The sequence below is a fragment of the Paenibacillus sp. BT-177 genome (assembly GCF_025846815.2).
Classification (GTDB): Bacteria; Bacillota; Bacilli; order Paenibacillales; family Paenibacillaceae; genus Paenibacillus; species Paenibacillus polymyxa_C.
This window is the reverse complement of the sequence record NZ_JAOYTP010000014.1, coordinates 1-57,671: the sequence shown is the minus strand read 5'-3', so window position 1 is coordinate 57,671 and position 57,671 is coordinate 1. Positions and strand designations below refer to the sequence as shown.

The window sequence follows — 57,671 nt, the reverse complement described above, 5'->3', positions numbered from 1 at the left end:
GGGATGTCGTCGTCGTTACGTGTTCATTATTTTATCTTAATTGCAGTTATTATTGTTGCTGGATTATGTCAGGGTTTACTATTGCCCATTCTGTCGATCTCTTTGGAACAAATGGGGGTTTCGTCTTCGCTAAACGGAATGAACGCGGCTGCACTGTATATTGGTTCATTCGCAATGACACTGGTGGCTGAACGGACTTTGGGGTGGCTGGGATTTAAAAAGCTGATGGCTGGTGGTCTTGTGCTTGTGCTGATCACGCTGCTGCTGTTCCCGCTAATCCCTGATATTCGGGTTTGGTTCGTACTGCGCCTGCTAGTAGGTATTGGTGACAGTGCGTTGCATTATTCTGCGCAGTTGTGGATATTGCTGGTAACTCCAGCAGAGAATCGAGGCCGCAACATTTCCTTTTATGGTATGTCTTATGGTCTGGGTTTTGCATTAGGCCCATTGGGATTATGGCTACTTGATTATGGAATGCTGGTTCCATTTGCTGCGTTGGCTTTGTTGTGCTTGCTTGTGCTGCTGTTAGTGTTAATCAAGCTGCCTGACTCAAGACCCGAGAAGCAGGAGACTGAGGCGCGTCCCGCACAAAGATTCCGTCGCAGCTATAGCTGGGCATGGTACGCTCTGTTGCCTGCATTTCTATACGGTTATATGGAAGCGAGCCTGAACAGTAATTTTCCAGTCTATGGCCTGCGTATTGGCTTCCATACCGATGAAATTGCTGCCTTGCTGCCTTTCGTCAGTTTGGGAGGCTTAGTGCTGCAACTGCCTTTAGGTATATTAAGTGACCGTTGGGGACGTAAAAAGGTGCTAATGAGCGTAGGTATAGCAGGAGGGTTGACCTTTATGTTACTACCATGGAGTGGCAATCATTTTATGTTCACATTGGTATTGCTGACCATCGCAGGTGGATTGGTAGGCTCCTTTTTCTCACTTGGTTTGGCCTATGCAGCTGACCTGTTGCCCAAATCATTTTTGGCGGCTGCAAATGTACTGGCATCCTTTCATTTTAATCTGGGAAGTGTGATCGGACCTAATATTAGCGGAGGGTTGCTGGACATTGGAACTCAAGGCAGTATGTTTCTAGTCCTTGGAGGTAGTTATATTGTTTTCGGATTGTTAGGTCTGTTTTCCCGAAAAAGAGTACCAGCGGTATAAAACTGCGGTTTGCATGGTATTTGTTTCACAATTACTATAAAATATAAACATGTATTGATGGCGGACAAAGGGGAATCATAGATGATTAAAATTCGGAAGCTGACCAAGCAAGTGGGGCCTGAACGTACCCCGTTGCTTCGAGGGATTGATGCTGAAATTCATCAGGGTGAATTCATTGCTATAGTGGGGCCAAGCGGAAGCGGTAAAACGACACTTCTTCGCTGTCTTGCTTTACAAGAGTCTTGGGAAGAAGGCAGTTTGATTGTTGGTGGCAATGATGTACTGAGATCCGGGTGGACGGGCAAGATGAAAATAAAGCGAGAGTGGGCATACCTGGAGCAAAATCCGCATCTTAATATGAATCGGACCGCTCTTAAAAATGTGCTCATTGGCAGATCGGGTCAAACACCCTGGTGGAGAATGGTGACTGGCATGGTGCGTTCCGACGATTATATGGGAGCGATGGACGTTCTGGAGGATCTGGGTCTGCTGGATAAGGCGCATGATAAATGCGACAAGCTCAGCGGCGGCGAACGGCAGCGGGTAGCCACAGCGCGTGCTCTCGTTCACGGAGCTAAGGTTATTTTAGCTGATGAGCCTGTAAATGGACTTGATCCTGCCTCAGCAGCGCATGTACTGGAAACCTTTCGCAAGCTGTGCTCTGGCGAGCGAGTAACAATCATTACTGTACTGCCGCTGGAAATGGCTGAACGTTTTGCTTCCCGAATCTGGGGTCTGAATGAGGGTAAACTGGTGTTTGATATCCAGGGAAGACGATTGACACAGGCAGAAAAGAACAAATTGTGAAGGGGACGGCAAGAGAAGTGAAAAAAATGCTGTTGAAAATGGTGGCTTGCTGCTGTTCCTTGCTGCTTCTTGCTGGATTTTTAAGCGGCTGTAATGTGATTAGCGATCCAATTTCGCTGATGCAGACACCAACGATGTCTGACGAGAAACAACAGCTGAATGGAGCAGTGAATACGCAATTAGGGGCGGTACAGCCTTTAAGGCCGAATGATCCAGATGATCCTACGCCAATTCGGACGGGAGATTTGAATAATGATGGTATAGACGAAGCAGTGCTCTTTTATGAAACACCAGATGAGAGCGTAAAGATACATGGTGCCTTGTTTGAAGATCAGGGCGGGACGTGGGTAAAGAAGCTTACATTTGATGGGGAAGGCACGGTGTTGGAATCATTTAAACTAGTGGATCTAACCAATGACGGTACGCTTGATATTGTAGCAGGTTTTTCGAGCGGAGACAGTAATGAGAACGGGGACCAGAAGGGCCTCATCGTATACTCTTATACTGGAGGAACGTTAGAAAAAATATATGCAACGGGCTATACGGACTTCGTTGTAGACGATTTTAACCATAAGAAGATGGATTTGAACGGGGATAATCTGAATGACTTGACGATTATCTTGCTCCGTCGTAATGAATTCTTCACTGTGAAAACATTCCAATTCAGTGGAGGGACCTTTAAGGAAATTGGATCGTTGGATTTGGACAGTCAGGCTCTGGGTGTCTACAATGTCGTTGCTGGTAAGGTAGCCCAAGGTAGGCAGGGGATCATTATTGATACAAAGATTGCCGAGACAACTACGGTCTCCAATGTTATCGTGATGGATCACGGCAAACTCAGAAAGCTTAATCTTATGGATGTTACCTTCAAGGATGCTACCATCGCTAGTGGTGATGTGGATGGGGACGGTATTCTTGAATTTGGAAATTTAGAGAAGCCTAAAGGCTGGAGCAACAGGCCACTGGATGAAGTTCCTTATTTTGTATCGTTCTATCAGTGGGATGGGGCCAAAGGGACGATTTTCAAGCAGCAACAGTATCGTGATTCTAATGAACAGGTCTACTTCAGGCTGCCAAAAGAGCTGCATGGCAAGGTAACTATTGATCCGAAGGTTTCAAGGAAGGACAGCTATTTGCGGTTTATTTTGGATGATACAGACAAAACGATAGCGGAAATTAAATTTTTCTCGTTATCACAATGGGAGCGAAACAACGAAGGCTATAGTCAACTGTGGCGAACGAATGCACAGGTAATTGGTATTAAGCGATCCAGCGAGTTGGAACCACGTAAAACCATTAAAAACAAGATGGGGGAAAGGCAGGTAGAGTAGAGTGAGTAAAGTTTTAATCATGGAAGACGAGGAATCGATCCGTAGCTTTATCGTTATTAACTTGAAACGTAACGGTTTTGAGGTGCTGGAGGCGGCAGAGGGGCATGAGGCTCTGAATATTTTGAACACGGTGCGGGACATTGATATCGCGTTGCTTGACGTGATGGTGCCTGGAATGGATGGTTTTGAGGTTTGTCGGAGAATTCGGGAAACGAATGAGCGTATTGGCATTATCTTTCTGACAGCCAAGGTACAGGAACAGGATAAGGTGTATGCCTTGTCTGTAGGGGCTGATGATCATGTGAGCAAGCCTTTCAGCCCGACAGAGCTGATTGCACGTATTCAATCGTTATTGCGTCGGGTGAATGTACATCGTGAAACAGCAGCCAAGGTGTCCTTCCAGTCCGGTCCGTTCACGCTGGATTTGATAGCTAAGCAATTTAAGAAAAACGGGCAGCTGATCGAGCTGACACCGACAGAGTTTTCCCTGATTCAGTTTTTTCTGGAGAAAGAAAATACGCCGCTTAGCCGAGATGTTTTACTCGACCACGTATGGGGCAAGGAATATATGGGTGATCCGAAAATTGTAGATGTGAATATCCGACGTCTGCGGCAGAAAATTGAAAACAATCCATCCGAGCCAGCTTTCTTACAAACCGTGTGGGGACATGGATATAAATGGAAAGGTCAGTCTCAATGATCAAAAAGGGGATCCGCCGACAGATTGTGCTTCACTATTTTTTCGTAGTGTTCTTGGCGCTTCTGTTAGTAGAAGTCATTTTTATGTTTGCACTCCGGTCGTATTATTATGACTCCATTTACAAACACATCGAAAGCCGTATCGAATCGGTAAGTGAATTTGCATCCAAATTCAAAGAGCCAGAACAGTCTTTGCAATCGTATTTATTGAATACATTTTCTCTGCCTTTCACTGAATTACAATTGCTTGATGAACAGGGAAATGTAATTGATAACTCGACAAATTTTGCTGCGGATCTAAGTGTGCAAACCAGTGATGTGACACAAGCCTTAGCTGGAGATACGGGCAAATGGATCGGAAAGCAACCCGGCACGGGACAGCAGGTGATGGCGGTATCTCAGAAACTGGACAATATTGTCGGGGATCAGGTGTATATAATCCGGTATACGACTTCGTTGGAATTAGTAAATGACAAGTTATTCATCATTACATTATTTTCGGTGGGAATCATGGCAGCTGTATTGATTATTGTATTTGTAGTGAGTACAGGGCTTGCCAATTCCATTGTCAGACCGATTAACAATATTCGCGACGTATCTGCTCAGATGGCGCAGGGGCGATTTGATGCACGTATCAAAGGCGATTATCGCTATGAACTGGGTGAACTGGCATCGACGTTGAACTACATGGCACAGGAAATTGTCAGAACCAATCAAATCAAGGATGATTTTATTTCTTCCATTTCTCATGAGCTGCGTACTCCGCTTACTTCGATTAAGGGCTGGAGTGAAACGTTAAATTCTGGCGGATATGACCCAGAAGAGACGAAGATCGGGATGCAGATTATTTCAAAGGAAACGGACCGGCTGATTGGCTTGGTGGAGGAAATTCTCGATTTTTCCAAACTGGAACAAAATGCCATGAAGCTCGTGATGGGAACAGTTGATCTTCGAGAGCTTTTGCAGGAAATTATGCTGAATGTATGGGCCAAGGCAGAAATGAAGCAGATTAAGCTCCAACTGGATTCCGAGGAAACGGCATACCTTGTTCATGGAGACGGTAACCGTCTGAAACAGGTGTTTTTGAACATTGTAGATAATGCCATCAAATTTTCGCATGAGAGCTCGATTATTTATCTGTCTCTTCAACGTGTTAAGGGCAATATCGAGATATCGGTACAGGATACAGGAATTGGGATTAGTGAAGAAAATCTTGCCAGAGTCAGAGATCGCTTTTTCCAGGTAGACCACCAAAATGGGGGGACTGGACTGGGATTGGCAATCTCGCAACAGTTTGTTGAGCGTCATCACGGTCAGATGCTCATTAGAAGTGAATTGGGAGCTGGAACCACCATTACGGTTTCATTGCCTGCTCTGCAAGCAGAGCCATCGGTGGAACCACCACAACTCTCGGAAGGGCAGATTTAAAGTTAAATGTAAGATGTAACCACAAAACAGCCAGTCCTCACCATAATGGAGGGCTGGCTGTTTGAAATTTAGGGGAGAGTTATGAAGTAAAGCCTTCTGCACGCAAGCGTGTGTTACGCTCATAGGCTTCTTTTAGCATACGAGTAGTTTGCGGCCGTACTGCCATTTTGCCAAATACTGTTTCATTGGGTCCGATAACCATAATTTCGCTCGGATTACCTTTAATAACAGCACCATCACGAATCACAGCACCTTCACCGATAATTGCGTGCTCAATATGCACGTTGCGCCCAATACGTGTGTCAGGCATAACGATACTTTCCTTGATGGAAGAGCCTTTTCCCACCTCGACGCCGCTAAACACTACGGAGCGCTCAATTTGGCCTTCGACTTGGCAGGAATCATGCAGGAGGCTGTCCAATGACTGCATTTTACGACCAGGCACCTTTTGCGCGCTCAGCCTTGTGCGGCGTTCACGTGTATACATTGGCCAGTCTTGACGCTGAAGGTCAATCGCGCAATTTTCTTGCAGCAAGTCCATGTGGGAGTCCCATAGGCTTTTAACTGTACCTACGTCTTTCCAGTAGCCCTGGAATTCATAAACGTATAGCGATTCTTGGTCTGCCAGCATTTTAGGTATGATATCTTTGCCAAAATCATGACTGGATTGAGGATCCTGTGCGTCTTCCAGTAGATAATTTCTTAAGTAATCCCATTTGAAAAGGTAAATCCCCATAGAGGCTAAATTACTTTCCGGTTTCTCCGGCTTCTCTGCAAATTCAGTGACGCGCAGATCTTCATCGGCGCTCATAACACCAAAACGGTGTGCTTCATCCCAAGGAACCTCCATGACAGAAATGGTTGCCGCAGCTCCTTTTTCCTTATGGTAGTTCAGCATCTCGCCATAATTCATATAGTAAATATGGTCACCAGATAAAATAAGCACATGCTCTGGATTTTGGCTGTCAATATATTCGATATTCTTATGAATAGCATCTGCCGTTCCTAAGTATTCAGCGTTACCTGTATTATAAGATGGAAGCAGGGTAATTCCTTTGTCATCCGTTTTTGTAAGGCCCCATGGAGTTCCATCCCCAATATGTTCGTGCAAGGATTCCGCCTCATATTGCGTCAGTACACCTACAGTATCAATGTTTGAATTTACGCAATTACTGAGAGGAAAATCGATGATCCGGTAATGACCGCCAAAAGGTACGGCGGGTTTTGCAATCGTTGAAGTAAGGGGAGCAAGACGGCGTCCCTCTCCGCCTGCCAGCAGCATGGCAATGCATTCTTTATTAAACATTTCGTTTCCCTCCCGGTTTAGTTGTCTGTTGTAGTACATACATAAACGGTGTGGGGTACTCTTGAAACCATCAGGTATATAAGATTCCCCAAAAACTAAGGTTTATTTTTTTCCTAGTCATTTTTCTGTTCATTGTGGCTAGAATGGGGTAATAACTCAGGTCAGCTTTGACCCAAAAGCGAATGCATTACCGATTCATACATTTTTACTTACAAACATAAAAGGGTGGTGACGTGATGACAGACCAAACTCTTCCGCAACAGACGATATCATCGGAAGATATTTATTTGTTTCATGAAGGAACGCTTTATCACAGCTACCGATCTTTGGGTTCCCACCTTACTGTGGAGAACGGAGAACAGGGCGTTCGTTTTACGGTCTGGGCTCCTCATGCTCTCCATGTCGGGCTTGCTACAGATCGCAACAACTGGAATGGGGAACAGGATTCCTTATATAGGGTTCCCAAATCCGGTTTTTGGAGTCGTTTTTTTCCGAGGATATCCCAAGGAACATTTTACAAATACGACATTACAGGTCCAAATGGTGAACGATTTCTGAAAGCAGATCCTTACGCCGTACGTGCTGAAGTGAGACCGGCTACGGCTTCAGTGGTAGCTTCATTGGATGGTTATGTTTGGAACGATGCAGCTTGGCGCCGTAAACGTAGAGCACCTTATGGTAAACCTCTACATATATACGAGCTTCATCTAGGCACTTGGAAGCAAAAAGCAGATGGTACGTTTTATACATACAGGGAAATGGCTGAGCTTCTTGTGCCTTATGTAACTGATATGGGGTATACACATATTGAGCTGATGCCGCTGAGTGAGCATCCGTATGATCTTTCCTGGGGCTACCAATTAACAGGGTATTTTGCACTCACAAGCCGTTATGGTGAACCACATGATTTTATGTATTTGGTGGATCGTTGCCATCAGGCGGGAATTGGAGTGATTATGGATTGGGTTCCGGCTCATTTTGCCAAGGATGCTCATGGATTGAGACGGTTTGACGGATCGCCACTGTTCGAATACGCGGACCCGCTAATTGCTGAAAAGCCCGGCTGGGGAACCCTAACGTTCGATTATAGCAAGCCAGAAGTACGTTCTTTTCTGATCTCCAACGCATTGTTCTGGATGGATGTGTACCATATTGATGGTCTGCGTGTGGATGCGGTGACGAGCATGTTACGGCTGGATTTTGAAAAGCAGGAAGGACAATATTGTCTCAATTCCAAGGGAGGGATTGAAAATGAGGAGGCTATCGCCTTCCTTCAACAGCTGAATGAGACGGTATTCCGCTATTATCCATATGCACTCATGATGGCAGAGGAGTCCAGCGCTTGGCCGATGGTGACCTCCCCAGTAAGCGATGGAGGGCTCGGTTTTAATTACAAATGGAATATGGGGTGGATGAACGATACACTTGATTATATGGAATCGGAGTTTGATCAACGAGCCGAGCGCCATAATTTGCTGACCTTTCCCATAGCCTATGCATACAGCGAAAATTTTACACTGCCATTGTCGCATGATGAGGTTGTTCATGGTAAGAAGTCGCTGCTTGATAAAATGCCGGGCACCTATGAACAAAAATTTGCCGGACTACGGGCGCTCCTTGGCTACCAAATGACCTCACCAGGTAAAAAGCTCTTATTCATGGGAGGGGAATTTGGCCAGTTTATTGAATGGAAGGATGAGGATCAGCTTGACTGGTTTTTGCTGGACTATGATAGTCATCGGTCTTTGCACGCATATTCGAAAGCACTGAATCATTTATATCTTCAGGAGAAAGCATTATGGGAATTGGACCATTCGTGGGACGGCTATCAATGGATTGAAGCTGAAGACCGTGGGCAGAGTGTGATTACGTATTTACGTAAAGGCAAAAAAACGGGGGATACACTGGTTGTCCTTATTAATTTTCAGCCTGTGCAACGAGAAAATTATCGAATAGGGTTGCAAAAGGCAGGAAGCTATATGGAATTGCTGAACAGCGATCATAAGGACTTTGGGGGAAGTGGTCAGCTAAACTCCGGAGCGATACGTACTTCCAAAATCCCTTACCACGGACAGCTACACAGCTTGGAGGTGACTATTCCACCCCTAAGCATCGTTATACTCAAGAAGACACCACCACGTAGGTCTAAAAAAGCAGATTGACCACATAAGGAGGAAGCACATATGAACATTTTGTTTGCGGCAGCAGAAGCACATCCATTTATTAAAACAGGCGGGTTGGCTGATGTTATTGGCGCACTGCCAAAGGCACTTCATCAGGCAGGGTGTGACGTCCGAATCATCTTACCTAAATATGCGGGTATTCCCGATACCTATAAGAAGTCTCTGCGTCCGGTAACGGTCAAGCATGTAGCTGTAGGCTGGCGTGATCAATATTGTGGAGTAGAGGAGCTGACGTTGGACAGGATCAGGGTTTATTTTATAGATAATGAATATTACTTCGGTCGTGACGGTATTTACGGTTATATGGATGATGGCGAACGCTTCTCCTTCTTCAACCGGGCGATTTTGGAAGTGCTGCCTGAACTGAATTTTCGGCCAGATATTGTGCATTGTCATGACTGGCATACGGCGATGGTTCCGCTACTTCTGAATGCCGATTATCGACATTTGCCCTTTTACAACGATATTCGCACGGTGTTTACGATACATAATCTGTTGTATCAGGGTGATTTTCCATATGAGGTCTTAACGGAGCTGCTTAATTTGGATGGAAGCTATTTTACCCCCGAGGGTGTGGAGTATTATGGCAGACTGAACTTTATGAAAGGTGGGCTTACTTACTCGGATCATGTCACGACCGTGAGTCCAACCTATGCAGAGGAAATTCAAACTGAATTTTACGGATACGGACTGGAGGGTCTACTTCGTAAATTAGGAGAGCAGGGACGCTTAACGGGGATTGTGAATGGAATTGACACCCAAAGCTACAATCCTGCCACAGACAATCGTATTTATACGAAATATCGCACAAGTCTGGCAAAGAAAAAGGAAAATAAAATTGCTCTACAAAAGGAGCTGGGTTTGCCGGTGCGTCCGGACGTACCTATGATTGCCATGGTAACCCGGCTTGTGGATATGAAGGGGCTAGATCTGGTAACGAGAGTGCTTGACGAAATTTTGTATTATGATGATATTCAGTTTGTCGTGCTGGGAACAGGGGACCTGGCTTTTGAGCACTGGTTCCAGGAAGCAGCGGGACGATATCCTCTGAAAATGTCAGCGCAGCTTACTTTTAGCGAACCACTGTCACGAAAAATATATGCGGCAAGTGACATGTATCTTATGCCATCGAGGTTTGAGCCTTGTGGGATTAGTCAACTGCTGGCGCTTCGTTATGGAAGTATCCCCATCGTGCGAGAAACTGGAGGGCTGAACGATACTGTGCAGGCTTACAATGAATCCACAGGTGAAGGTAACGGTTTTAGTTTCACGAACTACAATGCACATGACATGCTGCATACCATTCGTCGTGCTCTTCATTACTATCGTCAACCTGAGCATTGGAACAAGCTTACACAGACGGCCTTTGCAGGAGAGTACAGTTGGGATGTATCGGCCGAGGCGTATATGGATATTTACCGTTCGCTAGCAAAGACCGATTAAACAGCACATAAATACCATATTTATGCGAATGAAAAAGGGAACTCCTTTAGCCATGGTTTGGCTGAGGAATTCCCTTTTTTGTTGCTGGTCAGTCGCCCCCGCCACCACAGCTACTTCCACACGAAGAGCCGCTGCTACACGAGGAATGGCTCCCGGAATCGCCTGAATCGTGGTGAGAAGAGCCTCCACCATGAGAACTGTCATGGGACGAATGATGGTGCGAGTGGTGTGTATCCCAGTTCGAGCAGCCGCTTGCGGAGCTACAGCCGGATGAGCTGGCTAGTGCGGCACTGTTTGTAGAATCTGGGTGCATGTGTATGGCAAATTGTTCAGGTTGATACCATGAATACCACACAGCAGCCAATAGCAGATAGTCAACCTGCAAATAGTTGACCTTGGGTAGCTGCTTGCCCTCTGGATCATTTACAGCTTTATTTACCCGCTCACGGAGGTGTTGGATTATCTTATGAACCGCTTGTTGTGCTTGCTGTGAAATGTCTACATTTTCATGGGAATTCCATCGGTCACCTATTGGCTGCGTCGAAGCTGTCAGTTTGTAATAGTGTGAAAGCTCATCGTTCGGTAGCGGATGATTAAAAAAAGTTCCCCACAAACTGGCACTATAACGATTCCAACCAAAGCATTCCACATACAACCAGTCAAACCACGCCCGCTCCTCTGGCATCGGCTGAGAGCCGCCCGAATGGGGTGCATGGTGAAGCATACGACCAAAAAAAGCTTCGGAGAATTGCTGGTATTCGCGCGTAAACATTAACATTTCGTGCCATAGTTCATCCACATCACTACTGAACATAGGCACCCGATTCATAATGGCGCATAGCATGAAGTATCGTTTTAGCTCATGCCAGCGCCAATTATATTCTTGCTCCGTCAGACTAGGATGGGCGTCCATGACACGTTGCTTTACGTTATGAGCATAGGAGGCTGGAATGGATCGCTCCAGCAGCTCCTTCAGCTCCGTAATCTCTCGATGACGCTCTTGCGTGAGTGACGAAGGAGACGGAGAGCTAAGGAAAAATGCATTCCGGCGGCGTGTGCTTCTGTTTCCACGGTTCCTGTGTATAGCACGGAATGTAAACCAAAGAATGATGAGACCAACCACAATAAACAACGTCCAAAAGCTAGTCATACTATTCATAATGGCACTCCTTTCTAAAAGAAGACGGCATTTCCGATTTTAGCTTTTGCTATTCAGTAGAGCGAATTCTTTTTTAATCTGTGCCAGCAGCTCAGAATTTGTGATTACATCGCAAGCCGTCCATGCCAAGGTTCTCGCGGCCAAGAGCATTCCTTCCATTGCGCGGTCCTGCATTGCTAAATCGCGAAATTCTGGTGTATGCAAGGCATGCTTCTCGTCAATAACTTGAATGTACGGGTGGATCGCAGGGCAATGAAGTGATACATTTCCGATATCCATAGAGCCATGATCTTCACCTTCCGTAATATCTTCTTGCGCAATGCCAGCCTGCACCAAATTTGCGGTAAAGGTGTCGGAGAGTACACGATTAGTCACCATTTCATCGTAAGAAGTCTCATAATTGGAAGTTTCCAAACGACACCCGGCTTGTAAAGCAGCTCCTTCAGCAATTTGAACAACACGGCGGGTAAGCGGGTTCAGCTCTTGGCGTGTAGCGGCCCTCACGTAAAATTGGGCTGAGGCGTAATCAGGAATAATATTGGCAGCCTGCCCACCCTGATTAATGATGCCATGGATACGTACCGTACTTTTCACCTGTTGCCGAAATGCGTTAATCCCGTTAAACGTTTGAATCACAGCGTCCAAAGCATTAATCCCTTCGTGTGGACTGGCCGCAGCGTGAGCGGATTGACCATAAAATTCAAATTGCACAGCATCAATCGCTAGCGATTTGCCTGATTTTTCGTAGCGGTCAAAGGGATGTGTCATCATAGCTATGTCGCAATCATCAAACAACCCGGCCGCCGCCATCGGAACCTTTGCACCGCGTGTTTCTTCGGCAGGTGTGCCGTATACACGTACTTCTCCACCAGTCTCGTCGATAATCGATTTGAGACCGACGGCAGCGCCTGTACTCATCATACATATCAAATGGTGCCCACAGGCGTGTCCTAGCCCTTTCAGAGCGTCGTATTCTGCCAGAAAAGCAATGATTGGTCCAGGCTTGGTTGCTTTGTAAGTAGCAATAAAGGCTGTTTCTATACCCAATACGGGTGCCTGAACTTCAAATCCGTGAAAAGCGAGTTCCTCTTTTAAACGGGCAGAGGCCAGGAATTCCTCGTTTCCAAGTTCAGGGTTTGCGCCAATATATAACGAAATGTCCTTAAACCGCTGGGCGTGCTGTTCAATGGTGTGTTGAATGGTCTGTTTGAAATTCATGCTAAAAACTCCTTTATATATGCTGTAATGTAGGTACTGCGATAGATATACTAAAATTGTACTATAACATTCATTGCATAATCATGCATATTCATTTATAATGACACAATCTTATTTATTATAAAGAATTTAAGGAGAGAAAAAAAGATTGAAAAAGGCATATCGTTTTACCGCCCTGGTTTTGTCGGCGGTTATCTTGCTGTTGGCTGGTCTTCCCATGCTCACTGCATACGGATCGGAAGAAAAGCCACAGAAAAAACTTGTAGTGGGCATGAGTGCTGACTTTCCGCCGTATGAGTTTCATAAAGTTATTAACGGTCAGGATACCATTGTTGGGTTTGATGTTGAAATTGCCAAGGAAATCGCCAAGGATCTGAATGCGGAGATGGTCCCAGAGGACATGAGTTTTGACTCTTTGCTGCCTGCTCTGCAAAGTGGTCGCGTAGACTTGGTACTGTCCGGTATGACACCGACGGACGAACGCAGAAAGAGCATTGATTTTTCGGATGTATACTATCGTTCCAAGCAAGTCATTATGGTACGTCCAGAGGATAAAGACAAATATTCAACGATGGCTGCTCTAAAAGGAGAGAAGCTCGGTGCGCAGAAGGGGAGTATCCAGGAAGAAATTGCGCAAAAAGTGCCTAATGCTTCTGTGACCTCATTGGATAAAATATCCGATCTGGTACTCCAGCTTCGGACCAACCGTATCAACGCGGTTGTAATCGAAGATACCGTTGCTAAAGGATACACACTAGACGGTACCGTAACACTTGCCAAGGCAGTACCTGAGGATGAAGGAGCAGAAACTGCTGTAGGCATTCGTAAAGGAAATGCGGAATTGCTTGCTTCAGTAAATAAAACGTTGGCTCGCCTGAAAGCAGACGGTTCGATTGAGAAGTTTTCTACAGAAGCAAGTGCACTGTCTGCAGACCGACAAGTTTCTTCGAATAGCATTGTAGATATATTTTTGAAATATCGCAGTTTCTACGCTACGGGTATCGGCTACACCCTATTGCTGTCTGCGCTTGGAGTACTGTTCGGATTCATTATTGGTCTGATCATATCCTTGCTGCGGATGAGTGGGATTCGTATTATCGAGTGGTTAGGTACCGCATATGTAGAGATACTGCGCGGCACACCTATGCTGGTGCAGCTCATGATCATTCATTACGGAGTTGCTTTGACGTTGGGTGTTAATTTTACGCCACTCCAGTCCGGCATAATTACGTTGTCACTGAATAGTTCGGCATATTTGGCTGAAATTTTCCGTGCTGGTATTCAGGCAGTAGACCGTGGACAGATGGAAGCTGCCCGCTCGCTCGGGATGGGACGAGGCAAAGCAATGCGTCATGTCATTTTACCGCAAGCATTTAAATCTATATTGCCTGCTATTGGTAATGAGTTCATTACGATCATTAAAGAATCATCAATTATTTCGACCATTGGGATGGTGGATATTATGTATCAAGCCCAGGTCATTAAGAATATTACCTACGAAGGCTTGAGTCCGTTCGTAATCGCAGCTGCTATTTATTTTGTAATGACATTCAGCTTATCTAAGCTGTTGGGTTTATGGGAAAGGAAGTTGAGAGCCAGTGATCACCGTTAAACAACTGCGTAAATCATTCGGTAAGAATGAAATTTTAAAAGGCATTGATATAGATATCGCCAAAGGTGAAGTAGTCGTCATTATCGGCCCGAGTGGTTCAGGAAAAAGTACGTTTTTGCGTTGTATGAATCTGTTGGAACAGCCAACAGAAGGGGAAATTTTGTTTGAGGGTGAGCCGATTACGGCCCGTGGTCATAATATTAATGCGACTCGGGAGAAGATGGGGATGGTTTTCCAGCATTTTAATCTGTTTCCGCATAAAACAATACTGCAGAATCTGACGCTTGCACCAACGCAGGTGAAAAAGCAGTCGGGGAAAGAAGCGGAGAAAATTGCGCTGGAGCTCCTGCGGACCGTGGGTCTTGAGGATAAGAAGAATACCTACCCGAACCAGTTATCTGGCGGTCAAAAACAACGTATTGCGATAGCACGTGCTTTGGCCATGCAGCCGCACGTAATGCTGTTCGATGAGCCTACTTCTGCTCTTGACCCTGAAATGGTTGGAGAGGTTCTGGACGTGATGAAGAAGCTCGCTGAGGGCGGCATGACGATGGTGATCGTGACGCATGAAATGGGCTTTGCCCGTGAGGTAGGGGATCGAATCATCTTTATGGACAACGGTCAAATTATAGAACAAGGTACGCCTGAGCAAGTATTCGGTACTCCAAGCCATGACCGTACCCGTGATTTTCTTGCTAAAGTGCTGTAAGAAAATGCTTTTATGAAATATTAACAAAGCCTTCTCGTGATGATGTTTCACGGAGGGCTTTTCTCTTTTTGTCACTATATCTCCATATTTTCGTAACAGAAAACGGATTCTTGATGACAAAATTGTAACGAGTATAGTATGATATTCAAGGTTACCAACATTTTCATGCAGATAAGGTTACAAAATTGTGATATTATGCAGTAAGCCAAAACTTACCGGGGCAGCAGTAATGATAATAAATACTCAGGTGCTGGGCTCAAACCATGGGAAGTGCGGGGGACGTAACAACGGCAATGATTCCAATGCATCATAAGATGTTGTGGAATATGCCTAGGGGTGAATTGCACAAGCATAGGGCTTCTCCTGAGTCCGAATCCGACAGCTAACTTCGCAGGCATAACAGAGGAGGTACATATCTTTGAAACATTTAAAACATATTGGAAAAACTATGAAATTTGCGGTGCTTGCTGCAGCTATTGCAGGGCTGGCACAGACAGCTGGAGTAGCAGATGCTGCTTCGCTTCACACTGCCAAAGAAGGCGATACCTTCTTTTTGCTTGCTCAACGTTATGGGGTATCAGTAGATGAGTTGACGAAGGCTAACCCGGATATTGCGTCCAACAACATATATGCAGGTCTGCAAATTAAAGTGCCAGACGAAAAAAGTGTAAAGGCGGCTTCGGATTCGAAGCCACAGCTTCTTACAGAGAAAGCACCAGCGAATGAGAAGCCAACAATTGAAGCATGGGGCAAAACATTCAATTACAGTAAAGTAGTTGATGTTAAAGCTACAGCATATTCTGCCGCAGCTGATGAAAATGGCAAATGGGGTGCGGTCGATTATTACGGCAATCCGCTTAAGCTAGGTACAATTGCGGTAGACCCGAAAGTCATTCCTATGGGAACAAAGGTGCTAGTTACAGGTTATTCCCATCCTGGATTGCCAGATCATTCTTTTGTGGCCGTTGCCCGTGATCAGGGCAGTGCTATTACCGGAAAGCGGATTGATATCTTTATCCCTGGCAATAAATCATTCGTGAACGACTTCGGCTTCCAGAATGTGAAACTGTACGTCATTGATAAATAGCATTGTGCTTATGTATGATTTGATTGAACATAATATAAGTTATGTAAACTTGATCTATCATACAACATATAACTGGGACGACTTTTTATTAGGCCCGGTCGTTTATCGCTAAAAAAGGCTGTCTTACAAGCAGAAGTATTCTGCTCGTTAAGGCAGCCTTTTTACGTTGTTGAATATTTGAAGCTTAGACGTACTGTTATTTTCGTTCCGATGTGTGAAGTAGCCGGGGGACAGTGACAAATTTGTAGCCCTTAGCTTTTAGAGAGTGGATTAGACCCGGCAAAGCTTGGACAGTGCCTTGCAAGTTGGAACTTTGACCTCCACCTGCATGCATTAAAATAATGGAGCCAGGTCCGGTAGCCGGGATCACGTTGCGCTGAATTTGTGTTTTGCTTAATCCCTTCCAGTCTAGAGAGTCCACATTCCAATTGACGATCATGTACCCATGACGACGTGCCCACTGGATTTGAGGCTCCGTGATTTCACCATAGGGTGGTCGTATCAATCTGGGTCGAAAACCTATGCTGGCTTCTAAAATGCGTTCTGTCTTTGTAATCTGGTGGCGAAAACGTTCTGGTGTGGCCTTCCTGAAATCCGGATGAGTATAGGAATGGTTTCCTATAGCATGACCCTCACGGATGATGCGGCGTATGATCCCCGGATGCTTTTCCGCACGGTGGCCGACGATAAAAAAGGTAGCTTTGATACCGTTTGCGTGTAATACGTCCAAAACCTGCGGCGTATACCTTGAATCGGGCACATCATCAAAGGTTAAGGCAATTTGGCGGGTGTGCGGGCCGCACATTTTAAAAATGTCCGCATGCTTTTTTCGTAGCATCGCTAATGTTGGAGTAGCTCGATCTTTACTTTGATATACCGAAGTAGCGGCAGCAGCTTCCTTGGGATGGGGCGTTCCGATGTTGGGAGGCGTGTCCGCGTGAACGGGAAAACTTGAAAATGCTAGTAACAGTGCTAAACATGGCAACACTCCCCTGTACCGCATTTGTATTCCCCCTTTCCGTGCAGTGGTACCTAGTGGTGCTCTCAGCTATTATGTACCTGTCCTATTAAAATTATGCTGGTGATTGAGTGAAGCCCTACATGGCTGAAGAGAAGTACATCATGAAGCGGGTATCCGTGAAGATGACGAAGTAAACGTACATATTCTCTTAAACATGACCGAAAACCGAAGCATTTTCGCAAGTTTTAGCCTTACAAAGGATTCGGTATACCGTGACAGCTGGTGTATAATGGGGATGCTATTCATAATGATACATACTTGGAATTGAGGGAAGGATGGATAAAAGTGACCGACTTGTTTACTCCTTATCAATTAAAGGGGCTTTCATTAAAAAATCGGATTGTCATGCCCCCAATGTGCCAATACAGCGTGGAGGCCAAGGACGGCAAACCGACGGATTGGCATTATGTCCATTATGTGAGTCGCGCGGTAGGAGGGACTGGGCTCTTAATTGTGGAAATGACAGCGGTTCAACCGGATGGACGCATTACGGATCGTGATTTGGGCATTTGGAGTGACGAACATATTCCTGCATATCGCAAAATTGTAGAGGAAGTCCACAAGTATGGTGCCCAAATTGCCATTCAATTAGGCCATGCCGGACGCAAGGCCGAGGATGCTGAGACACCTGTAGGCCCGTCCTCGATCCCCTTTAGTGAACGCTTTAAAGATCCGCACACTTTGACGAGAGCAGAAGTCAAGGAACTGGTTCAGGCCTACAAAGAGGGGGCTCGCCGGGCGGTAGAAGCTGGTTTTGACACGGTAGAGATTCATGGTGCTCACGGCTATCTGATCCATCAATTTCATTCCCCTTTAACCAATACCAGAGAAGATGAGTATGGGCAGGATTTGTCACTGTTTGGTGTTGAGGTGATCCGTGCTGTTAAAGAGGTACTTCCTGCTGATATGCCTGTGCTAATGCGGATATCTGCCAAAGAATATGTCCAAGACGGATATGATGTTGAATACATAGCAGCCATAGGGGAACGATATCGTGATGCAGGTGTGGACATTTTCCATATTTCTTCTGGTGGTGAGGGTCCGATTGGCTCCAGCGGAGGCCCGTCTGCGCGTGCTGGTTATCAGGTCGATTTGGCTCATACCATCCGTGAAAAATTGAATGTGCCTGTCATTGCTGTCGGCTTATTGGATGATTATGAGGATGCCCGCCGAGTCGTTCAGCAAAATGAAGCTGATCTGGTAGCCATAGGGCGTGCCATGCTGCGAGATCCCTATTGGGCGCTGCATGCTTCACGGGCGCTAAAAGTACAGGCAGATATCCCAGAGCCTTATCTACGCGGTTTTTAGATATTTTTGAAACCTCTTTGCAAAGCTTGCGTAAACATGTGTACAGAGCTTAAAATTTAAGCATTCAATTCTAGGAGGAACTTCACATGTCTATTTTCAAACGATTAAGAGATCTTACGATGTCTAACATTAACGCCATTATCGACAAGGCAGAAGATCCAGTTAAAATGACGGATCAATACATTCGTGATATGCAAGAGGATCTGGAAGACGCAGAGAAAGCGGTAGCCGCTCAAATTGCTATTGAAAAGAGATTCAAACAGCAATACGAAGAACAGGCAGCTTTGGTGAAAAAACGCGAAGAACAGGCTCATACGGCTGCAAAAGCACAAAATGTGGATCTTGCTCGTCGTGCGCTGGAAGAAAAGAAATCTGCCGAACAAAAAATGAACGAGTTCCAAGCTGGTTATGAGCAAAACAAAGCTGCAGCTGACAACCTGCGTGGTAAGCTGGATGAAATGCGTAGACAGCTGACTGAAATGAAAAACAAGCGCGAGACACTGGTTGCCCGTTATAACGCAGCTAAAGCGCAAACTGAAATTAACAAAGCTATGAACGGTTTTAGCTCGGATACGGCAACTGCTGGATTGAAGCGTATGGAGGAAAAAATGCTGCAAGCAGAAGCACGTGCTGAAGCGAGCAACGAAATGGCTTCCAAGGAAAAATCGCTGGATGAAGAGTTCAAAGAGCTGGATAAGAAAAGTGCTGTGGACGATGAACTTGCTGCTTTGCTGAAACAATACGAAAACAAATAAGAACTTTTAAGCGTTGCCGCTAGTGTGATGGCTCAGTAAGCGAAGGAGAAACGTTTTCTCCTTCGCTTTTCCCTGCCTAGGGGCGTAAATCAATATATGTAGTCAAGAAGATGTGGAGGATGGTAGGAAATGCATTTTTTAGAAACGATGAAAGCGATGCTGGTATGGACGGGCGCGGGTGCTATTTTGCTGTTCGTATTAATGTATGTCGATTCTTTATTTACAAAGTATAAGGATTTTGCCGAAGTAAAAGCCGGAAATATGGCCGTAACGGTACGGATGATTATGAAGCTGATTGCACAAGGATATATTTTATCAGGTTCAATTGCTACCGCTAATAATTTGCTCGAAGCGCTTGTGTATTCTGTGATTGCCTTTATTATCCTGCTTGTTTTGGAAGTGATTGTGCGCCTGCTGTTGCGGTATTGGGCACAGTTTGATCTGGATAAAGGTACCCAGGAAGGTAAAATTGGTTTCGGTCTGTTTTCGGGAGCGCTGCATTTGGTTGGTGCCTTAATCATTACAGCATGCTTCTAGGCAAAGTAAGGAGGGAATATGACCATGAGTGTATGGAAACGAATTTCAAATCTATTTGCCAAGCCTGAACCGCCGAAAGCGGAAAAAAGCATGCTTCACTTAAATCCAGGGGATATTTGTGAGGTGTCGCTTGTCACCTATGAAGTGGTAGGTCGTGTACATAATCGTGCTCGGAATGCCGTTGTTTTGACGCTTCAGGATGGTAATCAAGTGAGTTATCTTCATATTGAGGAACGGGAAACACTGCAATTCGGACTTTATCAGGCCATCGATGGCAGACTAGACAACCCGGAGGAAGTACCGACCATTTTAGAACTGGATGATACAACGTATCATTTGGAAGAACAGTATTTTGGGCATGTTACCGTTATGGGCCGTGCTCCTTTCCGGCAGGGTGGAGAGCAACATGTTTGGCAGTACCAGTCTGATGATTACCATTTATTGCGGGTAGAATGGCAGGACGGTCGCTTTATGCTTTATGAAGGAGAAGAAGTGATTACCGGAGACGTCAAGGTTATTCGGGCAAGCTAGGAGAGGGTTACACATGAGCAAACGCACCTGGCAATATGCATTAAAGGTCATTGTGGCGCTGAGCTTGTTCGTATCCGTGTTAAGCGGCTGCGGCGCGCCAAATGTGAAAGATACGTATCCGCTGGAATCCGTTAGTGGTAGCGGAAACTCGACCTCGTACGTGTATCGCGCAGCAGGCAAAACGGTTCCTGAAGTAGCGGAGGAATTGAAAGAACAGCGTACACCGGAACAAATGTCACCTCAGAGCAATGAGCGGATGTTTCTGGTATATAGCGATGAGTGGTACCATTTACAGCAAGATCCAGCTAAGAAGGAAGACACACTCATTGAAATTGATAGTAAAAAGTATGTCGAGCAAAATTACAGTTCCAGCTTTCTAAAAGGATACTTAACTGCAACTGTGCTGGATGCTCTGTTCGATTCGTTGCGGGGGTCTGGCTCCTATCGAGGTTATTCGAGCAGAGATGTATACCGACCTTCACAAGGGCAATATCGTGCTCCAACAGCACAGGAGAAAAAAGCGATCCCGCCGATAACGGTGGAGCGAAAAGGCTCAGTTACCCGTAGAGGGAAAAATTCGGATACCAGCGTTGGATCAAGCGGGAGTCTATTCGATAGAGGCTCCAGCAGTTCACCGAGCAGAGGCTCGATTTCACGTGACCGAGGCAGCAGCGGCGGTTCCAGCATATTTGATTCGCCGCGCAAATCTTATAGTAAGCCTAAAACACGCAGCGGCTCAGGTAAAATTAGCCGACGAAGTCGACGATAATGGTAATGTTTTATATTCTTCTAAAGTTGTTTGCGGAACTGTGGAGCTGTTGCACAGTTCCTTTTTTTGTTGTTTGATATAACCTACAGTGAATTGAACGGATGCTCTCACTTCGATTTTATTACCGTCTACTTTGACCTACACTTGATCAGAGCTTATGTGCTCAATGCCATCGTCTTCGATGATGTTGCTTTTTTTGATATGGAGATGACGAGCTATCTTTTCTATAGCACCCATTCGTGGTTCAGAAAGTCCGCTCTCCCAAGCTGAAATTGCTTTATTGGTAACCCCAGCGATCTCAGCAAGCTCTTGTTGAGTCAAATGATATTTTATACGTAATTTTTTAAAATTGTCACTTAAAGCCACTATAATCCCTCCACCCCAAATTAAGTAGATTATAACCTTGATATCGAAAAAAAACCAACATAATACATTAGCAAAAGCAACGTCGCTCACTTGGGGGGACTTTTTTGTTAGCACGAATGGGTGTCGAGTTTGAAGAAGAAAGCCATAGAAAGAAAATTTTACCTCATATTTATACAAAAAATGACAGTTTACTAGATTATTTCATTGCCACATCTATTAGTAAAATATACAATTACATCAGGCGAAATAGGAGGATGATGTAACTGTGTTATCTGCTTTTTTATATATTTTACTTGGTTTTTTCGATGCTTTAGCGGCAGTTACTTTGGTCTTGAAGCTTTATATGCTTCCGGTGTGGGAAAATCGAAGAAAAATACTTTTCTATGCAATTGGCATAGCTTTCTTTTCCTTTCTCATGAGAGAAGTTATAGGCATGCCTAAATTTGATTTTCCGCTTCAGTATTTGTTAATGGTTCTCTTTTTAAGATTTGGTTTAGGGATCAAAACATATCTTGCAGCATTTTCTGCTGGTTCTGGTCTAACAGCTTACATTAACCTACAGCTATTTGTATATATCTTTGCAAACTTTTTCGGAGTAGCACAACCTGATATTATTAATAATACTTCTGGCTCTTCCATTTACGTTATACAGCTAGCTTCTATTTTTACTGCATACTTTATTTCTTTTGTCATGGGGAAATACAACTTTGGTTTCTCATTTATCATTCAGCCCCCACATGATTTTTTGAAAGGTGAAAATTACCTATCACCCCTTAATAAAATGTTCATCATAGGCTCCCTAATATCATTTGTCACTATTCTTGTTACTTTGTATATGCTCTATAACTCCAATACGATAGGACTACTTTCCATCTCATTGCTGACTTTTGGAATTTCGTACTTCTTTTCAGAGAAAGGAGATTACGAGGATGCTAGAAACGCTATCGAGGCACATCGCATCAGAAATAAAGAAAGCTGATCCTGATGGACCTACAAGTGTAGAAGTGATGGAGTATGCGATTGGTATAAAAATTACCGAAATTTCAGCAGTACTAATGGTCGCAGTTATAGCCTGGATAACAGGACATTTTTGGGGGGCATTACTAGCGCTGGCTACGATCATGTTTGTAAGGAGATTTTCAGGTGGGGTACACTTCAGCAACCTTACCCTTTGTGTCTGTTTTACAACGGCCATATGTGTAACTATACCTTTTGTTTCTTTAGGTTTATCAACAATTTTGATAATTAACGCTTGTTCATTATTAGTGTTTGTAGTATATGCTCCCAATCATTTTATCTATATTAATAAGACCAAATATCACAAGTATAATAAAACGATATGTATTTTGGTTTGCATATTAAATTTTTTTGTACAATCTCACATAATATGTTTATCTATAGTTATACAAGCATTCAGTATTCTTCCTTTATGGAAAGGAGGTGAGCGAAAATGGATAAGAAATTGGCGAGAGTTTTAAGTATAAGCCTTGGGAAATACGCTAACGAGTCTACCAAAAAAGAAAAAACAATATTTGGCGCTAAACCTGTACCAGCTGAGCTGAAGAAAACAGAAAAGAACTGAATTTAATGGAAGAGGGAAAGCGAATCCTAGCCACTCCATTGCTTGATGACAATTCACTTGGAGATTGCTCTTTCTTTTGTGAAAATCACCTAGTTGCGATTGAATTGTGGAAGCCTAAAAGCAATTATCACATCCCGCTTTTTCATACTTCTCATGGAAGATTTACAGTTCCCACCACCCTCCATGAATGTTCCGTAGGCTTACCCACTTTTTGCAATTTGGACGGATCTAATTTGGTTAACATCACACAAGTGGACAAGATCGTTACGGGAGATTATGGAGGGGGGCAGGTTGTTTTTAAAAATCAAGACATTAAAGAAAGTATAAATTCAGCAAATTTATCTCGATGGAAACAAATATATGAGAATGCAATGAATGCTGATAGAGAAACTCGTTATATTTTCGGATCGGAAATTAAGGTAGTGGGTAAAGCGGCAGTGAGCGGTTTTTTTAAAGTAGGGAATATGCTTAGTGTGGATATGTGGGAACCAAAAAAAAATTATTATGTCCCGCGTTTTCACTCTGGAGATCGTTCTTATTCAATCGGGCTAACCGCACAAGCTTGCAGGGAGGCTTTTCCGTATCTATATCCTGCTTATAAAGACACCCTGATAAACCTAGAATTGGTTTGTGAGATTGAGTCTAACGCATTTGGAGGTTTGGTACGATTCGAAGGATCAGACTTCACTTGCTCGATGTCTCATAATAAACTTAAAGCACTTAAAAAATTGTGGAAATGACCCATGAAAATTCAGGGGTCATTTTTGTTACCAGATTTAAATGAATAAGTCAATAATCAGTTAGACTAGGATAAGCCGGACGGGTTCGATTTAATTCGACATATTTCCCGTTTTTAATCATTTTCTATGTGATAAAATTTGATTATGAAAAAAATAACAATCTTTTAAATTAAGGTAAAAACAATCTACATATAAGAAAAGGAGGGTGAAAGCGGGATATATAATGTAAATGCCGGCATGTACAAACGGCCCGAAGGAAATGCCTGTTTGTCAGGCAAGTTCCCACTCATATAAGTCCTCAGCTTTACACTCCAATATCCTAGAAATGAGGACTGCCGCCTCGAATGACATTTTGTCACGTCCCGCGATCCAGTTGGATATTTGTTGCCGCGAATATCCAGTTCGTCGGGCGAGCCATGATTGAGTGCGTCCATGAGATTTGAGCTCCTCTTTCAAAAGGCATTTCCCCCGAGTAAGTTTTTGCACCTTACTTGCTCCTAACAGGGGAAAAGTGTTTCGTTCAGAGTATACAGGTAAATTACTTTTTTATCAATTATATTGTGGAGTTGATTGGATGGTTGCAGATAAAAATGAAAATGTAACTTGCACTAGCTTTTATACAATAAAGATGGCACGACTCGCTTCAGGTTATAGTGAGTTAATAGCTTGCAATATACTTGGCATGTCAATGAATGAATTAAAACATATAGAGGAAGATTCATCCGATTTAACAATAGCTCGAGCGCAGCAAATGTCCTCGTTGTATGAGGTTTCAATAGATTCAATCTATTTCGGTAAAAATAATATAACCTAATATACGTAGAAAACTGACGTGATGATATGCAAAACCAAAAACCAAAATCTACCAATAACAGCCGCGATATGATATTCAGGCTGTTTTTTGGCGGATAGAGACTTGCAGTATCCAATAAACACCGTTCGGATTTGCCAGATAACGGTTTTAGCGTTATAACAGAAAGAGGGTATTTTAGAAGAACGGAGTGAGAACATGAAACAGACGCCATTAAACACAGAAAAATTCCAACGTAAAGCAGTTAAGGTGGAAGAAGCACAAAGCAGGATAGCTAGCTATGTTCAACAGGGCGAAAGGGAGGACGTAGGGCTCGAGCAAGCACATGGTCGCTATCTGGCGATGGATTTGACTGCACCACATCCGTATCCCCGCTTTCGTCGTTCTGGTATGGACGGCTATGCAATCCTTGCCTCGGACACTGAAGTCTGTTCGACCGGTCAGGAAATCTGGCTACACGTGATTGATGAAATTCCTTGTGGCACCGTATCGGACAAGCGGGTGGAGACGGGAATGGCAGTCCGCATCATGACAGGAGCACAACTACCTGAAGGAGCGGACACGGTGGTGATGCTGGAGGCGACACAGCTGCGTGAGGAAAATGGACAGACATATGTTGGCTTGAAGAAGCGTATGGAAGTTGGCAAAAATGTGACACAAATTGGTCATGAGATTAAGGAAGGTCAGCTTTTGCTCAGTAAGGGAACTTGCGTGGGAGCGGGGCATGTCTCGGTACTAGCTACTTTTGGTGTACATCGGGTGCCAGTTTACAGGAAGCCACGGGTGGCTGTCTTTTCCACTGGATCAGAATTGCTCGCAGTGGATGAGCCGTTACAACCGGGGAAAATTCGAAACAGTAATACATATATGCTGGCTTCTCAAATTAGAGAGGCAGGAGGAGAGCCGTTCATTCTGCAAGCCATTCATGATGATTTGAACCTTGCTCGTGCTTCTGTCCGAGAAGCGATAGCTGCCTATGATATTGTGGTTACGAGTGGTGGAGTGTCGGTGGGTGATTTTGATATTATGGGTGATCTCGTACGACAGGAAGATGTGAATATGCTGTTCAACAAGGTTACGATGCGTCCAGGTAGTGTAACCACAGCCGCAGTGATAGACGGTAAGCTGTTATTTGCGCTCTCTGGCAATCCCGGTGCATGCTTTGTAGGCTGTGAGCTGTTTGTACGACCAACTATTCAAATGATGTTATCTTCGGCACATCCGTATTTGCAAACCTGGACGGCGAAGCTAGGAGCAGATTATACGAAGGTAAACAACTATACCCGCTTTGTACGCAGTTCTCTGGAGATACGTAGTGGGCAAGTATATGCGATTCCTGCGCGAGTAGATGAATCCAGTGCTATGGTTACGATTAAGGACAGCGATTGTCTGATCGTAGTTCCTCCCACAACAGAAGGCTTGCACGAAGGTGAAGAGGTGCACGTACTGGTGCTTCAAGGCGGACAGGTGACGTGAAAACGAAATATCCATTTGTATGTCAAATCGTCGGATTCAAAAATACAGGAAAAACAACCTTCCTCGGAGGTTTGATTCGTTATGCGCAGCAGTCAGGACTGCGTGTAGCTGTGATCAAGCATGATGGTCATGAATTTGAGATGGATCATGAGGGGACAGATACGTATAAGCACCGACAGGCGGGTGCCGAAGGCGTAGCGATTGTTTCGGCAGGAAGAACTGCCATTTTAGAGGAACATAGTCGGCCTGTGATCGGACTCATCCGGCATTTTCAGGCCTATGACTGTGTGTTGCTGGAAGGTTTCAAGCAGGAAAAATATCCGAAGCTGATCATGGTGCGGGAACAATCGGATGCGCAGCTTGTTCAGGAACTGACAAATGTACAGGGAGTAGTAGTTTGGGAGTACCACATGGATTGGGCTCAGGACTACTACTCAGATGAACAAACGGTGCAAATATTTCCTGCCGATGCCAGTGAACCGGCAGGCTGCTGGCTACTCGAACAGATTCAGAGGCACAAAATGGGATTCCAGACAGAGCAGGGATGAGAGGGCTACTAATTAGCGGAGTCAGTCTGAGTCTCTATCCGTCGTTCGATCGCCTGAGACATCGTTTTGTCAGTCAGGTGGGCATAGACTTCCGTTGTTTCTGTCGAAGCGTGACCCAGCTGTTCCTTGGTTTTGTAAATATCATTTTGTAAATAATAGTCAGTAGCAAAGGAATGACGGAGCTTGTGAACGGTCAAATAGGGCTTGCCGAACCGTTTGGCGTATTTGATGATCATAGCTTGAATCGCTCTTTTAGTCATCCGTTTGCCCTCCGTACTGCCGTTGGGACGTGCGACAAAAAGAGCCTTTTCTTTTTTTGGAGCGCGATAACGGGTATGTCTTAAGGACAAATAAAGTGCGAGATCATCTTTGGACTGCTCGCGGAAATATACTGGCGTTTTAAAAGTTTCATCGTTATTTCCTTTGCGGTACACATACAGTAATTTATTGTTTATATCGAGATCATCCATATTCAAGTTGACGATTTCGGATACACGTAGCCCCGAGTTCAGAATAAGACTTGCGATACAGGCATCCCGCTCCTTGTTTAATTCATAGGAGTATAGGGCTTGCTTGTTATCAGCCAAATCTTGTCCGTAGCCTTCATAAATATAGCCGATAAATTCAAGCAGCTCTTCCTCTTCCAGTATTTTTCCTTTGAGCTTGGCGGCCGTATCCTTGGGTTTATGTACGCGCTTAATTTCGACTTTGGCCATAATATTGCGCTTGAGCAACGGATAAAAGTTTTCATCCTCAGCGATTTGACTCAAGTAATGAAAGAGTGAACGCAGGGACGACAACTTACGTGAAATGGTGATGCGGGAATTGGAGCCTTCGCGTTTGGTAGACAGGAACAAGCGAAAGCCTGTAATGCTATCCATATGAAGTGTCTCTAATTCTTGCAGCGTAACTTGGGCATTCGCTTCTCCGGCAGACAAGCCTTCCGAGCGAAGCCATGAAAAAAAAGCTTCGTAATCCCGTACATATTCCAGCAAAGTAGAGGGAGATAGGTCGGGAAGCTTGTAATCCATAAATTGCTGTACGTACCATGGCAGATCCGGCATCTTTTCATCCAGTTTGCGCCGGTCGATGATCTTTTGTATGTTCATAGGGTCCACCTCGTCCGGTCATAATACATGTATTTTAGCATATTTTGAACAGCACTGGATGGGAGTAATCAAAGTAAAGAACAAGCTGACCGCCAAGAGAGGTGAAAGTATGGGATATAATATCAAATCAGAATTGAAGCTGTCCATAAAGAGTGTACCAGAGTCGCAGAAGGACATTATTGTCCAACTCATGCAATTTTACTTATACGATTTTACAGCCTATCTGCGAATTGATGTCACTGAGAAGGGAACATTCCCGGCTTATCCAGACTTGTATCAATACTGGACGAGCGGCGAACAGAAGCTACCTTTTCTGATTTGGAGACAGGATATTCCTGTGGGCTTTGCACTCGTTGACCGAATGTCTAGCAATCGAGAAGCTGACTATTACATGGCTGAGTTCTTTGTACTTCGTCCTTATCGGCACAATGGTGTGGGTACATGGGCGGCTCATGAGCTGTTTGGACGTTTTAACGGGCGGTGGAAGGTGACGCAGATGAGCACGAATAGACCAGCCCAATCCTTTTGGCGCAAGGTAATTGGAAGCTATACGAATGGTGAGTATAGGGAGCAGACACATCCAGTGCGAGGAAATATAAGTCAGTTTTTCAATACATGAAAAATTCATAATAGAAAATCATCAGAAAAGAGCCGAGGAGAATATTCTGTCGGCTTTTTTTGTTGTTAATTACAGTCTTCTATCCATAGATCGTTCCAATTAGAACCTGCATTGACACTATAAAAACGCAGGTATAAAGCTATTTGCTAATTCATATATAACTTATTGGAATCATCTATGGTAAGATAAGGATGTAAGTATATAAATTCAATAGGAAAAGAGGGTAATATGCTGGAGAAATGGGTTCAGGAACTAAAAGATGGTGAACAAGAACTGATTGCGTGGAGAAGATATTTGCATCAGCATCCAGAGCTTTCTTTTGAGGAAACGAATACATCTGCATTTATCGCCGATCAATTACGCTCTTTTGGTATTGAAGTAAGAACGAATGTCGGTGGAAATGGTGTGCTCGGTTTTTTAGAAGGTGGCCAGCCAGGTAGAACGATTGCATTTCGTGCTGATTTTGATGCACTTCCTATTCAGGATGAAAAGGATGCGCCTTATAAATCGACCGTTCCCGGTGTTATGCATGCTTGTGGACATGATGGTCATACGGCTGCGCTGCTAGGAGTGGCACGAGTGTTAAGCCATCACCGTGAGACACTGAAGGGAAAGCTTGTGTTTATTTTTCAACATGCCGAAGAAAAACCGCCTGGTGGAGCCAAATTCATGATTGAGGATGGTTGTCTGGATGGGGTGGAAGCAGTATATGGTATTCACCTTTCCTCGGAAATTCCACTGGGCAAAATCGGTTTAAAGAGTGGGCCGGCAATGGCTGCTGCCGATGCCTTTTCAATTCAAATCAACGGCAAGGGCGGACATGGCGCCAGACCGCATCAGACAGTGGATTCCATTGTTATTGGAAGTCAAATTGTGAACGGACTACAACAGGTCGTGAGTCGCAGAGTGGACCCTACGGAATCAGCAGTGTTAACGATTGGGGTATTTCAAGCAGGAACTGCCTTTAATGTAATTGCAGATAAAGCCAAAATTGAAGGGACCGTACGTACGTTTAATAAGGATATACGCAAGGAAGTCGAAAACGAAATTCGTAGTATCGTAAAAGGTCTAACGGATGCTTATCATGCGGGATACGAAATTGATTATTTGAATGGTTATCCTGCTCTGGTGAATGCCGAGGCCGAAACAGAACGGGTACGTGAGCTAGTCAGTAGGCTGTATGGAGCAGATGCTTTTATGGACTTAAAACCGGCCATGGGAGCAGAGGATTTTGCCTATTATCTAGAACAACGACCTGGAGCTTTTATTATTGTGGGCGCTCGTAATGAGGATGAACGAACCCATTTTGCTCACCACCATCCTCGCTTTGATTTTGATGAGCGCGCGTTACTCATCTCAGGACATATTTTTTTAGCGCTGGCGCTTGAATATTTGCAGTAATTTCAACCTATTAATGAATAGCCATAGCATTACGGAAGCCCGAACCGCGCATAGCGCGGTTTTTTGCTGTAAATCAAAGTATTTTGGTACCTCGTTCGAATGAAATTTAAAGAAAATAATTCATTATATGAAAAATTCATATTAGTAATTTATAAGAGGTATCAACTGTAAGTGAAAGCCAACTCTTTTATTACAAGTTATCAAGCAGAAGTTCCTATTACATTATCTTGATTTTTCACACAAGGAAATGAGAAAAAGATGACGAATCTTTTGAGCAGACACCAATGTAAGCGCTAACAAAAAAGAGGTTGCAAATCTATTGGATTACTGGAGGTGAGCTTGAGAGAACGCTTGTTTGATTGATGAATGGAATAATAACGATAGGAACGAATCCGCAATTGACTGCTTACTTTTAGCTCGAAATGACTTGCATTTTTAAATGATTACGGAGAAGGAGGTTGAATTCATTGACTAAGGCAAAAAGCAGGTTGAGAATTGTATGTTTGGCGCTTATAGTAGCGGGTGCTTCCTGGACAGGCATGATAGCACCCACCCATGCTGCTCCAAGTGACGATTATACTTGGAAAAGTGTCGTTACAGGCGGTGGAGGTGGTTTTGTACCTGGTATTATTTTTAATGAAACGGAAAAAGATCTGATCTATGCCCGTACAGATATTGGAGGAGCTTACCGCTGGAATCCTGCGAGTGAAAGCTGGATTCCGCTGACGGATTCTGTGGGCTGGGAGGATTGGAACAAAAATGGTGTCGATGCACTAGCCACCGACCCTGTGGATCCGAATCGTGTATATATAGCTACAGGCACGTATACTAATTCCTGGGATAAACAAAACGGGCAAATTATGCGCTCTACCGACAAGGGGAATACGTGGCAGACGACGAAGCTTCCCTTTAAGGTAGGAGGCAATATGCCGGGACGCTCGATGGGTGAACGTCTGACAATTGATCCGAATAAAAACAATATATTATTCTTCGGAGCTCGAAGTGGTAATGGACTATGGAAAAGCTCCGACTACGGGGCAACCTGGAGTAAGGTGAGTAGCTTCCCGAATCCGGGGACGTATGTACAGGACCCTTCCAATGAATACACCAGTGATATTGTCGGTTTAGCCTGGATCACTTTTGACAAAAAAACGGGCTCTTCCAGTAAAGCAACACAAACCATCTATGTGGGTGTCGCAGATAAAAAGCAAAGTGTCTATCGCAGTACTGATGGCGGGACAACCTGGTCTGCTATAGCGGGCCAGCCTACAGGCTATTTGCCACATCACGGCGTTTTATCGCCAGATGGCGACCTGTATATTTCTTACAGCGATGGAGCTGGACCGTATGATGGAACAAAGGGTGAGCTGTGGAAACTGAATACAGCCAGTGGACAGTGGACTAACATTAGCCCCGTTGCCAGCAGCAGCGCAGACAATCATTTTGGATATGGTGGACTGACAGTGGACGCCCAGAAGCCAGGTACACTTATGGTTGCAACGTTGAATGCCTGGTGGCCGGATGAAACGATTTACCGCAGTACTGATCGTGGGGCAACTTGGAGCCCTATTTGGGAATTTGATGGTTATCCAGCTCGTAAGCTGAAGTACAATTTGGATATATCCGGTGCGCCTTGGCTGACTTTCAATGCCAATCCTGCACCGCCGGAAGTATCGCCCAAGCTGGGTTGGATGATTGGAGATCTGGAAATAGATCCATTTAATTCAGATCATATGCTGTACGGCACAGGAGCTACGATATACGGCTCTAAAAATCTGACCAATTGGGACAAGGGAGGTAAGCTGGACATTTCGGTAGCCGCTAAAGGGGTAGAGGAAACGGCGATTTTGGATTTGGTGAGCCCTCCAACTGGAGCTCCTCTGGTGAGTGCAGTGGGTGATGTCTCCGGATTCAGACATGATGACCTGTTCAAGGCTCCTGCTAAAATGCTGGATAATCCAACCTTTACAAGCAGCGAAAGCATTGATTATGCCGAGTTGAACCCTTCCTTTATGGCTAGGATAGGTAAAGCAGACTATAAAAAAGATCCAAATGCCAAATCCATCGGATTTTCCAATGATGGCGGAGCGAACTGGTACAAAGCAAATAGCGAGCCTTCTGGTACAGCAGGAGGAGGTAGCATCGCTGTAGCGGCAAATGGTAATGGATTGCTGTGGAGTACATCGGACAAAGGTGTATTTTATTCCAAAACCGGAGGAAACTTATGGACAGCAAGCACGGGAATTCCAGCCAATGCAAAGATCGCCTCTGACCGAGTAAATTCTAACAAATACTACGCGTTTGCTGCTGGAAAAATATATGTAAGTGTTGATGGAGGCGCATCCTTCACAGCATCCACAGTTACTGGTTTGCCAAGTGTAGGGAATGCAGATATTGGTGCTGTACGAGGAGCGGAAGGGGATGTGTGGTTTGCTGGAGGCTCCGAGGACGGAGGGCCATACGGCTTATGGCATTCCAAGGATTCAGGTGTTACATTCACCAAGCTTGATCATGTGCAGGAGGCGGATTTTGTAGGCTTTGGCAAAGCAGCACCCAATCGCACCAATGCAGCAGTGTTTATCGTTGGTAAAATTGACGGTACACGTGGATTCTATCGCTCGGACGATACTGGCGCAAACTGGGTACGCATTAATGATGACAAGCATCAATATGCTCGTGTGACCACCATTATTGGGGATCCTCGGGTTTACGGACGTGCTTATCTGGGAACGAATGGGCGCGGCATTCTGGTGGCAGATCGTGTAGGGGGTGATCAGCCTTCGACCGGGCAAGCAAGTATTACACCGACAGCTGCAACCTATGGAGTGGCTAACGGCAATAGCGATATTACTGTAAAGCTTACACTTAACGGTAATACACTAGATGCGATCAAGCAAGGGAGCGTGACACTGAGCAAAGGTGAAGATTATACGGTTAGTGAAGAAACAGTCATTCTTACCAACAAGTATTTATCTAAACTTCCCAAAGGAGAGACAACGCTTAACTTCCATTTTAGTACAGGCAATGATGCGTTGTTCACGATTACGGTAAAAGGGGATACGCCAAGTGAGCCGGGAACAGGCGAGGGCGCTCTGAAGGTGCAATCTTTCAATGGGAATATATCTGCAATAAGTAATACGATCAGCTCCAAGTTTAAAATAACTAATACAGGAAGCTCACCCGTTTCCCTAGCAGACGTGACATTGCGTTATTATTACACCATTAACGGTGAGAAATCGCAGAACTTCTTTACAGATTGGTCAAGCATCGGTACAGAGAATGTGATTGCTAACTTCAAAGTGTTAACCAATGCAAAGCCAAGTGCAGATTCTTATGCGGAAATTGGTTTTAAGTCGGCAGCGGGTTCTTTAGAGCCTGGTCAGAGTGTTGAGCTACAAACCCGGATATCCAAAGCGGATTGGAGCAATTATACACAGACTGATTATTCCTTTAACCCCACAGCAAACAGCTTACAAGATTCTACTAAAATAACCGCTTACCTGTCTGGGGTCAAGCAATGGGGAATTGAGCCCTAAATCTTCATAAAAATAATCTAAAGTCAGCCACTCTAATGAGCGAGCTGGCTTTATTTTTTAAGGAATTAGTTCTCCTCATTCTTATCTAAAAATAAAAGAAGTTCAAGTTAAAAACAGCAACCAGCAGAGGTTTAAATTCAAACACATAACTATTTCACTATATGAAAAATTCATAATATAAAAAGATTCCTTCTTGCATACCATCTACATAACACAACACACCACTTCAAACAGAAAAAAAGATAAACACCAGAACATATGTTCTTTTTTTGTTGAAAAAGAAACGCTCCTGTCCACAGACAAAAAGCGTCATAAATCAAGTTTATATTTATCATACACCTCAAGTAAGATGACGGGATATTGAAATTAACAGGGTCATCGTAATGACATTCACAATCGTAGAAAGTAATACTGTCTGTGCTGCAAAATCAGGTTCATTTTTATATTCTTCCGCCAAAATACTTGTATTAACGCCGGTAGGCATACCTGACGCAATGAGCAATGCTTGAGCGGGAATCCCCTTAAGACCTAGGAAGAACACGAGCATAAAACCAACTATTGGACCTGCAATCAGGCGTAATACCATACTGATATACACGGCTGTCCGGCGCAAATGAAAAGGGTATTGCACAATTTGTGCTCCCAAAGTAAGCAGAGCCACTGCGACCATCGAATGGCTAATATAGTTTAGAGGCTCAGCCAGCAAATTAGGCAATGGACTGTGGAGTAGATTCAGGAGCAAGCCCAGCACAAGCGCGTAGGGCACAGGCATTTTCAAAAAATTAATTAAAATTTTTCGTGTATTGGCCTTACCATTTTGTACAACAAAAGTACCGTATGTAAATGTAACAAAGCTTTGAAAAGTCATAATCAGAGCTTGGACGGAAATAGCCAGCGGATCACCTTTAAACACCAACTGATTAATTGGTAGACCATAATTTCCTGAATTATCTAGCATTACACTGTTTGTAAAAGCTCCACGCATGCCGGGGCTGTATTTCAGAGATCTAGCAATGGTAGTGCTGATTACGTACAAAATAGCTATGTACAAGGCATAAAAAAGTGAGACCTCACCCATGAGGATTAAAGAAATTTCAGAGTTATAAAGACCGGTAAACACAACTGCAGGGGTGATATAGTAAAAATTAATTTTAGCTAAGGTATACAAATCCAGTCGGAAATAATATTGCATGATACAGCCAAAACCGATAAGGACAAAAATAGGTAAAACAACGTCTAAAAGAATGGTGCCGAACATGTCTGTCTCCTCTTCTTTCTATTATGCGAATGGAAAGGTTAATCTTTAAAATGCATTTGCATTTTCCATTATACTGTGGAAACAGATTCGCGCATAATAAAATTTATTATATTGGATTAGCCATCAGCCCCTAAAAATGCAACACTAGAAAAAAAGAGCTTCATATTTAGCTTATAGTAGCCGTTAATATATGTAGGTTACATTTAAACCTGTTCTTTTACTATAAGGAGGAATCGCATCATGAGAAACACATGGACAGCATTATTAGCGTGTATACTGGTCTTGGGACTGGCAGCGGGAACCGCCGAAGCCAAGCAGGGGCGCGGAAATGGTCAGGAGAACAAACAGGAAGCAAAGGCGTCTGATAAAGACCGGAATGAAAAAAGCAGCAAAAAAGATAAACACGACGAAATCAAAAAGAATACCCCTGTTGCAGTAACGGATGATACATACGGGGAGTCCAAAGACCAAAAAGGTCGCAAGGGACACAACGGGTACAATGGTCTGCTTCAAGCGGTAGAAAATACAAAAGATAAGCCGGCAGGAGCGGTTATTGCGAATCTGTTGCTTACAAAATACCCGGAACGTTTGACCCCGGAGCAGGTAACTGAACTTGAATTGATCCGAAATTCTGACAAAGCACTAACTAAGGCTGCAGAGCTACTAGCTGAAAACGGAAATGTAACAGATGCCGTTTACATGCAGGAGGAGGCAGTATTGGCTGATGTGTCCAATCTGGAAAGCTACAAAAAGCTGGATCTATTCTCGAGGAAGGCTGGACGGTCATCAGGTATGAAGCTGTTCGTAAATGGTGAAAAATACGATGCCGAACCGATTAACCGCAATGGCACCACACTTGTTCCGTTTAGAACAGCTTCCGAAGCTCTGAATGCCAAGGTTTCCTGGGATCCGAAAGAAAAGGCTGTTACTGTCACGCGTAACGGTGTGTCCGTCAAATTATTCGTGAATAGCGCCAAAGCATACATTAACGGCCAGCCATATTCTATCGAGCAGCCAGCATCCATAGTGGATGGAACGACAATGGTACCTGTAAGGGTAATCGGAGAGGCTTTGGGAGCAAATGTTAAATGGGAGCCTGAGAGCCAGTCTGTTGTTGTATATGAGCAGGCAACAACATCTGAAGCATTATAACGTGCTGTCAACAAAAAATGGTGTATACAGAAAGGGCGCCTGGCTGAATGTCAGGCCCTTTTTTGTTTTGCTATTTTGTACCGAGCTATTCGCATTATGTTCTGGTCATGTGTACAATTAAATAGAGAAGTCTCAGAAAAGGGAGTGTCATCATAAATGGATTTAGGATTAATGGGAAAAGCAGCCTTTGTTGCAGGTTCCAGTAAAGGACTTGGCAAAGCAAGTGCACGCGAATTGGCACGTGAAGGTGCGAATGTTGTTATTTCGGGACGAAATGAAGCAGAGCTTCAGCGGACGCAGGCCGAATTACAGGAAACAGCGAGTGGTCGCGTTGAATATGTAGTTTGTGATGTAACCAAACCTGAACATATCTCCCAGGCCATCCGCCGTACAGTTGATTGGTTTGGCACCGTCGATATTTTGGTTAACAATGCGGGCGGCCCTCCTGCGGGCACCTTTGATGATTTTACAGATGAAGTATGGATGCAGGCCTTTGAGCAAAATTTACTTAGTCATATCCGGTTGATCCGTGAGGTGTTACCCTATATGAAAAAACAACAAAGCGGTAGAATTTTAAATATCGCCTCCTCATCAGTTAAGCAACCGATTCCGGGCCTGATTATTTCCAACACACTACGTACTGGGGTCGCTGGATTAGCGAAAACATTGTCAATGGAATTAGCCCCTTACAATATTCTGGTACATACTGTAGCACCAGGGAGAATTGCAACCGATCGCGTACGCAGCTTGGACGAGCATCGAGCCGAAAAATCCCACCAAACGACGGATCAAGTTCGCAAACAAGCAGAAGAGGGCATTCCGTTGGGACGGTACGGAGAGCCAGAAGAGTTCGGTAAAGTCGTTGCTTTTCTGGCATCATCGGCTTCATCCTATTTGACTGGCAGCACCATTCTTGTGGACGGCGGAATGATTAAATCATTATAAAAAAATAAAGAAGCGTGCCGCATCAGGTGTAATTGGTGCTGGCACGCTTTTTCATAAGTTATTTAGAGAGAGGTTTAATTTATTGACTGATCAGCTCTCACGGCTTGGAAGCTCGCAACCGTCATCGGTACATACACCAGCTGCATCCTGTTTGGACGAGCTGCCGCTAATCATAGTAAAAGGTGAACGTTCATCCCATGCTTTTTGAAGCGCATCGTGAAATACCTCTTCCGGCTGAGCACCAGAAACAGCAAATTTTCGATCAAATACAAAGAATGGCACACCCTGAACGCCTAACTTAGCGCCTTCAGCTTCATCAGCTCTAACTTCGTTGGTAAAGCGGTCACTGGCTAAAATAGCAGCGGCTTCGTTATGATCCAAACCCACCTCGGCTGCCAACGCTGCCAGCACTTCATGTTCCCCGGTATGCTTGCCTTCCATGAAGACAGCCTGAAATAAACGCTCGCTCAATTCCAACATTTTGCCTTGTGTGTGAGCCCAATGCGTTAGGCGGTGAGCATCGAGAGAGTTTGTCGGCACCATGGCATGAATATTGTAGTCCAGACCCGCAGAACTAGCATTTTCGGTCATGCGATCATTCATGGCATGAGCCTCTTGCAGACTGACACCATATTTTGCTGATAGTTCTTCATTAATCGTTTTACCACTATCTTTCACAGCATTCGGATTTAATTCAAAACTCTTGAATGTCAATTGAACCTCATCGCGATGTGGGAACTGCTGTAAGACTTGCTCCAAACGGCGTTTGCCAATATAACAGAACGGACACATATAATCAGACCAAATTTCGATATTCATCAGGAAATACCTCCATATATACATATTTTATTGAGCAACTGGGAGTGAATCTGCCTACTTTAGTGTAAGTAAAAAAGGTGAAACTTCATCAGTTACAAAAAGAATTATACGGCTAATGCTTTCGACGTGCAAATAATTAATGCTTGTCAAAAAATAAATGCTATGATATTTTATATGTGTAACCGGTTACACAATTGGAGTTGAACCTACATTATGACAACAATTAAGCAGGTAGCAAGTTTTGCAGGTGTTTCGGTAGCGACCGTATCCAGAGTTATTAATGAAACCGGATATGTCCACGAGGATACACGGCGGAAGGTTGAAGCTGCAGTGAAGCAGCTAAATTACAAGCCTAATGAAGTTGCACGTTCTCTGTATAAAAAGAAATCCAGATTAATCGGCCTGCTGCTGCCGGATATTACGAACCCTTACTTTCCCTTGTTGGCTCGTGGGGTAGAGGATCGAATGCAGGAAAATGATTTTCGGATTATTTTTGGTAATAGTGATGAAGATCGCCAAAAAGAATTAGATTACATGGATACTTTTGTTCAGAATAATGTTGTTGGGGTTATTTCATCTACCAATGACCCTGCTGCCGACTGTTACGCCAAACTGAAAATACCAGTCGTTTTTCTCGACCGGACTTCCAGTGACAGTCTCTCCGTTTATGCGGATGGAGCTCATGGCGGCCGCTTGGCTGCTCAGGCCATGGTTGCCCGTGGCAGCAGACAAATTACAGTTATGCAGGGACCTGCTCATATTCGTCCAGCACAAGATCGTTTTCGCGGGGCGGTGGAAGAGCTTCAGCATTCCGGTATTGCTTACCATGTCGTCGAGACAACGTCTTTTTCGTTCAAGGAGGCTGAATCGTGGGCCAAAGAGCTGTTCAGCAAGTATCCGGATACGGACGGAGTGATTGCTAGTAACGATATTGTAGCTACAGCGGTGATGCATGAGGCACATAGATTAGGAAAGAAAATCCCGGAAGATGTTCAAATAATCGGGTTTGATGATATACCATTAAGCAGCTTGTTATTTCCGCCATTATCAACGATCCGACAGCCTGCTTATGAAATGGGCTGGGAGGCGGCAGGTTTGCTCATTCAGTTAATTGAGCAGGTGCAAGCAACGAAAACAAGTGTACCTAATCTTCATTCGAAAGTACTTACCTATTCAAGCATACAATTGCCCGTCAAATTTATCGAACGGGAAACGACGAGAAAGGTGGATCATCATGGCTAAAATTTCGGTTATCGGAAGCAGTTCGATGGACCTCGTAGTGACTTCATCCAAGCGTCCCGGTGCTGGTGAAACCGTATTAGGAGAAAGCTTTACAACCGTGCCTGGAGGTAAAGGAGCCAATCAGGCAGTAGCCGCAGCACGACTCGGCGCGGACGTTAAGATGATTGGACGTGTAGGGGATGACCATTTTGGACAACAGATTTTACGCAATTTTGAAGAAAATCATGTTTATATTAACTATGTGAAACCGGTTACACATATGGAAAGCGGTACAGCGCACATTGTACTGGCTGAGGGTGATAATAGTATTGTTGTGGTAAAAGCAGCAAATAATGAAGTTACTCCTGCTTACGTGGAAGAAGCGCTTGATGTCATTCGAAGTTCGGATATTGTGTTAATTCAACAGGAAATACCGGCGGAGACGATTGTCTATGTAAGCGAAATTTGTGCGAAGTATCAGGTACCATTGTTGCTAAATCCAGCCCCTGCTCGTGAAGTTGAAGAAAGCGTAATTGCCAATGCAACCTACATTACGCCAAACGAGCATGAAGCTGCCATCATGTTTAAGGATATGAGTCTTCAAGAAGCGCTGCGCAAATATCCTAACAAGTTGTTTGTAACTGAAGGCAGCAACGGTGTACGATTTTTCGACGGAGAACAGGAAGTTGTGGTTCCTACTTACAAGGTAGAAGCCGTTGATACAACAGGTGCAGGAGATACGTTCAACGCTGCTTTTGCGGTAGCCCTTGCTGAAGGGAAATCGCTGGCAGATAGTGTGAAATTTGCTAATCGGGCTGCATCCTTGTCTGTTACCAAATTTGGAGCGCAAGGTGGAATGCCAACCCGTCGTGAAGTGGAGGAGCAATTATAATGAAGAAACATGGAATTCTGAACAGTCATATATCTAAAATACTAACAGATCTCGGCCACACGGACTTTATTGTCGTGGCTGATGCCGGCTTACCAGTTCCTGAAGGCGTTACCAAAATTGATTTGGCGTTGAAACTGGGAGTTCCCTCCTTTCAGGATGTTGTTGATGTCATTGCGGCAGACATGGTGATTGAAAAAGTAACATTAGCAGAAGAAATCAAACAAGAAAATGAACAAGCATTACAGTATATTATGCGCACCTTTGCTGGAGTGCAATTAGGGCATTCACAGATTATTGAGCCGACTGCCGTCATTGAGTTTTGCTCGCATGAACAATTTAAGATATTAACCCGGCAAGCCAAAGCTGTCATCCGTACAGGAGAGGCTACGCCGTTTGCCAATTGTATTTTACAGGCAGGAGTTCATTTTGGATAAATCAGTGTGGAATGAAAAGGGGGGGACAGTATGCAGATTCAAATGAAAGGAATTCACAAAGCCTTTGGAACCAATCAGGTACTGAGTGGTGTTGACTTTGATCTCCGTGAAGGAGAAGTACATGCCCTCATGGGTGAAAATGGTGCAGGCAAATCAACGCTGATGAACATTTTAATCGGACTGCATCGACGCGATGAGGGAACGATCATTATTGACGGTCAGGAAACCTATTTTGCCAACCCCAAGGAAGCCGAGCAAAAAGGAATTGCTTTTATTCACCAAGAACTGAATGTGTGGCCGGAAATGACGGTACTGGAAAATCTGTTTATCGGCAAGGAAATGACTTACAAGTGGGGATTACTAGATAGCTCTAAAATGAAAGCGCTAGCAAACGAACAATTTAGTAAGCTTTCAGTAAACCTTCCTTTGAACGGTGAAGTAGGCGAGTGTTCAGTGGGGCAGCAACAAATGATTGAAATAGCTAAAGCACTCATGACAGATGCTAAAGTGATCGTAATGGATGAGCCGACAGCAGCCTTAACCGAACGGGAAATACAAAAGCTGTTTGAGGTTATTACTTCGTTGAAAAAAGATGGTGTTTCAATTGTGTATATTTCCCATCGGATGGAGGAGATATTCACGATCTGTGATCGGATTACCATTATGCGTGACGGGAAAACCGTAGATACTCAAGCGATTCCCGATACAAATTTTGACGAGGTTGTACGGAAAATGGTTGGCAGAGAGCTGACTGAACGCTACCCGGTAAGAACGCCTGCTTTGGGAGAAGTGGTGCTAGAGGTCAAAAACGCATCACATAAAGGTCTATTTAAAAATGTGAATTTTACAGTGCGCTCTGGGGAAATCGTAGGTTTTTCGGGCTTGATGGGCTCGGGACGGACCGAGATCATGCGGTCGTTATTTGGACTGGATACTTTGGATAGTGGTGAGATACACGTACGTGGGAAAAAGGTATCTATTCGCAAGCCGGATGATGCAGTGAAACTAGGAATTGGCTTCATTACAGAAGACCGAAAAGATGAGGGCTTAGTGCTGGATTTTTCCATTCGGGAAAACATGGTGCTGACGAATCTGTTCAGTTTTACATCAAAAGGATTTATATCAGGCAAAAAAGAGATGGATTTTGTTAATACATTAATTAAGCGCTTACAAATAAAAACCCAATCAGCCGAAGCGACGGTTGGCAGTTTGTCAGGTGGCAATCAGCAAAAGGTGGTTATTGCCAAATGGGTAGGTATCGGCCCCAATGTGCTCATTCTTGACGAACCGACGAGAGGCGTGGATGTAGGAGCCAAACGGGAAATCTACCAGTTGATGAACGAACTGACCGAACGTGGAGTCGCAATTATCATGGTATCCTCAGAGCTTCCCGAGGTACTTGGCATGAGTGATCGTATTGTCGTAGTGCACGAGGGAAAGATCAGCGGAGAACTGAGCAGGGAAGAAGCCACACAAGAAAATATTATGACGCTAGCTACAGGAGGACAGTAATATGACAACTATGAATGAAGCAAAAGGTAGCAAAGGCATTCAAATATCACAAATCACACAGAAGCTTGGCCCATTGTTGGGGCTCATTATTTTGGTGATCATTGTATCGGCCTTAAATCCCAGCTTTTTGGAACCGCTTAATATTTTGAATTTATTGCGCCAGGTATCTATTAATGCGTTGATTGCGTTCGGTATGACCTTCGTTATTCTTACAGGCGGAATCGATTTGTCCGTTGGCTCCATATTAGCTTTATCCAGTGCGTTTGTCGCAAATATGATGTTGGCCGGCTTCGATCCGATTTTGGCGATTATCATTGGGTGTGCATTGGGTGGCGTGATGGGAATGGTCAACGGCTTGATGATTACGAAAGGTAAAATGGCTCCGTTTATTGCCACACTCGCAACCATGACTATTTTTAGAGGATTAACATTAGTGTATACCAACGGTAACCCTATTACGGGGCTGGGAGACAGTTTGGTATTTCAATTATTCGGTCGTGGTTATCAGTTTGGTATTCCGGTCCCGGCGATTACGATGCTAATTACCTTTGCTGCTCTGTGGATCATTCTGCATAAAACACCTTTCGGACGTAAAACGTATGCCATCGGCGGCAACGAGAAAGCTTCGATTGTTTCAGGTATTAAAGTACCACGTGTAAAAATCTGGATTTACTCTTTGGCTGGAATGCTTTCTGCGTTGGCGGGTGCTATCTTGACCTCACGTTTGAACTCAGCGCAGCCGACAGCGGGTACTTCTTATGAATTGGATGCTATTGCGGCTGTTGTACTAGGTGGAACAAGTCTTTCAGGAGGACGCGGACGAATCGTAGGTACATTAATTGGTGTGCTTATCATCGGTACCCTAAATAACGGCTTGAATTTGCTGGGGGTTAACTCTTTTTACCAAATGGTCGTAAAAGGGATCGTCATTGCTATTGCTGTATTGATTGACCGTAAAAAATCCGCATAATACACCTAATCTGCATAGAAGGAGACACACAAATATGAAAAAAATTACATTAATCATGACATCCTTGCTGCTCCTGCTCATGACAGGGTGTTCCCTGGAACCGCCTGAATGGGCGAAGCCTAAAGCGGCCGCAGACCTGAAGGACATAAAAATCGGCTTGTCGATCTCAACATTGAATAATCCATTCTTCGTTTCTCTTAAAGACGGAGTTGTTGCAGAGGCCAAAAAACAAGGGTTGCAGGTTATTGTGGTCGATGCACAAAATGATTCTGCGAAGCAAAGTAATGACGTGGATGATCTGATCCAACAGGGAGTAAATGCGTTACTCATTAATCCGACAGATTCGTCGGCTATCTCCACTGTGGTGCAGTCAGCGAATGCTTTGAACATTCCTGTAATTACACTGGACCGTTCCGCTGACAAAGGTGATGTGAAAGCGCTCGTCGCTTCAGACAACGTCGAGGGAGGACGAATGGCTGCCAGATACGTAATTGATCAAGTCGGAAAAGGTGCCAAGGTCATTGAGTTGGAAGGCGTTCCAGGCGCATCGGCTACCCGCGAACGTGGGAAAGGCTTCCATGAAGTAGCAGATAAGGACCTGAAGGTTATCGCCAAGCAGTCGGCTGACTTTGATCGGACCAAAGGTTTGAACGTAATGGAAAATCTGCTGCAAGGCAACCCGGATGTTCAGGCGGTATTTGCCCACAATGATGAAATGGCGTTGGGTGCCATTGAAGCCATTCAAAGCTCTGGTAAGAATATTCCAGTCATTGGCTTTGATGGTAACGAGGATGCGCTTAAATCAATTAAGGAAGGGAAACTAACAGCCACCGTGGCTCAGCAACCTGAGTTGATTGGACAATTGGCAGTACAAGCAGCCAAGGATGTTCTTCAAGGTAAAACCGTGAAAACATCCATTCCCGCCAAACTGGAGTTAGTGGATCAATCCAAATAAGAATGGATATGTGAACCAACCTATATTAAACTTTCGAACTGATGCGTATTCTTGCATCAGTTCTTTTTTTTGGATATTCTCCCAAGATGATATATACACAAAAATGGAAGTTTTTAATTTTTGTATTGTAAGAAGGGATGGTAAAAGATAGAATAACAATTGTATGATAATGAGAATCACTATCATTTTGTGATAGCATATATCTAAGGAGGACGTTTATTGTGCAACAAAAGTACAGATTAAATAGGGGAATCATGCTTGGACTTGTCGTTTTTTTGATGGTTGTATTGGCTGCATGCGGAAACGCAGCTAGTAACAACCAGACCAATGAAAAGACTGGAACAGATACTCTTAACGGGCAATCCAAATCGGTTGCCATGCGCGAATATGTCGATGCCACTGGCAATAAGATCAATATTCCTGCAAATCCGCAGCGGGTTGTCACAACACAATATTTGGATGCTATGCTGGCCTTGGGAGTTAAGCCTGCAGGTGCTGCTTCCCATTTGTTGGAAGGCGATTATTTAAAAGGTAAGATTGATAGAGTTGCGGATATTGGGAACCCGACAAATGTAGAAAAGGTGCTGGAGTTACAACCGGACCTGATCATCACAACAGAATATACCACGCCAGAAGTGAAGGAGCAGCTGGAGAAAATTGCTCCAACCGTGGTCGTTTCGTTTGGAGAGGGCGATGTATTTGAGCAACTGCGGAATGTCGCAGCCGTGCTGGATAAGGACAAGGAAGCCGAGCAGTGGATCGCTAGTTTCAACAAAAAGGCTGAAGAAAGTCGAAAGAAGCTGGCTGGAAAATTCAAAAAAGATGAAACGGTTACGATTTACATGGCCTACGATAAGAATGTGTTAAGGGTTTACGGAGCGCGGAATGTAGGGCATGTTATTTACCGTTCACTGGAATTGAATCCCCCTGAGTACATACGCCAGAAGCTGGCGAAGGACCCGAGATTTAATTATGTTTATGATGTTATTTCAACGGAAAAGCTGCCTGAATTGTCAGGAGACCGAATTATTATGCTGGTTTACGATGAAGCGACTAAGGACGGAATGATGAAGGAAATTGAACAAAGTGCGCTGTGGAGAAATCTCCCGGCTGTCAAGAACCACAAAGTGTATTTCATCAAGGCCGATCCTTGGTTTACCTACTCACCACTGGCTATCGATCAATCACTGGATGAGGCCGTTAACATGTTTTCCGTCGAACCTAAATAATCAGCTCATTTAAATGGAAGGGAGAAGTCATATGCTGAGACGATTTTTTGAATATTACCGTCCATACCGGACTTTGTTTATCATTGATTTTACTTGCGCTATACTAGCTGCACTGCTAGAGTTAGCTTTTCCGCTTGCAGTCAATCGGGTGGTTGATGATTTGCTACCTAGCGGAAACTGGAAATGGATTTTATTTGCCTGTCTAGCTTTGCTTGGGATTTATGTCGTAAGTGCTGGATTGAATTATGTCGTTACCTATTGGGGACACAAGCTCGGAATTAATATTGAGTCAGATATGCGTAAAAAGCTGTTTGATCGCGTACAAAAGCAATCCTTTCGCTTTTTTGACAATAACAAAACAGGCCATCTGGTCTCCCGTATGACCAACGATCTGATGGATATTGGAGAGATTGCCCACCACGGACCAGAGGATTTGTTCATTGCACTGATGACTTTGGGCGGGGCTTTCGGTATCATGCTCAGCATTAACTGGAAGCTGGCTGTGCTGACATTCATTATTGTTCCACTGATGATCTACCTGTCCTTGTATTTTAGTCGCAAAATGAATGCTGCATTCCATCGTATGTTTTCTGATATTGCGGATTACAACGCCCGGATTGAAAATAACGTTAGCGGTATCCGTGTTGTTCAAGCGTTTTCCAACGAAGCACATGAAATGGATCGTTTTGCTGAGAATAATGGACGGTTTCGTAAAACAAAGCTGATCGCATATCGTATTATGGCATGGAATTCTTCAATTAGCTTTATTCTGATGAAGCTGGTCTCATTGTTTGTGCTTGTATGTGGAACATGGTTTGTTATTAAGGGGCAGATGTCCTATGGGGAATTTATCGCATTTGTAATGCTGTCCAATGTATTCCTTGCACCCATCAAACAAATTAACTCTGTCATTGAAACGTATCCCAAAGGAATTGCCGGCTTCCGGCGTTACTTGGATTTGCTGGAAAGTGAATCTGACGTAGAGGATCTTCCAGGTGCGAAGACCGTTAAGCATCTCAACGGAGATATTCAATTTGAAGGTGTAACGTTTGGCTATGAAAACAAAGACAAGGTACTTCGCAAAGTGGACCTTGCTATTCATGCGGGAGAAACTGTTGCCCTTGTGGGTCCTTCAGGAGCAGGCAAAACGACACTTTGCAGCTTGCTGCCACGCTTCTATGATGTCGAGGAAGGCAGCATTAAGATTGATGGCATGGATATCCGTGAAATGAAACTGGATTCGCTGCGGTCCATGATTGGAATCGTACAGCAGGATGTATTCCTTTTTGATGGAACGATTCGTGAAAATATCGCTTACGGCAAACTTGATGCTTCAGAAGACGAAATCTGGGATGCTGCCCGTCGAGCCCAGATTGAAGAACTTGTTCGATCCTATCCAGAGGGGCTGGATACGATGATCGGTGAGCGAGGCGTAAAGCTGTCTGGTGGTCAAAAGCAACGTTTATCCATTGCCCGGATGTTTCTGAAAAATCCGCCAATTCTCATTTTGGATGAAGCGACATCGGCATTGGATACAGAGACAGAAGCTGCAATTCAGCAAGCCCTGACAGAGCTATCTCAAGGTCGCACGACACTCGTGATCGCCCATCGTCTGGCAACGATCAAAAATGCTGACCGTATTATTGTAGTTGCAGATCAAGGGATTGCCGAGCAAGGAAAACATGAAGAATTAATGGCTGTTAAAGGTGCATATAGCCGCCTGCACCAAGCTCAGTATGGAACGTAAGAGTCAATTGCGACTTCGTAAATAGAGAGAGGAATGAATGAGTTTGACAAAGAAAATGTGGATGGTGACGATGCTTTTGTCAGTCATTGTCATTCTTAGCGCCTGTAGTGGAAAGGTAAATCAGCCAGACGAAAAGCAAAATCAAGCTTCTGGTGAATCAAAGTCAGCTGCAACGAAAACAGTCAAGACGATTCATGGGGATATTCAGATTCCGGTTCACCCTCAGCGGATTGTAGTAGATATGTACCAGAATGATTTATTAGCACTAGGAATTAAACCTGTGGGAAGTGTTAAGTATTATCTGGATAATCCGTTTTCGAAGGATCTTGTACAAGGCATTGCAAGCATTGGAGACCGCGGTAGTGTATCCATTGAAAAAGTATTGGCTTTACAGCCGGATATGATTCTGATTGGTTCCAAAGATGCTCAAGAATATGAAAAATATAGTAAAATTGCTCCGACCATAGTCATTCCTTATGGAACATACAAGAATGTCCATGAGGAACTGACAGCTTTTGGTGAGCTGCTGGGAAAAGAGCAGGAAGCTAAAACGTGGCTTGCCCAATACGATCAGCGATTGCAAGCTGCACGTGACAAATTAAAGGGAATTGTTCAACCCGGGGATACTTTCACGGTAATGGAAGCCACAGAAAAAGAATACTATGTATACGGTGATAATTTTGGCAGAGGAGGACAGGCGGTTTATCGAGGATTGAATTTGATACCTCCACCACTTGTCCAAAAAGAACTATTAGGCGAGACTCAATGGAAGTCAATTTCCAAGGAAGTTATTAATCAATATGCTGGCTCTTACATTTTTCTGACGGTTAACAAGGATTTGAGCGGTTATGAAGGAGACAGCATATGGAAATCACTGAGTGCGGTCCGGAATGGGAAGGTTTTTGAGCTTCAGGAGGATCGATACTGGTACTTTGATCCTATCGCTATTGTGGGGCAAGCTGAAGAATTGGCAGATATGATCGTCCAGCGGAATAAAGAGAACGTCTCACAGTAGTAGTTGTTTCGGTATTATTGACAGCCCTTTGGTATTTTTGCCGGAGGGCTTTGTTTTTTCACAAAATAGCAGGGCATTAGAGAATCGTCGAAATTTTGCTATTGAAGCCGTTGCCACATTAATTTACAATAGTAAAGATTGCATGATAATAATTCTCATTATCAGACATTATCTCCACTACAGGTTTTCGTGATACCTACATACTATTCAACAGTAAGGGTGAACCATAGTTATGAAATTATCAGAATCTTCGGATAGTCCCGCTCAAAGTAATCACAATCAGCCGCCGACTCAATTCCACTCGCGGCCATGGGCGGCTTCGCTTATCCTGACAGCCGGATTAGCACTGTTAGCGTTCGGTATCGCTCTTTCTTTATCATTTGGTGCAGCCTCAATCAGATTGGAGGAGGTCTGGAACGCCGTCTTTCATTTTAATCCTGAGCTGCAAAACCATCAAATTATATGGGAAATCCGTCTACCTCGAATTCTGGGTGGTGTGTTAATCGGAGTTTGTTTTGCCGTAGCAGGGGCCATTATGCAGGGGATGACCCGCAATCCGCTTGCAGACTCTGGCTTGCTTGGGCTGAATTCGGGCGCCAGCTTGACCATGGCGATATGCTTTGCTCTTTTTCCGGGTACTTCCTTTTTGCAGTTAATGTTGTATTCCTTTGTGGGTGCAGCCTTGGCGGTTGTGCTGGTCTATGGTACAAGCGCTATGTCCAAATCAGGTATTACGCCAGTTCGTCTTGTATTGGCAGGTGCAGCTGTTACGGCGTTGCTGTCTGCCTTAGGAGATACGATCAGTTTATACTTTAATGTTGGACAGGACTTGGCCTTTTGGTACGCTGGAGGACTTAGTGGAACCAAGTGGGTTCAGCTAGGCATTGTTGTTCCATGGGTTGCGGCAGCTTTTATCGGTGCTCTCATGTTATCACGCTCCATTACGTTACTTAGTCTAGGAGATGAAATTGCGTTGAGTCTTGGTCAGCGAACTGGGATGGTAAAGATCGCCGGGATGATTCTCGTATTGATCCTGGCAGGTGCCGCGGTATCGCTGGTTGGTTCTATAGGCTTCGTGGGTTTGATTATTCCCCATATTACGCGCAAACTGGTTGGGGTTGATTATCGCTGGATTATTCCTTGTTCGGCTATAATGGGAGCTTTACTTATCGTGTTTGCCGATCTGGCGGCCCGTATGATTAACGCACCTGAGGAAACACCAGTGGGCGTACTTATTGCTTTAATTGGTGTTCCGTTCTTCCTTTATTTGGCACGTAAAGAAAGGAGGGCACTGTAAGATGAGTAACGTTACGAATGGGGCTATTGCCAAAGCGAGTCACCGTAAAAAAATCCATGATTGGGTCGTTGTTATCATATTGCTTGTATTGCTCATTACTGCATTCACCATAAGCGCGAATACAGGAACGATTCGGCTTTCGCCAATGGAGCTTTTTAGAACCTTGTTCGGACAAGGGACTCCACAGCAGGAATTAATTCTCTTTGAATTCCGGCTGCCGCGAATGGTTATTTCCATTCTGATTGGCGCAGGTTTGGCTGTTTCCGGTTGCATTATGCAGGGGGTATCGCGTAACAGCCTAGCGGACCCTGGTATTCTGGGGATTAATGCAGGCGCCGGGTTGATGGTTATGCTGTTTGTGCTGCTTTTCCCATCGATGCAAACGATGAATTCATTATTTTTACTTCCCACTCTTGCACTCATTGGATCGGGAGCGGCTGCTATTCTGATTTATGCTCTTTCTTACAAAAAAGGCGAAGGTATTTCTCCGACAAGGCTATTGCTGAGCGGAATTGGGGTAGCGGCGGGTATCAGTGCTGCCATGATCATTATGACTCTTAAGTTAACACCTGAAAGCTACACGTTTGTAGCTAATTGGTTAGCAGGAAGCATATGGGGTTCAAATTGGAAATTCGTAATGGCTCTGCTGCCTTGGCTAATTGTATTGCTTCCCTTCGCATACTATAAAGCAAACGTAATGAATGTGCTTAATTTGGGGGATCAGACGGCATCCGGGTTAGGTACACCTATTGAAAAGGAACGCATTCTTCTCCTCGCGGCTGCAGTTGGACTAGCCAGTTCAAGTGTGTCGGTTAGTGGCGGGATCGGTTTTGTCGGTTTGGTAGCTCCACATTTGGCAAGAAAGCTAGTGGGTCCGAAGCATAAAATGCTGCTGGTAACCTGTGCTTTAGTCGGAGCACTTCTGGTACTTGTAGCGGATACGATCACACGAGCCTTACCTTTACAGAAAGAAATTCCGACAGGATTAATTGTTGCCATCATAGGTGCGCCATACTTCTTATATCTTTTGAGTCGCTCAAAAGGATAACATAAAAAATAACCTTCAACACCACTAAAGAAGTGGAGCTGAAGGTTATTTTTTGTTTGATGTAGCAGCCTTTCATCTCAACGGGAAGTATTCAAGGCATGAGAGGTTTGATGCAGCTCTCTGATCATTTTATGCAACGTGTAATTTTCCTGCCGTGTCACGCCGTGTTGATTTTCCTGAACCAGCAACTGATGGATGTTTCGTTTTAAAATCTCACTTCGACGTTCCAGCATTTCGGTACTCATAAGTAAATGAACACTCCCTTTGTCATGAATAAATCTACATTTTAGAAATAAGCATAGACTGAATATAAGGTTGCCTTTCGACTTCTTTAAGTATATCGTGCTGGATGATCAAGGGAAAACAGAATGAGATAGCAAAATACTTATCCTCATCATCCATACCGCGTCGACAGCTGCTCACCCCCTGAGTTCTTAGATATACTTCCTTATGCTGGCGATAACAGGAGATTAGGGACATTAGCTTCATGTTTATGCAATCACTTATCAGTTTGCTGGAAGCTAGGGAGAGGAGCAACGAGAACTGCAAGGGTGTATTCAATGCAATCTTTGGTTTATTCCATATCAGCGATCTCAGGTGACCAAATTTTGCAGCCCTAAATGTCGAAGTCGTTACAACTACCTAATGAGAAGAAAAGAATAAGAGGCTATAACATTTATCATTATTTGTATTGTGGATATACCGGCTGAACGACTACCTGCTCAGGATCATGACCGAAGAACAATAGGTTCGGCTTAACCTCCTGCACAATCTGCTGAACGCGGGCGATTGACTGGCGTGCCTGTTCACGGTCAAAGCCGTCAAACGGCACGTCGTTTGCGTAATTCTCCTGCGTGTAGGCAACATCAATCGTCAGCATGACCGGACCCGATTCCTTTGTTGTGACCAGCGCGGACTGATGACCCGGCGAATGACCCGGAGTATAGAGCAGTTGCAAGCCCGGAACCAGCTCATGGTCCCCTTGGAGCAATCGGTAATTCAAGTTCGTCTGCACGCATTCCGGCGGCGCATACTCCAGATTACCGATCGCAGCGTCTGCTTCGGTCTGCTGCACATAAATCGGTGTATTCGGAAAATGCGGATTGCCTCCGGCATGATCCATATGCATATGAGAGATTACGATGGCATGGATATCCTCTGGTTGATAGCCGATCCGATCCAGTATAGCTACGATACTATCATCGGCTGACATATGGGGAATGAAGCGCCCTTCAAACGGTGTATTTTTAAAATAATCTGGATTGTTGATAAACGAATCCGGCATACCGGTGTCAATGAGAATCGGACCGTGATCTGTCTCCAGCAGATACGACCAGATTTGCAGGCGCACCAGTTCACCAGGCTGTGCATGATGGTTGAGTGAGGAGCGATCAATATCAAGCTGACCGACCGGTAACCAGTACAATTTGTTAATCATACATTCATCCTCCGCTCTTAGTTTACATAATAATTATTATGTATTTAATAAACGGGATTACAGCTGGCAGAAAGTGATGCTTGTATTACATTGTAAGATGGGGTGATGGAGCCTCATGCTTTCGCTGTAATCCCGTACTTTCAAAAATTAATTTCTAATAGTTTAAATGATAGGGCATGTAGGCGTCCAGCAGGAATCTGCCGTCACAAAGGCCAGTACGTGCTGATGTATAATCGGATGAGCAAAAAAGGGTAAGTACATAGGCTGGACAAGAGGGACACGCTTTATTTATACTTAAAAAGTGCTCAAAAAAACTGCGTATAATATAAATTATACGCAGTTTAGGTTTAAAACGACTTTTATATGCTCTCCTGCATAAGATGTCGATTGGATTGTCGATAAAAATCAGACGAAGATGATCGTTTTACAGCATATTTCGAAATTTGAACGGATATGGGGGTAAGCGGAATGAAAAAAGAATTACGACATATGGAGCTAGATACGATAGAAGAAATTGATGAAGTGTATGCTGAAGAACTGGAAGCTTTTTTGATTTGGATGAAGGATGCGGGGTATACGATACATACGCAAAAAAATTACATGGGGGATGTAAAACAGTTTTTACGTACGTTGCGTGATAAATCACTTGACCAGGTGAAAAAGATTCATGTGATGTCGTATTTGTCTAAAGCGCGGGAAGGAGGCGCCGGAGATAGTACACGGAACCGGAAGCATGCAGCGGTGAACAGTTTTTTTAGAGCGCTACAGGAATTTGAGTTATGCAGTGCAAATCCGGCAGCGGGAATCAAAAAAGCAAAAACTGAAAAGAACCGTATGCCTGTCTATCTGGATGAAAAGGATATTCAGCCGTTTTTGCTCGCGGTGGAAGGGAAATATGCAAATCGTAATATGGCTATCTTTCTGCTCATGGTCTACATGGGATTGCGGGTGGGGGAGGTTCATTCGTTGAATGTCTCAGATTACAGTCGAGAAAGACGCACATTAGATGTGTTCGGTAAAGGGCGTAAGTGGCGTACCCTGCCAGTACCGGCGGCCGTTTGTGAATTTTTAGAGCATGCATTGGAGGAAAGATTGACGCCGTGGAGAAGTAAAGAGGACGCGATGTTCGTATCCCAAAAAGGCCGCCGTCTGGCCGTGCGCTCTATCCAACAGATTGCTACAGAAACGTTCGAACGATTCCAGCAAGATAAGGGCTTAGAGCGTCGGGAGGCTTATTCCAGCCATAAGCTAAGACATACATTTGCCACGATGCTATTACGCAAGGGAGCAGATCTGCGTACAGTACAGGAGCTGCTGGGGCATTCATCCATCCAGACCACCACTGTATATACACATGTCACTGATCGGGAAAAGGAAAAAGCGATGGATAAGCTGGATATTCAGATACCCATAACGGGATTGTAATTATATTCCACGATTATATTGTATAGTTTATCTAGAGTTAGTTTACATAATTATTATTACGTAAACCGACTAGAAAATAATTGAACCTGACTTGTAAATTAAATCCATGATACTATGTTCTTAATATTATGAACTTGTAATCTTTATCATAAGCTTTGTCTTGATTTTTACAGCTTTGTTTATTTAATGCCCAGCATACTCTGGTCTTGACAAAGGTAATATTTTGCTACAAAATTAGTGGGACCACTTCGTAAAGCATCTTTATAAAGTGATCCCACTAATTTTGTAAAAGAAGGAGCACCGATATGGAAAAAGCTAATACAAATTTAATTAAAGAAATAAATCTGAATCTGGTTCGTAAAGTATTAAAGCAGATCAGCAAGGCCACAAAGCCCCAACTGGCCGCATTGACTGATTTAAGTGTGGTGACTATCAATACGCTTATGCAGGAATTGCTTAATAATGGGGAAATTTTTGAGGATGAAATTGTCCCTTCAAACGGAGGTAGACATGCCTTAACCTATCGTTTTAATTATGAGTATAGTCTGGCACTGATTATACATATTAATGAAAAACAAGGAACGGATGTAGTATCAACCACGGTCGTTAATTTAAACGAGGACGCTCTCATGAAAGAAGAACACCCCTTTCAAGTTTTTGATGATGCACAATTTTATTCCACGATTCAAGGCATCATTTCACTTTATCCTTCTATTAAGGTTATTGGTATTGGAATCCCGGGACAATCGGTTGATGGAGAGATTACAGTCAGCAGTCATGAAAGGTTGAATGGAATCCGGTTAGCAGAGGATGTGCAGAGCAAATTTGGTTTGCCCGTTATGGTGGAGAATGATGTAAATGCCGCTGTGTGTGGATACGTTTACAGAGAACAGTTAGATGAAGATCAATGTGTGCTAGCTATCTATTTTCCTGAAAATTCTCCACCAGGGATGGGGATTTATTTACGCAATGGAGTTTTAAAGGGCAAACATGGATTGGCTGGTGAAATCAAATTCCTCCCGTCTATAGTGTGGGATGAAAGCAAGGGAAGAGAAGTTTTTTTCAATAGTATATGTGAAATTATTCAAATATTACAATCCATATTTGATCCGGATCAAATTGTAGTCTATAGAGAGAATATAGAAGAAGACTCTTTCTTTCGTTTTTTGGAAACCTACAAAGGTAAGCATGAGATGCCTTTGTATCCTGACATTGTTCTCTCCGATTTATTTTATGAGGATTTTAAAACAGGGTTGAGAGAGTTAACCCTAAAAGAATTAGAGCGTCCTATTATTGTTTTTAGATAATGACATCTATCGTTTGAGCAGAGGAGGAGAAACATGATGGCAACCTGGTTTCTGACTATTATTTATCTAGCGTTTATTAGCTTGGGAATCCCGGATTCCCTGTTTGGGGCAGCATGGCCTGTGATGTGGCCGGAACTCGGGGCTGATTTTGGGTCAGCCGGAATAGTATCCATGGTCGTTGCAGGCGGAACCATTGTATCAAGTCTAGCCAGTGGAACTATCATTGAAAAAATAGGTACAGGCAAGATTACTCTAATGAGCTGCTTTTTGACTGCAGGAGCGTTACTCGGGTTTTCTTTTGCACCTTCATTGTTCTGGCTCGTACTCTTAGCAATTCCTCTTGGCCTCGGCGGGGGAGCTGTAGATGCAGCACTCAATCAATATGTGGCTACTAATTATAAGGCACATCATATGAGCTGGCTGCATTGTTTTTGGGGTGTTGGAGCTACGATGGGACCAATCATTATGTCTTTCTACATTTCGAACTACAATTCATGGAGAAGTGGCTATACAGCCGTATCCATGATTCAGTGGGGACTTGTTATTATTTTGCTTATTACACTGCCATTATGGAAACGTGTAAACGCGATACAAGATTCGATTATTTCTGAAGCTCAATCAGACTACTCACAGATGGATCACAATATAGCACAAGTTGAGAACACACCCAAACAAAATCTAATTCGAATGAAAGGAGTTAAGAACACGCTCGTTGCTTTTTTGTTTTATTGTGGTGTAGAGGCAACGGTAGGTTTATGGGGAGCCAGCTTTTTGGTAGGGGCTAGAAACATCCCAGCTGAAACTGCTGCTGGTTGGGTATCTTTGTACTACGGTGGAATCACGGTAGGCAGGCTGATTACGGGGTTTGTAACTTTAAAAATAAATAATCGTATCCTAATCCAGATTGGCCAACTTACTGCTGTTGCAGGCGGACTCATTTTGCTGCTTCCGTTGCCTGTTGCCTTTTTATTGCCCGGTTTTATCCTTATTGGATTAGGGCTTGCACCGATTTATCCTGGACTTCTTCATGAAACGCCAACACGGTTCGGTAAGGAAAACTCCGCCAAACTCATGGGTTATCAGATGGCAGTTGCTTATACAGGCACAACATTACTCCCGCCCATTGTTGGGCTGATAGCATCTCAGGTAAGTATTTATTTTTTTCCGGTTGCAGTCCTTGTTTTCCTTCTTTTTATGCTACTCAGTTCAGAACAAGTGAATCGTATAATGAGAAAGAAAAATTTGAAGGGTTAAGATAAATTACAACTTGACTTGAAACGCGTTTCATCAGCTAAAGTAAATGTATACCCTAAAAGAGAAAGGAGAGCACTCTATGATCTCACTTATTTTTTTATGTTTAGTTATATGGTGTGGTACTTACCGGTGCTTAGCATTATCAAGACAGCCTATGGATGTAAAACCTTACCGCTCCATCGATGATTTTTTTGAGTAGTTTTATAATCACTTAATAAATGTGCTTTTTTTACTATCTTTATTAACGTCTTTATTTAAATATTTTATGAAGTGGACTGGAACTGTATCGAGCTATTTAAATGGATTAGATGTTGTATAAAAGTTGCAGATACGACAGAAGGGAGTGCGACAATGTGGGGATTGAAGGAGTCTTATGCGTTACCGTTTTATGCATTACGTATTTCATAATCAGTAGTTTGGCTCATTCTTCTTTTGTTCAAAAGCTTGCAGCACGTAAGTTTGAGAATTTTAACAGAGACTTTGATGTTGATCCCTGGAATGAACATAAAAAAACGTAAGTATGAACTGACAATGAGTGTATCAAACAACTAAGGGAGGCTTATTTATGTTTAAACTGGTAGTAAGTGATTTGGATGGTACTTTTCTGAACAATAGTGGCACGTTTGATATTGAATTATTCAATCAAGTGTATGAAGAAATGCAAGAAAATAATATCTCCTTTGTTGCTTGTACAGGTAAGTAATGTGAAAGAGTAGAAGAATTGTTTGGTGAACATGGAAAAGGGATCTGGATTTTAGGGGACAGCGCGACTCGCATTAAAAAGGATGGAGTCGTTGTAAAAGAGTTTACAATTGAACGTAATTTAGCATTACAAGCGATCAATCAAATTGAAGCTTTTGCTAAGGATTTTATTATCATAGCATGTACAACAGAAGGAGCTTATGTTCATTCTCATATTCAAGAAGAGTATTATAAAATTGTGAAGGGCTCTTATAAGGAAGTTAGGAAGATTGATCCGTTTGATCAAATAAACAGCAACTTTCTAAAAATAACTGTATACGATCCATCCGGGAGAAGTTCCTTGTTAAGAAAACATGTTGAAGAAACGCTGCTAGATCAAATTTATATTGTCGATTCTGAAGCAAATTGGCTGGATATAACAGCGCTTCATACTCATAAAGGGGAGACGGTAAGAAAACTCCAAGAGATATTGGGCGTTACTATGGATGAAACCATGTCTTTTGGAGATGGTGAAAATGATGTGGAGCTTATGAGTATTGCCAAATACAGTTTTGCTGTAAAAAATGCTTGTGAGAATACTAAAAATGCAGCAAGTTTTATTACCAAATCCAATGAAGAAAACGGTGTATTGTTAACGATAAAGAAAATGATGGATTTACAAAAGCACTAATATTAATTATCGTTTATGAGAGATAGACCTCCAGATTCCACACTACCGAATGAAGGGACTATACGCAGCATGAAAAATAAAATACTGGTTTTTGATATTGGCGGCTCTTTTATTAAATTCAGTTTATATTCTCAAGGTGAATTTATGACAAAGGGCAAAGTTGCTACACCGTTAGATTCACTAGAGAATCTGCTTATAGCTTTGAAGCAAATTCACAGTCAGTTTATAGATGAATGTGAAGGTATAGCCGTCAGCATGCCAGGTATTGTGGACTCTGTCACGGGTCATATGGTGCATGGTGGTTCATTAAGGTATATAAACGATATCAATATGATTGAAGTTTTTAAGAAAGCGTTTCATTTACCCGTAGCCATTGAAAATGATGGAAAGTGTGCTGCTCTTGGAGAAGTATGGCGCGGCTCACTACAGGGGATCGCTGATGGTGTTGTTTTGGTTGTTGGAACAGGGATGGGCGGTGGAATCATCTCTCAAGGTAAATTGCTGAAAGGCCATCATTTATCGGCTGGGGAATTCTCCTTCATCAGAACTAACAACGAGCATGCAGACAATGTGGATTATCTGCTTGGTATGCAGGGTAGTAGTTCTGTTTTAGCTAAAACGGTTGCCAAGGCTAAAGGACTTCCAGCAGATTCTATTACAGGTGAAAAAGTATTCAAGCTCATTGAAGAAGGTGATCACACGGTACAAATGATTTTTCGAGAATACTGCAGGAACATCGCAACACAAATTATTAACCTACAAACAATTCTTGACCCTGAAAAGTTTGTGATTGGGGGAGGCATATCTGCCAATCCTTTGCTGGTTGTTACTATTAAGGAAGAGCTAGAGAAGCTTTATTTGCATTCAATCTTAAATTTTGTGCGTGCAGATATTGAGCAAAGTAAATTAGGCAATGAAGCGAATTTGCTAGGTGCTATATACAACTACATGCAATCACACCATCTTGAAGTATGAGATAAAATAAAAGCAAAAGAGCGTGTCTTTAAACTGGGACTGACCCCTTAACGTGAGACAAATCAAAACACCTTCAAGAGAATGCAACCATGTCGTAAGATATGGAGACAACCTTGGAGGTGTTTTTTCGTTGGCAACAAGAGTCAGTTATCCA

The 57,671-nt window shown here is 43.8% G+C and carries 53 protein-coding genes, 1 pseudogene and 1 riboswitch; of the genes and pseudogenes, 43 read left to right on the top strand and 11 right to left on the bottom strand.

Annotated elements, in window-relative coordinates:
- The first annotated feature begins 3 nt into the window (after window positions 1–3).
- From OIU26_RS24175 to OIU26_RS24155, 5 genes are all read left to right on the top strand, one after another.
- Window positions 4–1,161, top strand: a complete 1,158-nt coding sequence (locus OIU26_RS24175; RefSeq protein ID WP_058830883.1) for an MFS transporter — start codon at window positions 4–6, stop codon at window positions 1,159–1,161.
- Between the two features lie 81 nt (window positions 1,162–1,242).
- On the top strand, window positions 1,243–1,968 hold the full coding sequence (locus OIU26_RS24170) for an ATP-binding cassette domain-containing protein (protein ID WP_264218272.1): 726 nt from the start codon (window positions 1,243–1,245) through the stop codon (window positions 1,966–1,968).
- Complete coding sequence (locus OIU26_RS24165) at window positions 1,965–3,299, top strand: hypothetical protein (protein WP_016820714.1); 1,335 nt, start codon at window positions 1,965–1,967, stop codon at window positions 3,297–3,299. Before OIU26_RS24170 ends, OIU26_RS24165 begins: the two co-directional genes overlap by 4 nt.
- Before the next feature lies 1 nt (window position 3,300).
- Window positions 3,301–3,999: a response regulator transcription factor gene (locus OIU26_RS24160; RefSeq protein ID WP_264218271.1), complete on the top strand. Its 699-nt coding sequence runs from the start codon at window positions 3,301–3,303 to the stop codon at window positions 3,997–3,999.
- Entirely contained in the window at window positions 3,996–5,426 is a 1,431-nt protein-coding gene (locus OIU26_RS24155; RefSeq protein ID WP_025674587.1) for a sensor histidine kinase, read from the top strand. Before OIU26_RS24160 ends, OIU26_RS24155 begins: the two co-directional genes overlap by 4 nt.
- A 79-nt stretch (window positions 5,427–5,505) precedes the next feature.
- Here OIU26_RS24155 and OIU26_RS24150 read toward each other — a convergent pair whose 3' ends face one another.
- Window positions 5,506–6,732, bottom strand: a complete 1,227-nt coding sequence (locus tag OIU26_RS24150) for a glucose-1-phosphate adenylyltransferase (protein ID WP_064964185.1) — start codon at window positions 6,730–6,732, stop codon at window positions 5,506–5,508.
- A gap of 236 nt (window positions 6,733–6,968) precedes the next feature.
- Between OIU26_RS24150 and glgB the strand changes: the two genes are divergently transcribed.
- Together glgB and glgA are read left to right on the top strand one after the other, a co-directional pair.
- A complete protein-coding gene (glgB, locus tag OIU26_RS24145) occupies window positions 6,969–8,894 on the top strand; it encodes a 1,4-alpha-glucan branching protein GlgB (RefSeq protein WP_264218270.1) in 1,926 nt (641 codons plus the stop codon).
- Window positions 8,895–8,915: 21 nt separating this feature from the next.
- Window positions 8,916–10,358 (top strand): glycogen synthase GlgA, encoded by a 1,443-nt coding sequence (glgA, locus tag OIU26_RS24140; protein ID WP_264218269.1) that lies wholly within the window; start codon window positions 8,916–8,918, stop codon window positions 10,356–10,358.
- Between the two features lie 88 nt (window positions 10,359–10,446).
- On the opposite strand, the gene OIU26_RS24135 is transcribed toward glgA, so the two are convergent.
- Entirely contained in the window at window positions 10,447–11,517 is a 1,071-nt protein-coding gene (locus tag OIU26_RS24135; RefSeq protein WP_264218268.1) for a hypothetical protein, read from the bottom strand.
- 39 nt (window positions 11,518–11,556) lie between these two features.
- Window positions 11,557–12,735, bottom strand: a complete 1,179-nt coding sequence (locus OIU26_RS24130; protein WP_264218267.1) for a M20 family metallopeptidase — start codon at window positions 12,733–12,735, stop codon at window positions 11,557–11,559.
- A 148-nt stretch (window positions 12,736–12,883) separates the two neighbouring features.
- On the opposite strand from OIU26_RS24130, the gene OIU26_RS24125 reads away from it, so the two are divergent.
- The 3 genes from OIU26_RS24125 (at window position 12,884) to OIU26_RS24115 (ending at window position 16,143) form a co-directional block, all read left to right on the top strand.
- The gene (locus OIU26_RS24125) at window positions 12,884–14,347 is read left to right on the top strand and encodes an ABC transporter substrate-binding protein/permease (protein ID WP_013371436.1); all 1,464 of its coding nucleotides are present in this window, start codon (window positions 12,884–12,886) and stop codon (window positions 14,345–14,347) included.
- Window positions 14,334–15,056 carry an amino acid ABC transporter ATP-binding protein gene (locus OIU26_RS24120; RefSeq protein ID WP_013371435.1) on the top strand — a complete coding sequence of 241 codons (723 nt, stop codon included), beginning with the start codon at window positions 14,334–14,336 and terminating at the stop codon, window positions 15,054–15,056. Before OIU26_RS24125 ends, OIU26_RS24120 begins: the two co-directional genes overlap by 14 nt.
- A 243-nt stretch (window positions 15,057–15,299) precedes the next feature.
- Window positions 15,300–15,468, top strand: a riboswitch (cyclic di-AMP (ydaO/yuaA leader).
- Window positions 15,469–15,474: 6 nt separating this feature from the next.
- On the top strand, window positions 15,475–16,143 hold the full coding sequence (locus OIU26_RS24115) for a 3D domain-containing protein (protein ID WP_025674576.1): 669 nt from the start codon (window positions 15,475–15,477) through the stop codon (window positions 16,141–16,143).
- 196 nt (window positions 16,144–16,339) lie between these two features.
- Here the strand turns inward: OIU26_RS24115 and OIU26_RS24110 are convergent, their stop codons facing one another.
- On the bottom strand, window positions 16,340–17,146 hold the full coding sequence (locus OIU26_RS24110; RefSeq protein WP_264218266.1) for a polysaccharide deacetylase family protein: 807 nt from the start codon (window positions 17,144–17,146) through the stop codon (window positions 16,340–16,342).
- A gap of 303 nt (window positions 17,147–17,449) precedes the next feature.
- Here OIU26_RS24110 and OIU26_RS24105 point away from each other — a divergent pair, with 303 nt between their 5' ends.
- From OIU26_RS24105 to OIU26_RS24085, 5 genes are all read left to right on the top strand, one after another.
- The gene (locus OIU26_RS24105; RefSeq protein ID WP_264218265.1) at window positions 17,450–18,472 is read left to right on the top strand and encodes an NADH:flavin oxidoreductase/NADH oxidase; all 1,023 of its coding nucleotides are present in this window, start codon (window positions 17,450–17,452) and stop codon (window positions 18,470–18,472) included.
- An 86-nt stretch (window positions 18,473–18,558) separates the two neighbouring features.
- Complete coding sequence (locus OIU26_RS24100) at window positions 18,559–19,227, top strand: PspA/IM30 family protein (RefSeq protein WP_013371430.1); 669 nt, start codon at window positions 18,559–18,561, stop codon at window positions 19,225–19,227.
- Window positions 19,228–19,356: 129 nt separating this feature from the next.
- Window positions 19,357–19,764: a DUF350 domain-containing protein gene (locus OIU26_RS24095; RefSeq protein ID WP_013371429.1), complete on the top strand. Its 408-nt coding sequence runs from the start codon at window positions 19,357–19,359 to the stop codon at window positions 19,762–19,764.
- Window positions 19,765–19,788: 24 nt separating this feature from the next.
- Window positions 19,789–20,295: a DUF4178 domain-containing protein gene (locus tag OIU26_RS24090; protein WP_017427734.1), complete on the top strand. Its 507-nt coding sequence runs from the start codon at window positions 19,789–19,791 to the stop codon at window positions 20,293–20,295.
- A 13-nt stretch (window positions 20,296–20,308) separates the two neighbouring features.
- Window positions 20,309–21,064: a DUF4247 domain-containing protein gene (locus OIU26_RS24085; RefSeq protein WP_264218264.1), complete on the top strand. Its 756-nt coding sequence runs from the start codon at window positions 20,309–20,311 to the stop codon at window positions 21,062–21,064.
- Window positions 21,065–21,202: 138 nt separating this feature from the next.
- Here the strand turns inward: OIU26_RS24085 and OIU26_RS24080 are convergent, their stop codons facing one another.
- The gene (locus OIU26_RS24080; RefSeq protein WP_013371426.1) at window positions 21,203–21,430 is read right to left on the bottom strand and encodes a helix-turn-helix transcriptional regulator; all 228 of its coding nucleotides are present in this window, start codon (window positions 21,428–21,430) and stop codon (window positions 21,203–21,205) included.
- 265 nt (window positions 21,431–21,695) lie between these two features.
- On the opposite strand from OIU26_RS24080, the gene OIU26_RS24075 reads away from it, so the two are divergent.
- From OIU26_RS24075 to OIU26_RS24060, 4 genes are read left to right on the top strand one after another with little or no spacing between them, the layout of a single operon-like run.
- On the top strand, window positions 21,696–22,409 hold the full coding sequence (locus OIU26_RS24075) for a hypothetical protein (protein WP_040103619.1): 714 nt from the start codon (window positions 21,696–21,698) through the stop codon (window positions 22,407–22,409).
- Window positions 22,360–22,908: an accessory gene regulator ArgB-like protein gene (locus tag OIU26_RS24070; RefSeq protein WP_025674564.1), complete on the top strand. Its 549-nt coding sequence runs from the start codon at window positions 22,360–22,362 to the stop codon at window positions 22,906–22,908. The genes OIU26_RS24075 and OIU26_RS24070 overlap by 50 nt, the downstream gene beginning before the upstream one ends.
- Complete coding sequence (locus tag OIU26_RS24065) at window positions 22,881–23,012, top strand: hypothetical protein (protein WP_013371424.1); 132 nt, start codon at window positions 22,881–22,883, stop codon at window positions 23,010–23,012. Before OIU26_RS24070 ends, OIU26_RS24065 begins: the two co-directional genes overlap by 28 nt.
- Before the next feature lie 5 nt (window positions 23,013–23,017).
- Window positions 23,018–23,752, top strand: a complete 735-nt coding sequence (locus tag OIU26_RS24060) for a hypothetical protein (protein ID WP_090890536.1) — start codon at window positions 23,018–23,020, stop codon at window positions 23,750–23,752.
- A 270-nt stretch (window positions 23,753–24,022) separates the two neighbouring features.
- Here the strand turns inward: OIU26_RS24060 and OIU26_RS24055 are convergent, their stop codons facing one another.
- Window positions 24,023–24,238 carry a helix-turn-helix transcriptional regulator gene (locus OIU26_RS24055; protein ID WP_016820733.1) on the bottom strand — a complete coding sequence of 72 codons (216 nt, stop codon included), beginning with the start codon at window positions 24,236–24,238 and terminating at the stop codon, window positions 24,023–24,025.
- An 88-nt stretch (window positions 24,239–24,326) separates the two neighbouring features.
- On the opposite strand from OIU26_RS24055, the gene OIU26_RS24050 reads away from it, so the two are divergent.
- The 3 genes from OIU26_RS24050 to mobB all read left to right on the top strand — a co-directional run bounded on the left by OIU26_RS24050 (window position 24,327) and on the right by mobB (window position 26,587).
- Window positions 24,327–24,566 carry a helix-turn-helix domain-containing protein gene (locus OIU26_RS24050; RefSeq protein ID WP_016820734.1) on the top strand — a complete coding sequence of 80 codons (240 nt, stop codon included), beginning with the start codon at window positions 24,327–24,329 and terminating at the stop codon, window positions 24,564–24,566.
- 195 nt (window positions 24,567–24,761) lie between these two features.
- The gene (locus tag OIU26_RS24045) at window positions 24,762–26,039 is read left to right on the top strand and encodes a molybdopterin molybdotransferase MoeA (protein WP_017427737.1); all 1,278 of its coding nucleotides are present in this window, start codon (window positions 24,762–24,764) and stop codon (window positions 26,037–26,039) included.
- The gene (gene mobB, locus OIU26_RS24040; RefSeq protein ID WP_016820736.1) at window positions 26,036–26,587 is read left to right on the top strand and encodes a molybdopterin-guanine dinucleotide biosynthesis protein B; all 552 of its coding nucleotides are present in this window, start codon (window positions 26,036–26,038) and stop codon (window positions 26,585–26,587) included. Before OIU26_RS24045 ends, mobB begins: the two co-directional genes overlap by 4 nt.
- A gap of 8 nt (window positions 26,588–26,595) precedes the next feature.
- On the opposite strand, the gene xerS is transcribed toward mobB, so the two are convergent.
- Window positions 26,596–27,696 (bottom strand): tyrosine recombinase XerS, encoded by a 1,101-nt coding sequence (gene xerS, locus OIU26_RS24035; protein ID WP_264218263.1) that lies wholly within the window; start codon window positions 27,694–27,696, stop codon window positions 26,596–26,598.
- Window positions 27,697–27,805: 109 nt separating this feature from the next.
- Between xerS and OIU26_RS24030 the strand changes: the two genes are divergently transcribed.
- From OIU26_RS24030 to OIU26_RS24020, 3 genes are all read left to right on the top strand, one after another.
- Window positions 27,806–28,315: a GNAT family N-acetyltransferase gene (locus OIU26_RS24030; RefSeq protein WP_017427739.1), complete on the top strand. Its 510-nt coding sequence runs from the start codon at window positions 27,806–27,808 to the stop codon at window positions 28,313–28,315.
- A 228-nt stretch (window positions 28,316–28,543) separates the two neighbouring features.
- Complete coding sequence (locus OIU26_RS24025; RefSeq protein ID WP_019687397.1) at window positions 28,544–29,716, top strand: M20 metallopeptidase family protein; 1,173 nt, start codon at window positions 28,544–28,546, stop codon at window positions 29,714–29,716.
- Between the two features lie 467 nt (window positions 29,717–30,183).
- Window positions 30,184–33,252 carry a X2-like carbohydrate binding domain-containing protein gene (locus OIU26_RS24020; RefSeq protein WP_264218262.1) on the top strand — a complete coding sequence of 1,023 codons (3,069 nt, stop codon included), beginning with the start codon at window positions 30,184–30,186 and terminating at the stop codon, window positions 33,250–33,252.
- A 340-nt stretch (window positions 33,253–33,592) separates the two neighbouring features.
- Here OIU26_RS24020 and OIU26_RS24015 read toward each other — a convergent pair whose 3' ends face one another.
- Window positions 33,593–34,510 (bottom strand): AEC family transporter, encoded by a 918-nt coding sequence (locus tag OIU26_RS24015; protein ID WP_264218261.1) that lies wholly within the window; start codon window positions 34,508–34,510, stop codon window positions 33,593–33,595.
- A gap of 240 nt (window positions 34,511–34,750) precedes the next feature.
- Here OIU26_RS24015 and OIU26_RS24010 point away from each other — a divergent pair, with 240 nt between their 5' ends.
- The gene (locus tag OIU26_RS24010; protein WP_264218260.1) at window positions 34,751–35,662 is read left to right on the top strand and encodes a copper amine oxidase N-terminal domain-containing protein; all 912 of its coding nucleotides are present in this window, start codon (window positions 34,751–34,753) and stop codon (window positions 35,660–35,662) included.
- Between the two features lie 156 nt (window positions 35,663–35,818).
- On the top strand, window positions 35,819–36,607 hold the full coding sequence (locus OIU26_RS24005; protein ID WP_264218259.1) for an SDR family oxidoreductase: 789 nt from the start codon (window positions 35,819–35,821) through the stop codon (window positions 36,605–36,607).
- Between the two features lie 90 nt (window positions 36,608–36,697).
- On the opposite strand, the gene OIU26_RS24000 is transcribed toward OIU26_RS24005, so the two are convergent.
- A complete protein-coding gene (locus OIU26_RS24000) occupies window positions 36,698–37,426 on the bottom strand; it encodes a DsbA family oxidoreductase (RefSeq protein ID WP_264218258.1) in 729 nt (242 codons plus the stop codon).
- Window positions 37,427–37,639: 213 nt separating this feature from the next.
- Between OIU26_RS24000 and OIU26_RS23995 the strand changes: the two genes are divergently transcribed.
- From OIU26_RS23995 to OIU26_RS23945, 11 genes are all read left to right on the top strand, one after another.
- The gene (locus OIU26_RS23995; protein WP_025674546.1) at window positions 37,640–38,668 is read left to right on the top strand and encodes a LacI family DNA-binding transcriptional regulator; all 1,029 of its coding nucleotides are present in this window, start codon (window positions 37,640–37,642) and stop codon (window positions 38,666–38,668) included.
- Entirely contained in the window at window positions 38,661–39,539 is an 879-nt protein-coding gene (rbsK, locus tag OIU26_RS23990; RefSeq protein WP_264218257.1) for a ribokinase, read from the top strand. Before OIU26_RS23995 ends, rbsK begins: the two co-directional genes overlap by 8 nt.
- Window positions 39,539–39,973: a D-ribose pyranase gene (gene rbsD / locus OIU26_RS23985; RefSeq protein ID WP_264218256.1), complete on the top strand. Its 435-nt coding sequence runs from the start codon at window positions 39,539–39,541 to the stop codon at window positions 39,971–39,973. Before rbsK ends, rbsD begins: the two co-directional genes overlap by 1 nt.
- 30 nt (window positions 39,974–40,003) lie before the next feature.
- Entirely contained in the window at window positions 40,004–41,485 is a 1,482-nt protein-coding gene (locus tag OIU26_RS23980) for a sugar ABC transporter ATP-binding protein (RefSeq protein ID WP_264218255.1), read from the top strand.
- A gap of 1 nt (window position 41,486) precedes the next feature.
- Window positions 41,487–42,455 carry a ribose ABC transporter permease RbsC gene (gene rbsC / locus OIU26_RS23975; protein ID WP_263560369.1) on the top strand — a complete coding sequence of 323 codons (969 nt, stop codon included), beginning with the start codon at window positions 41,487–41,489 and terminating at the stop codon, window positions 42,453–42,455.
- 34 nt (window positions 42,456–42,489) lie between these two features.
- Complete coding sequence (gene rbsB / locus OIU26_RS23970) at window positions 42,490–43,410, top strand: ribose ABC transporter substrate-binding protein RbsB (RefSeq protein ID WP_264218254.1); 921 nt, start codon at window positions 42,490–42,492, stop codon at window positions 43,408–43,410.
- Between the two features lie 221 nt (window positions 43,411–43,631).
- The gene (locus OIU26_RS23965; RefSeq protein WP_264218253.1) at window positions 43,632–44,639 is read left to right on the top strand and encodes an ABC transporter substrate-binding protein; all 1,008 of its coding nucleotides are present in this window, start codon (window positions 43,632–43,634) and stop codon (window positions 44,637–44,639) included.
- A gap of 31 nt (window positions 44,640–44,670) precedes the next feature.
- On the top strand, window positions 44,671–46,386 hold the full coding sequence (locus OIU26_RS23960) for an ABC transporter ATP-binding protein (RefSeq protein ID WP_264218252.1): 1,716 nt from the start codon (window positions 44,671–44,673) through the stop codon (window positions 46,384–46,386).
- Between the two features lie 37 nt (window positions 46,387–46,423).
- Complete coding sequence (locus OIU26_RS23955) at window positions 46,424–47,401, top strand: ABC transporter substrate-binding protein (protein WP_264218251.1); 978 nt, start codon at window positions 46,424–46,426, stop codon at window positions 47,399–47,401.
- A gap of 232 nt (window positions 47,402–47,633) precedes the next feature.
- Window positions 47,634–48,698, top strand: coding sequence for an iron ABC transporter permease (locus OIU26_RS23950; RefSeq protein ID WP_264218250.1), 1,065 nt, complete (start codon window positions 47,634–47,636; stop codon window positions 48,696–48,698).
- Between the two features lies 1 nt (window position 48,699).
- Entirely contained in the window at window positions 48,700–49,746 is a 1,047-nt protein-coding gene (locus OIU26_RS23945; protein WP_264218249.1) for an iron ABC transporter permease, read from the top strand.
- Between the two features lie 77 nt (window positions 49,747–49,823).
- Here OIU26_RS23945 and OIU26_RS23940 read toward each other — a convergent pair whose 3' ends face one another.
- Entirely contained in the window at window positions 49,824–49,991 is a 168-nt protein-coding gene (locus tag OIU26_RS23940; RefSeq protein ID WP_007432475.1) for a hypothetical protein, read from the bottom strand.
- Window positions 49,992–50,428: 437 nt separating this feature from the next.
- Window positions 50,429–51,184, bottom strand: coding sequence for a quorum-quenching N-acyl homoserine lactonase AiiA (gene aiiA / locus OIU26_RS23935; RefSeq protein ID WP_264218248.1), 756 nt, complete (start codon window positions 51,182–51,184; stop codon window positions 50,429–50,431).
- Between the two features lie 468 nt (window positions 51,185–51,652).
- On the opposite strand from aiiA, the gene OIU26_RS23930 reads away from it, so the two are divergent.
- The 5 genes and pseudogenes from OIU26_RS23930 to OIU26_RS23910 all read left to right on the top strand — a co-directional run bounded on the left by OIU26_RS23930 (window position 51,653) and on the right by OIU26_RS23910 (window position 57,517).
- Complete coding sequence (locus tag OIU26_RS23930; protein WP_264218247.1) at window positions 51,653–52,609, top strand: phage integrase; 957 nt, start codon at window positions 51,653–51,655, stop codon at window positions 52,607–52,609.
- A gap of 305 nt (window positions 52,610–52,914) precedes the next feature.
- Window positions 52,915–53,916, top strand: a complete 1,002-nt coding sequence (locus OIU26_RS23925) for an ROK family protein (protein ID WP_264218246.1) — start codon at window positions 52,915–52,917, stop codon at window positions 53,914–53,916.
- Window positions 53,917–53,949: 33 nt separating this feature from the next.
- The gene (locus tag OIU26_RS23920) at window positions 53,950–55,170 is read left to right on the top strand and encodes an MFS transporter (protein WP_264218245.1); all 1,221 of its coding nucleotides are present in this window, start codon (window positions 53,950–53,952) and stop codon (window positions 55,168–55,170) included.
- Window positions 55,171–55,735: 565 nt separating this feature from the next.
- A pseudogene (locus OIU26_RS23915) lies at window positions 55,736–56,542 on the top strand (HAD-IIB family hydrolase).
- A 69-nt stretch (window positions 56,543–56,611) separates the two neighbouring features.
- On the top strand, window positions 56,612–57,517 hold the full coding sequence (locus OIU26_RS23910) for an ROK family protein (protein WP_264218244.1): 906 nt from the start codon (window positions 56,612–56,614) through the stop codon (window positions 57,515–57,517).
- The last annotated feature ends 154 nt before the right edge of the window (window positions 57,518–57,671 follow it).

What these genes read in the sequence shown, in the direction of transcription:
- OIU26_RS23960 (WP_264218252.1), top strand. Translation starts at nt 44,671, where the DNA reads ATGCTGAGACGATTTTTTGAATATTACCGTCCATACCGGACTTTGTTT.
- rbsD (WP_264218256.1), top strand. Translation starts at nt 39,539, where the DNA reads ATGAAGAAACATGGAATTCTGAACAGTCATATATCTAAAATACTAACA.
- OIU26_RS24000 (WP_264218258.1), bottom strand. Translation starts at nt 37,426, where the DNA reads ATGAATATCGAAATTTGGTCTGATTATATGTGTCCGTTCTGTTATATT.
- OIU26_RS24130 (WP_264218267.1), bottom strand. Translation starts at nt 12,735, where the DNA reads ATGAATTTCAAACAGACCATTCAACACACCATTGAACAGCACGCCCAG.
- OIU26_RS23980 (WP_264218255.1), top strand. Translation starts at nt 40,004, where the DNA reads ATGCAGATTCAAATGAAAGGAATTCACAAAGCCTTTGGAACCAATCAG.
- OIU26_RS24065 (WP_013371424.1), top strand. Translation starts at nt 22,881, where the DNA reads ATGGATAAGAAATTGGCGAGAGTTTTAAGTATAAGCCTTGGGAAATAC.
- OIU26_RS24170 (WP_264218272.1), top strand. Translation starts at nt 1,243, where the DNA reads ATGATTAAAATTCGGAAGCTGACCAAGCAAGTGGGGCCTGAACGTACC.
- xerS (WP_264218263.1), bottom strand. Translation starts at nt 27,696, where the DNA reads ATGAACATACAAAAGATCATCGACCGGCGCAAACTGGATGAAAAGATG.
- OIU26_RS24095 (WP_013371429.1), top strand. Translation starts at nt 19,357, where the DNA reads ATGCATTTTTTAGAAACGATGAAAGCGATGCTGGTATGGACGGGCGCG.
- OIU26_RS23950 (WP_264218250.1), top strand. Translation starts at nt 47,634, where the DNA reads ATGAAATTATCAGAATCTTCGGATAGTCCCGCTCAAAGTAATCACAAT.
- OIU26_RS24030 (WP_017427739.1), top strand. Translation starts at nt 27,806, where the DNA reads ATGGGATATAATATCAAATCAGAATTGAAGCTGTCCATAAAGAGTGTA.
- aiiA (WP_264218248.1), bottom strand. Translation starts at nt 51,184, where the DNA reads ATGATTAACAAATTGTACTGGTTACCGGTCGGTCAGCTTGATATTGAT.
- OIU26_RS24045 (WP_017427737.1), top strand. Translation starts at nt 24,762, where the DNA reads ATGAAACAGACGCCATTAAACACAGAAAAATTCCAACGTAAAGCAGTT.
- OIU26_RS24015 (WP_264218261.1), bottom strand. Translation starts at nt 34,510, where the DNA reads ATGTTCGGCACCATTCTTTTAGACGTTGTTTTACCTATTTTTGTCCTT.
- OIU26_RS23955 (WP_264218251.1), top strand. Translation starts at nt 46,424, where the DNA reads ATGAGTTTGACAAAGAAAATGTGGATGGTGACGATGCTTTTGTCAGTC.
- OIU26_RS24085 (WP_264218264.1), top strand. Translation starts at nt 20,309, where the DNA reads ATGAGCAAACGCACCTGGCAATATGCATTAAAGGTCATTGTGGCGCTG.
- OIU26_RS23910 (WP_264218244.1), top strand. Translation starts at nt 56,612, where the DNA reads ATGAAAAATAAAATACTGGTTTTTGATATTGGCGGCTCTTTTATTAAA.
- OIU26_RS23925 (WP_264218246.1), top strand. Translation starts at nt 52,915, where the DNA reads ATGGAAAAAGCTAATACAAATTTAATTAAAGAAATAAATCTGAATCTG.
- rbsC (WP_263560369.1), top strand. Translation starts at nt 41,487, where the DNA reads ATGACAACTATGAATGAAGCAAAAGGTAGCAAAGGCATTCAAATATCA.
- OIU26_RS24050 (WP_016820734.1), top strand. Translation starts at nt 24,327, where the DNA reads ATGGTTGCAGATAAAAATGAAAATGTAACTTGCACTAGCTTTTATACA.
- OIU26_RS23940 (WP_007432475.1), bottom strand. Translation starts at nt 49,991, where the DNA reads ATGAGTACCGAAATGCTGGAACGTCGAAGTGAGATTTTAAAACGAAAC.
- OIU26_RS24010 (WP_264218260.1), top strand. Translation starts at nt 34,751, where the DNA reads ATGAGAAACACATGGACAGCATTATTAGCGTGTATACTGGTCTTGGGA.
- rbsK (WP_264218257.1), top strand. Translation starts at nt 38,661, where the DNA reads ATGGCTAAAATTTCGGTTATCGGAAGCAGTTCGATGGACCTCGTAGTG.
- OIU26_RS24025 (WP_019687397.1), top strand. Translation starts at nt 28,544, where the DNA reads ATGCTGGAGAAATGGGTTCAGGAACTAAAAGATGGTGAACAAGAACTG.
- OIU26_RS24175 (WP_058830883.1), top strand. Translation starts at nt 4, where the DNA reads ATGTCGTCGTCGTTACGTGTTCATTATTTTATCTTAATTGCAGTTATT.
- OIU26_RS24150 (WP_064964185.1), bottom strand. Translation starts at nt 6,732, where the DNA reads ATGTTTAATAAAGAATGCATTGCCATGCTGCTGGCAGGCGGAGAGGGA.
- OIU26_RS24090 (WP_017427734.1), top strand. Translation starts at nt 19,789, where the DNA reads ATGAGTGTATGGAAACGAATTTCAAATCTATTTGCCAAGCCTGAACCG.
- OIU26_RS24070 (WP_025674564.1), top strand. Translation starts at nt 22,360, where the DNA reads ATGCTAGAAACGCTATCGAGGCACATCGCATCAGAAATAAAGAAAGCT.
- rbsB (WP_264218254.1), top strand. Translation starts at nt 42,490, where the DNA reads ATGAAAAAAATTACATTAATCATGACATCCTTGCTGCTCCTGCTCATG.
- OIU26_RS24060 (WP_090890536.1), top strand. Translation starts at nt 23,018, where the DNA reads ATGGAAGAGGGAAAGCGAATCCTAGCCACTCCATTGCTTGATGACAAT.
- OIU26_RS23995 (WP_025674546.1), top strand. Translation starts at nt 37,640, where the DNA reads ATGACAACAATTAAGCAGGTAGCAAGTTTTGCAGGTGTTTCGGTAGCG.
- OIU26_RS23945 (WP_264218249.1), top strand. Translation starts at nt 48,700, where the DNA reads ATGAGTAACGTTACGAATGGGGCTATTGCCAAAGCGAGTCACCGTAAA.
- OIU26_RS24110 (WP_264218266.1), bottom strand. Translation starts at nt 17,146, where the DNA reads ATGCGGTACAGGGGAGTGTTGCCATGTTTAGCACTGTTACTAGCATTT.
- OIU26_RS24100 (WP_013371430.1), top strand. Translation starts at nt 18,559, where the DNA reads ATGTCTATTTTCAAACGATTAAGAGATCTTACGATGTCTAACATTAAC.
- OIU26_RS24135 (WP_264218268.1), bottom strand. Translation starts at nt 11,517, where the DNA reads ATGAATAGTATGACTAGCTTTTGGACGTTGTTTATTGTGGTTGGTCTC.
- OIU26_RS23920 (WP_264218245.1), top strand. Translation starts at nt 53,950, where the DNA reads ATGATGGCAACCTGGTTTCTGACTATTATTTATCTAGCGTTTATTAGC.
- glgB (WP_264218270.1), top strand. Translation starts at nt 6,969, where the DNA reads ATGACAGACCAAACTCTTCCGCAACAGACGATATCATCGGAAGATATT.
- OIU26_RS24155 (WP_025674587.1), top strand. Translation starts at nt 3,996, where the DNA reads ATGATCAAAAAGGGGATCCGCCGACAGATTGTGCTTCACTATTTTTTC.
- glgA (WP_264218269.1), top strand. Translation starts at nt 8,916, where the DNA reads ATGAACATTTTGTTTGCGGCAGCAGAAGCACATCCATTTATTAAAACA.
- OIU26_RS24005 (WP_264218259.1), top strand. Translation starts at nt 35,819, where the DNA reads ATGGATTTAGGATTAATGGGAAAAGCAGCCTTTGTTGCAGGTTCCAGT.
- OIU26_RS23930 (WP_264218247.1), top strand. Translation starts at nt 51,653, where the DNA reads ATGAAAAAAGAATTACGACATATGGAGCTAGATACGATAGAAGAAATT.